The following is a 55,389-nucleotide window of genomic DNA, read 5'->3' on the forward strand; positions in this document are numbered from 1 at the left end:
CCCGTGGGAGCCACCGCCCCCGCCGGACCCGTGGGAGCCACCGCCCCCGCCGGAGGCGCCACCGAAACCGCCCCCGCCGGAGCTGCGCCGGCTGGCGGCCGCCGCCCGGCGCGCAGCCTCTCGTCGCTGCTCGGCGTCGCGGCGGTCCTGGCGGGCCCGGGCGCCTGCCCGGTTGGCGGCATCCTTGGCGTTCTCGGCTCCGGACGTGATCGCGGCAAGCGACCCTGTCTCGGTCTCCGCGCGTGCGAGCAGCGCCGCGGCCTCCTCGAGAAGGTCGCTGGCGGCGCGCGAGACGTCGCTGTGCCGCACCTCGCCCCGGGCGGCGACGATGGCCGACGCGGCGTCCTCGAGCGCTCGCTGCGACGCCTCGTGGTCGGCGATCGCCCGGTCCACCTCGGCCCGGGCCCGCACCAGCCCGGCCTCGACGTCGGCCAGCTCCTCGTCGAGGCGGAGGTATGGCGGGCGGGGCGTCGTCAGGTCGTCGTCGACGGAGACCGCGCCGGCCCGCAGGGTCGAGACATCAGGTACCACGGCGAGGAACGTCATCGCCGCCGGGTGGGTGGTCACCTGACCCTGGACGGCATCGGCCTCGACGACGGCGCGCTGCACCCGCAGCGGCAGGTCGACCGACAGCGCGCGGAGCTGCTCGACCCGCTGCGCCGGCAGTGCCGCGTCGGCCGCGATCGCGTCGGCCGACTGCTGGGCCGCGGTCAGCTCCTCGCGGGCCTGCGCGAACTGCTGGTCGGACATCGACGTGTGGGCCTCCACCGTGCGGATCGTCCCGTCGAGGGCCTTCCGCGCTGCCGCCGCGCGGTCCACGGCGACGCGTACCCCGTCCACGCAGCTGGGGTCCTGGTCGCCCTCGAGCACCTCGGTGGTGACGTACGCGTCGGCGATCGCCCGGTCGAGCTCGGCGGTGCGCGTCCTCAGCGCGGCGGTGTCGTGCTCCAGCGCGGCCCGGAACGCCGCGAGGCCGGTGAGCCACGACTCGTGGGCGGCGAGGTCGATGTCGGCGCGCTCGGCCGCCGCTCCGGCGTCTCCGAAGCGCTGCTCGGCGACCAGCGCCTCGACCTGCCGGGCCGCCTCCTCGGCGGCCTGCGGGGCGGCGTCGTTGTCGGTGGTGCGGTAGCCCTCGCCCTGCCGGTCGGCGATCAGCCCGGACACGACGGTCGCCCGGGCGCGCAGCGCGGCCACCCGGGCAGGCAGCTCGGCGCGCAACGTGTCGTAGGCGGAGAGCCGCACCTCGACCGCGGCCATCGCGGCCTGCGCCTCCCGCAGGCCACCGGTCGCCGCGTCGACGTCGTGGGTCGCGCGGAGCGCCTCGTCGGTGTCGGTGTCGGCGATGGCGATGTCGGTGTGCAGCTCGGAGAGCCTCAGGTAGGTCCCGGTGGCGGCATCCCGGACCGCGACCGCCTGTGCGTGCTCGGTACGGATCTCGTCGGCGACCGAGTCGCTGACGCGCGGCAACGCGGCGACGCGGGCGTCGATCAGCTCGTTGCTCTCGTCGAGCTCGAACCACGCCTGCGCCATCGCGCTCGTCGCCGTCCCGAGGGCGGCCCGGGCGGCCGCGCGTGCCTTGAGGCGGCGTCGTACGCGTGTGGCGCCCCACCCGGCACCACCGACCGCGGCGAGGCCGACCGGCACCCCGAGAGCCCAGCCCGGGACGTCCGCGCCGCCGCTCGATCCCGTGTCGTCGGGGTCGTCGGGGAAGGGGTCGTAGCCGTCGGGCAGCCTGCCCGGGCGGGCACCCGAGTCGTTGTCGGACCTCTGCGAGGCGTACGCGTCGGCGTAGCCGCCGAGGCCGGCGAGCATGCCGTCCGTCCACGCGCCGTTGCCGAACGCCGGTCCCATCCCGTCTAGCTCGACGTCGTCGCGAGCCGCGTCGAAGCGGCCGAAGGCCCGGCCGTCGTAGTGGCTGCCGAGCTCGCGCCCGTCGACCGACACCCCGAGGACGAGCAGCGACTGCCGGCCGCCGCCCGTGAAGCCCCACCCGTTGCACTGCCGGCGGGCCGCGAGGAGTGCGTCGTAGAGGTCGCCGGCGCCAGGGGTGTCACGCCAGGCGATGACCTTGACCGTCACCCGCCCGTCGTCGAAGGCCCCGCGCGCGGCACGGGCCACGACCCGGTCGTCGAGGACGTCGGCGTCGTCGAAGACGACACCGCGGTCGCACAGGTCGCCTGCCGCAGCGGCCGGCGAGGCCAGCCCCCACGAGGCTCCTCCGGCGAGGACGGCCACCACTGCTGCGTGCTGCATCCCGCGTCGTACGCGTCCGCCCACCGTCACTGCCACTCCCCCGTGCTCCGCTAGGTGCCGGGTGGACTCTCCCCGACGGCCGCCGCCATCAAACCAGCCACCTCGGCCGGGTCGTGGCGGATCGCCGGTTCGTAGCAGGTCAGCTCGGTCTCGACCCAGCCCGGAACGTCGGCGTCGCGCCACAGTCCGCACGCGACGACGCCCCGCTCCTCGACGAAGGCGACGACGCGCTCGTTGACCTCGTCGGCCGTGCCGGGGGCGTAGGCCAGGAAGGTGCCGATGTGCGGCTCGTCAGGGAACGTCCGGAACCCCTGCTCGCGCAGGGCCGCCGCGAGCTCGACGGCCCACGCGCGGTAGTCGCCGAAACGGCCGAGGTGCTCCCGCAGGCCGATCAGCCCGCCCACCGCCGGCGCGGTCAGCGAGAAGAGCGTGCCGCCCATGCGCTGTCGCCACGAGCGCAGCTCCCCGGCGAGGTCGTCCGGGCAGACCACGAGCGCGCCGCTGGAGCCGCCGAGTCCCTTGTAGAGCGAGACGTAGACCGAGTCGAACAGTGCGGCGACCTCGGCCAGGCTGCGGTCCCAGTAGGACACCGACTCCCAGATCCGCGCCCCGTCGGCGTGCAGGCGTACGCCACGCTCGCGGGCGGCCTCGGACAGCGCGACCAGGTCGTCCCACGACGGCAGCAGGCAGCCGGCGTCGCGCAGCGGCAGCTCGACCATCGCCGCGCCCAGCCGACCGCCGACCGCGGCGAGGTCGTCGGCCGTGGCGGTGCGCCGGCCCGTGGTGAGCCACTCGAGCTCGAGACCCAGCACCCGCCGCGGGCCGTCCTGCTCGTGGTGCACGAGGTGCGACAGGTCGGGCAGCGCGACGCGGCGCGAGCCGGCCCGGTCGCACCAGGCCCGCAGGGTCGCCTGCTGGGCCATCACGCCGCTGGGGAACATCACCGCGGCGGGCTTGCCGAGCAGCTCGGCGACCTCGACCTCGAGCTGGGCGACCGCGCCGCGCTCGCCGTAGCGGTCCCAGGCGAGGTCGTTGGCCTCGGCGTGGTCGGCGAGCTCGCGGAGCATCGCCGCGGGCGTCGACGGCGGGCGGTGGAAGATCCAGTCGGCCGATGCCGACGCCGCCCGGAAGCGGTCTTGGAGGTCGCTCATGCCGGCGTCAGGCGGCCGTCAGGCGTGGCGCTTGAACCAGTAGGTCGTCTCCACGCCGGGGATGACCTGCACCAGCTCCCAGCCGTTGACGCCGAGGGTGGAGAGGAGGTCCTCCCACGACTCGGTGCCCTCCACGAGCGCCTCGGGGTCGGCGTTGTAGCCGCCGACCTCCACGTTGCCCTGGTCGTCGACAGTGATCTCGAGGTGTGCCCAGGAAGCCATGCCGTGATCCTGCCATGCCGGTCCGCACGCCGGTCAACGACCGAGCGCCCACTCCGCCACCACGTGGCAGCGGTCGGTCTCCCACCACGCGAGCTGCAGCCGGTCGAGCACCACGTCGACGGGTACGACGTCCGCGAGCAGCGCCGCGGTCGAGGGGAGGTCGACGTCGTCGGACGCCGCGTCGACGGTGAGGTGGGGCTGCACGTCGGCGCCGAACTCACCGCCGTACGGCGGCCACCCGGGGAAGGCGGCCACCAGCCGCGCGGTCAGGTCGCGCAGCGCGTCGTCGGGGTCGGGGACGAGGTGGATGATCCCGTTGGGGAACTGGCCCAGGCGCTCGAGGCGCACCCGGACCGGCGGGGTCGCGCTCGCGATCCCGGCGACGGTCTCGAGGTCGGTCGTGCTCGGGGTCGGGGCGAAGGGTCCGAGGGCCGTGATGTGCGCGTGGCCGAAGCGCGGGTCGGCCGAGACGAACCCGACGTCGTAGTGCGCGGTCCGCTCCCGCACCCATCCCTCCAGCGGCGGCACCGGGAGCTGCAGGACGGAGTGGCCGGTCACGCGGGCAAGACTGGCAGGCGACGCCGGCGGAGCCGTCACTAGGCTGCTGCCGCCATGAACGAGTCGTCCCGCGTCGCCCCGCCCTCCCCCGAGACCGCCGCCCTCGCCCGCGAGCGCCTCACCGGTCTGGCCACCCCGCCGGGGGCACTCGGCCGGGTCGGCGAGCTCGGCGTCTGGCTGTCGGCGGCCCAGGGCGTGGTGCCCCCGCGTCGGCTCACCGACGTACGCCTCGTGGTGCTGGCCGGCGACCACGGCGTCGCCGCGCACGGGGTGTCGGCCTATCCCGCCGCGATCACCGAGGCCATGGTGCGCACGCTCGTCGCGGGCCGTGCGGGCGTCAGCGCGCTGGCGCGCGAGCACGGTGTCGCCGTCATCGTGCTGGACGTGGCCGTCGACGCCGACCTCGACGACCTCCCGGCCGAGGTCACCGCCCGCAAGGTCCGGCGCGGCTCCGGCGCCATCCACCTGACCGACGCGCTGACCCGCGAGGAGGCCGAGCGGTCGATCGCCCTCGGTGCCGAGCTGGCCGGGGAGCTCGTCGACGACGGCGCTCAGCTGCTGATGACCGGCGACCTCGGCATCGGCAACACCACCGTCGCCGCCGCGCTCGTCGCCGCGACCCTCGGCCTGCCGGCCGACGAGGTGACCGGTCGCGGCACCGGCATCGACGACGACGGCTGGACCCGCAAGCGGGACGTCGTCGTGCAGGCCCTCGCGCGGGCCGAGGGCCGCACCTCCGATCCGATCGAGCTCCTCGCCGCCCTGGGCAGCGCCGACCTCGCGGCCACCGTCGGGTTCCTGGTCGAGGCCTCCACCCGCGGGGTGCCGGTCCTGCTCGACGGCCTCATGTCGGTCGCCTGCGCGGTCGTGGCCGAGGCCCACGCGCCGGGAGCGGCCGCCTGGTGGCTGGCCGGCCACCGCTCCACCGAGCCCGCCCAGGCCCACGCGCTGAAGTCCCTCGGCCTCGAGCCGCTCCTCGACCTCGGGATGCGCCTGGGCGAGGGCTCGGGCGCCGTCACGGCGCTGCCGCTGCTGCGCTCCGGGGTCGCGGTGCTGCGTGACGTGGCGCTGCTCTCGGAGATCCTGCCTTCGTGACCCTCCGCGACGCGTGGCTGCTCGCCACCGGCACGCTCACCGCCGTCCGCGTCCCGCCGCCGAGCCGGGTCGACCGTGGGGTCGCCGGCCTCGCGATGGTCCTCGCGCCTCTGGCGGTGATCCCCCTCGGGCTGGCCGCAGCGGCGGTGGTCATGGTGGCCGGCTGGGTCGGGCTCCCGGCGCTCGCGACGGCGTACGTCGTGCTGCTGGTGCTCGCGCTCGGCACCCGCGCCTTCCACTGGGACGGCCTGGCCGACACCGCCGACGGCCTGACCGCGTCGTACTCCCCCGCGCGCTCGCTCGAGGTGATGCGCACCGGCCCCGTCGGGCCGGCGGGCGTCGTCGCGGTGGTGCTCGTCGCGGGGCTGCAGGCGTCCGGGCTGACGGCCGTGGTGCGACACGACCACGGCTGGTGGGTGGTCGGGGTCCTGGTCTGTGCGTCCCGGGCCGCGCTGACGCTCGCCTGCGTGCGCGGCGTGCCCGCCGCCCGCGCCGACGGGCTCGGCGTCACCCACGTGGGGTCGGTGCCGGTCGTGGCCGCTGCCGCGTCGCTGGTGGTGGTCGCCGTCGTCGTGGGGCTGGCCGGCCACGGCCTGGGGTCGGCGTGGTCCACGGTGTTCGGGGTGGTGGCCATGGTGGCCGTCGTGCTCGCCCTGCTGCTGCGGTGCGTACGACGACTCGGCGGGATCACGGGCGACGTGCTGGGCGCGGCGGTGGAGGTCTCGTTCGCCGTGCTGGTGCTGGCGGCAGCCACCGCCTGACCGCCGGTTCTGACAGGATGCGCGCCATGCGGATCCTGGTCACCGGCGGAGTGCGGTCGGGCAAGTCCACCCACGCCGAGGACCTCATCGGCGGCGCCCCCGCGACGTACGTCGCCACCGGCACGCCGCCGGACCGCGAGCAGGACCCCGACTGGGCGGCCCGGATCGACGCCCACCGCGACCGCCGGCCCGCCGCCTGGGGCACGCTCGAGACGCAGGACCTCGCGGGCGTGATCGCAGGGGCCGGCGACCCGCTGCTCGTCGACTGCCTCGGCACCTGGCTCACCGCGATCATCGACGCGGACGACGCCTGGGAGCACGACTCCGACGCCGTCCACGCCCTCGTCCTCGCCCGCACCGACGAGGTGGTCGAGGCGCTGGACCGCTGCGAGCACGACGTCGTGCTCGTCACCAACGAGGTCGGCCTCGGCGTCGTGCCCGAGCACCGCTCCGGCCGGCTGTTCCGTGACCTGCTCGGTCTCGTCAACCAGCGCGTCGCCGCCGCCTGCGACGAGGTGCACCTCGTCGTCGCCGGCCGGGTCCTGCGCCTCTGACCGGCGTCAGGGGTTGCAGGCCGGCGCTGCCCACGACCCGAGGTCGGAGGTGTCGAAGCGGGCCAGCATGGGCGTCAGCGGCCGCCCCTTCTCCTGGTAGAGCCGCGACCCCGACTCGCTGACCACCCACAGCTGGTCGGGCGCGGTGAGCGCCATCCCCTCCGCGCCGGGCACGAACGACCGGCTCTTCCCGTCCGGACCGACGAGCACGCCGCACGTCGTGTTGGACCGCGCGAACCACAGCCCCGGCCCCACTCCCCCGAGCTCGGCCCAGATCGCCCCCTGGGTGTCCGACGGCACCTTCACCTCACCGACCGCGTCCGCCTGGCTGAGCTCGTACGACGACGAGTCGAGCAGCCGATCTGTGTCGAACCACCAGAGCCGGGCCGGGTTCTCCGCCCGGAACCTCCCCAGCCCGAGCTCACCGTCCTCGCCCCACACCGCGAACGAACCGCGCACCGGCTCCGCCAATGCCCAGCCCCGCTCCACTTCGAGGGTGTCGGGGTCGAGCAGCCACAGCCGCTGCGTCTCGGCGAGCCACACGCCGTGCTCGTCGGCGACGACGCCTCCGCCGTGCCGGCACTCGGTCGGCTGCCGTGGCCCGACCCGACCGCGCACCGGGTAGCGGGACTCGACGATCTCTCCGGACCTCAGGTCCACCGACTGCATCGTGCAGAGGCGCTGACCGCCCACCTGGGTCCCGTCGAAGCTCGCGACGTACGCCGTCCCGTCCTTCACCGTCATCCCCTGCGGCACCAGCCACTCGCTCGCGTCCGGCACCCACCGACCTGCGCACAACGCATGGTCGTTCGGGAAGCGGGCGAGCTCGTCCGGCCCGTACGTCGGCTGCTCGCCGCGGACGTCGGCGGACGACACCGGCCCGCAGCCGGGCCGGTCGCCGTCCGGTCCCGGACCCGACGACGTCGCTGTGCAGCCGACCGAGACGCCGAGCACCGCGAGCAGGGCGGCGACCAGCCGCACGCTCAGGCGCCGTCCTCGGTCAGGCTCGCCACCGGCAGCCAGTCGGCTCCGAGGAGCTGGGCGAGGTCGGCGAGGCCGGTGGTGTCGCTGCCCACCGTGTCGGAAGCCGCGGCGATCCGCTCCACCATCACCTTGCCGACCTGCTCCTCGACGGTCCGTTCGGCATAGGCGATGTGCCACGGCGAGACCTGGTGGTCACGGTGGGTGCGGCCGGTCACCTGCCTTCCGGCGATGCCCGAGAAGCGGGCCTGGTGGAAGACACCGACCCGAGGCTCCGTGCTCGCTCTGCGGCCGTCGGCAAGCGTCTCCCCGGCGTGCAGGCTGATCGAGGCGACCGTGGTGAAGACGCAGACCTTCGCCTGCCCGGTCTGGAACCGCAGCCGCTCGGCCTCCGGGTCGAACCGGTCGCGGCCGTAGATCGATGCGACCTCGATGCCGGAGTCGCGCAGGCGGTCGGCGATCGGGTCGGCGGCGGTGGCGACGAACTCGACCGAGCAGGCCACCTGTCGCTCGGCCTCGACCTGCTGGGCGATCCACGCGACCGTCGAGTCCACGCGGATGAGCCCGGCCTTCTGCCGGAACCGCAGGAGCGCGGCCCGACCCTTCGCCACGTTGCGACCGCGCCGGGCGATGTCCATCTCGCGGCAGAACTCACCCCACTCGGCCTCGTACGCCGACCGCTCCGCCGGCGTGAGCGTCACGGGCATGCCGGAGATCGGCACCGGCCCCCACGGCGCGGCGCGGTGCAGCATGGCCGGTGGCCGCTCCTCGTCGAGCCAGCCCCGCACGAGCTTGAGGTCCGCCGCGCGCCGCGCCGGGTCGGTGGTCCACGTCGCGCCGTAGCGTCCCCGTTCGACCCCGACACCGTGGCGCTCGAGCGCGGTGGCGAACGTGTCCCCTGCTTGCGTCGCCGAGGTCCACTCCCGCATCGACTCGCCCAGCACCTGCGCGTACGCCGGAGCGAGGTACGGCAGCTCGAGCGGGGTGTGTCCGGGCGTCGCGGTGGTCGCGATGACGAACGGCGCCTTGTCGTGCGGCTTCCCGTGACCGGAGATCCGCGCCCACAGCTTCCACCGCTTCGTCGTCGTACGACGCAGGGCGTGCGCCTCGTCCGCGATGATCACGTCCCAGGTGTGGTCCTTGACCTTCTCGAGCCGGTCCCACGTGATCACGACCCACTCCAGGCCGCCGTCCCCCAGGGCCGTGATCGTGCGGCACCAGTGGCCGATCGTGATCGCGGCGGGCCGGTCGGCCACGACGAGCACCCGTCGCGCGCCGCGGAGGTCTCCCACCGCCGTCGCCCCGAGGACCGCGGAGATCGTCTTGCCCACGCCGGGCTCGTCGGCGAGCAGGAACTGCCGTCCTCCCGCTTCGGCGCGCGCCGCGATCGCATCGGCCGCCTCGAACTGGATCCGCCGGGGCTCGAGGTCGTCGGTCGGCTCAGGGCCGGGTGTCGGATCGTCCGGGTTGAGGGTGTTCTCGATGAACCGACCGAGCGTGTAGGGGCCGGGAGCGTACGGGGCGAGGCGCGCGGGCAGGACGCGCCCGACGTACAGGTGGGTCTTGACGGCAGGGTGCCAGCTGGCGCCGTCGACCTGCGTCCCGTACGGGACGTCGAGCACCCACAGCCGCTCGCCCGGCCCGGCGACCGGCAACGGCCGCTGCTGCTTGCGCGTGCCGCTCCTGCGCGGGGACGCGCTGCGTCGACGAGCGCTGGATCGTCGGGAGCTGGCCACCCCCGGACGTTATCGGGGCATCCGCTACGAACTGGGGCGGCTCGCGTGGTGGGCGCGATATGGCTGGTACAGCCGCCCGAGGAACCTCTCGAGCTCGGACGCGAGCTCCTCGTCCAGCGACGGGAACGAGAAGGTCGCCTTCCCCGTGCGTCGGGCCCGGAGGTCCTCGGAGGAGGCCTCGAGCGTCTCCGGCCACGTGTCCACGGCGATCGCGTACAGGCTGACCTTCCGCGCGCTCCGCTTCACTGCTGCGAAGTAGTCGTGAGCGCCGGATCCCGGCCAGCGCAGCGACGGCATGCCGTAGATGGTCGCGTCCTCGAGCTCGTCCCGGTACGGATCGAGGAGCGCCCAGATCCGCGCTTCGACGGCGTCGAGGTCCACCATCAGGCAAGTGTAGGAGTCCGGCGCGGGCCAACATCGTCGATTTGTGGCTTGACCGGGGCTTCGGGTCAGGCCTTCCATGAAAGTTGGGTCGGGTCACCAACGGCAGTGTGGCCACTCATCAGGGCCAGCCGGCACCCGACCAACGCGGATCGATCGTGAGATGAGGTGTCGTGAGCGAACCCCCTGCCCGCCCTGGCAACAACCCGTCGGAGCATGACGGCCCGGACCCGGGTCGCTGGTGGGCGCTGGCCGTCCTGGCGGCCGCCCAGCTCATGATCATCCTGGACGCCTCGATCGTGAACATCGCCCTCCCGTCGGCGCAGGCGGACCTCGACATCAGCAACGCGGACCGGCAGTGGATGGTCACGGCGTACACCTTGGCCTTCGGCGCCCTGCTCCTGCTGGGTGGCCGGATCGCCGACTACACGGGCCGCAAGCGCACCTTCATCATCGGCCTCCTCGGGTTCGCCGGTGCGTCCGCGCTGGGCGGGCTCGCACCCAACCAGGAGCTGCTGTTCGCCGCGCGCGCCCTCCAAGGAGCCTTCGCAGCATTGATGGCGCCGGCCGCCCTGTCCATCGTGACGGTCACGTTCACGGAGCCGAAGGAGCGGGCCAAGGCGTTCGGGGTGTTCGGGGCGCTCGCTGGCGGCGGGGCCGCGATCGGCCTGATCGTCGGCGGCGTGCTCACGGAGTACGCCTCCTGGCGCTGGTGCCTCGGCGTCAACGTGCCCGTGGCCCTGATCGTCGCTGCCGCGGCCGTCCCCCTGGTCCGCGAGAGCAAGGCTCACGGCGACACCAGGTACGACGTGCCGGGCGTCCTGTTGGCGACCCTCGGCTTGTTCTCCCTCGTCTACGGCTTCACCGAGGCCGCCCGGGTCAAGAACCCCGACGACCCCAATTCGACCGAGGTGCAGGGCTGGGCCGATCCGAGCACGGTGACCTTCCTGATCGCCGCGGTGGTCCTGCTGGTCGGGTTCGTGTTGTGGGAGCAACGGGCCCGCAACCCGTTGCTGCCGCTGCGCGTCGTCCTGGACCGCAACCGCGGCGGGTCGTTCCTGGTGTTCCTGCTGGTGGGCGCCGGGCTCTTCGCCATGTTCCTGTTCCTCACCTACTACTTCCAGGTCAACCTCGGCTACACACCGCTCGAGGCCGGCTTCGCCTTCCTGCCGTTCAGCCTCGGCATCATCCTGGCCGCGGGCGTGGTGGCCCAGCTGCTCCCCCGACTCGGCCCGCGGGCGTTGATGGTTCCGGGACTCGCCATGGCAGTCGTCGGGATGCTGCTCCTGACCCGGATCGACCAGGACTCGTCGTACTGGGCGCTGGTCTTCCCGGCGATGGTGATCATGTCGGTGGGCCTGGCCGGCGTGTTCATCCCAGCAGCCAGTACGTCACTCGTCGGTGTCGGCAGCCACGACGCGGGCGTCGCCTCCGCCGTGCTCAACACCTCGCAGCAGATCGGCGGCTCGCTCGGCACCGCGCTCCTGAACACGATCTTCGCCGGGGCGGTGACGGCGTACTTCACCGACAACCCGCCGGCCAGCCCCGAGCAGGGGCAGCAGACCCTGCCCCTCGCGTTCATCCACGGCTACCACGTGGCCTTCTACTGGGGCGCCGCCTTCTTCGCAGTCGCCATGATCGTGTCGGTCGTCTTCATCAACGCCCACAAGGAGGACATCCCCTCCGACGCGGCCGCCGTTGCCGACTGACCGAGGCGCTGTCTGCGGGCGGCTGAGCGTCGGTTGCCGCCCAACCCGCTCAGAGGACGTGGTCGCCGATGATCTGTCCAAGGATCTTGATGTCCACGGAGCCCGCGAACTCGAGCCTGACCTTCCCGAGTCCGCTGAACCACATCTCGAGCTCACAGTCCCGGTCGAACCTCCCGGCGGTCTCGACTGACCATGCCTGGATCTTGGAGTAGGGCAGCGACGAGTAGTCCATCTTCTTGCCAGTGAGGCCCTGGACGTTGACCGCAATGATGCGCTTGCTCGTGAAGTGCACGGAGTCACGTGCGCCCTTGAAGCTGCGATACACCTCTTCGCCCTGGACGAGCATGTTCATCACGTCCTCTCCGGCCTGTGACGGGCTGAGCTTGACGATGGTGCCGTTCGCGAAGTCGATCATCGGTTCCGTCTCGGGTCGTGGGCTAGAAGGGCGGTCCAGGTCAGCCTAGGTCTGGAATGAAGGCTGAGTCCTCGGATCCGGCCGCATTGCCGAGCGGCAAGGGACCTCGCTCAGTCCCGGGAGTCGCGTCGCTCCTGAAGGCGTGCACGGGCCTCGGGCAGGTAGCTCAGGCACGGGGCCTCGGAGTCGGGGTGCCTGGACGTGAGGTGGAGGATCCATCGATCCATCGCGGCCATGTAGCCGTTGTCCTCGCCCGGCCGGCGTGTGCTCCAGGCGCGGGTGCCACTCCCGGGGCGCGGGACCTCGCACTGGGTGCACGAGATCTTGTAGGCGAAGGAGTCGTCGGGGCTCACGTCGATGCGGACCACGGCCAGCTCTCCGGCCTCGGCAGTGGCCTTCCTCTGTCGGGCGGAACGGCTGGCGGGCACAGCGACCTCAGTTCGTGCTCGGGGATGGCCGTCCCAGCCTAGGCACCGGTCGCAGCGCAGCGACGGCGCCCTGGACCAGCAGACCTCCCACGGCGGCGGGCAGAGTCACTCCGCCGGCGCGGGACCCGGGCGGCGCCCCCACGCGCTGATGAGCACGCTCGAACCGACGATGGTGTCGGGGTCGGCCAGGACCGCGAGGAACCGATCAATGTCGTGGGATGCGACGCCCTCGGCGACCAGCCCGTCCCGCACCTGGCGGGCGTTGGCCGCCTGGACGGTCGCCCAGCCGGTGCCGCCCTGGTCGACGCACACGTGACCGCTGGCCCCCGTGCCCGCCAACCCGTGACCCCGCAGGGCGCGCAGGGCGTTGGCCGCGAAGTCGTTCGTACCGCCCCGGGTTCCCAGGAGTCGGTTGAAGGCCTGTGCCATGTCGACGATGAGCTCGTGGTTCGGGCCGGCCCGATCGATGGTTCGTACCTCGCCGGTGTCGAAGTCCTCGATCAGCAGCACGCCACCGGGCGCCAGCTCATCCACCAGGCGAGCGAGCACGACGAGTCGCTCGGGTATGTGCTGCAGCACCAGCCGCTCGTGGATGACGTCCCATGGGCCGGCCGGGATGGGTTGCCGCACGAGGTCCAGGTCGCGCACCTCGAGCTGTTCGCGGCCTTCGCGTCGGCACCAACGGGGATCGAGGTCGACTGCCAGGACCCGTCCCGTGGATCCCACCTGGTCCGCCATCCAGCGGGCAATCGAGCCGCTACCGGCGCCCACCTCCAGGCAGCGTGATCCCGGGGCCAGCCCGAGTCGCGTCAGGTGGCCGCGTGTGACGGGATCGAACACCGCCTCGAGCCCCGCGAAGCGTTCAGCCGTCTCGAGCTCGGCGTTCGTCAGGAGGTACGGCGTTCCGTCATCACCCACTGGCTCACCCATCGTGAACGGCGTCGAGGCGCCCGATGCGGACCGCGTCGGCGAACGCCTGGAAGTCCTGCTCGTTCTGGTCGGCGTAGCTGCGTGAGAAGTCCGCAACGGCGGAGTCGAAGTCGTCGCCCTTTCCGAGGTACGACGAGATGGCGATCGGGTCTCCCGACCGAGCATGGCCGCGGGCCAGGGTCCATCCGCACTGCCGCGCGTACACGGTCAGCACCGGCGGGAGCATGGACTCGACACTCGCTGAGGCCTTCTCTGGGCGGTCCGCCGGCGGCGACCACACCGCGTGGCTGGACCGGGGTGCCGCCTCGCGTGCCCCCTTGCCCCGCGCCCTGTGGCCCTCGACGCCGAGCCGCTCCCCGATCCCTGATCTCATGTCATCCACCTCTTCCGGGGCCTAGGCGACGACAAGGGACAGTACGGACGCGACACAGCCCTGGCTTCACCTCCCGAGGAGGAGTCCGTTGGCGGGCAGTCGATCGGGCGGCCGACCGGAGGGAGAAGAGCCGGCGAGCGCGACCGCGGCTGTCCGCGCGTCGCTTCGGCCGGGACCTCCGTCGTAGCGGAGGGCCATGGAGGTTGCGCTGTGTCGTATCGGTTGACGGGCTTTGGCGGCGGGTGGACTCGGGTTCGAGGGACCCATTGACCGCGCAGCCGTCCGCGTCATCTGTCTGCTCCCCCGCTGCGCTGCTGGTCTGGTGTGGGCTGGTCGGGGCGCAAGCAGCGGAGGACACTGAGACGCGGGTGCGACCCGCGCATCTCGTGGCCGGGAGGGACACGATGACGGAGTACGAAGGATCAACGGAGGTAGTCGTCAACTTCGACTCGGAGACCGATGTCGACAAGCAGGAGTCGATCAAACAATCCATCGAGGCGCTGCGCGACCGCGCCCATCAACTGAACTCCGTTCGACGCGCTACAGACATGGCGGTAGCCCGGGCAACTGCGCGGCCAGCTGAGCGGAGGACGGTTGAGATCGTGGCCGACGAGGCCCTGATCAAGGAGGCCAACGACGCTCTGGTGCTCGAACAGACGACCTTCTTGGACGCGATGACGCTCGACGTCACACGACCGTCGAACGGACAGGTACCGAACCTCGGGGGCGTGTTCGCCAACGCCGCGAGCGGGGGCGTCGAGGTGTTCGCCATCCCGTTCCACTACGACTGGCGGTGGGCCGTGGGATCTGTGGTCCTCGACAACACGCCGGATCGCCCAACGGGCCGGATCCGGGCAAGCGCATGGGGGCGGCGCCGGTGTGACGCGCACGCCGGATTCGGAGTCACGGTGCACTCTGACCGGGACCACTGGATGACCGCACGCTCTCTGCGGAGGTCCTCGGAGTCGTGCCGCGTCAAGTCTGGTGCCACGGGAGCCGTGGCGCTGTCCGAGGGCGGCACCGAGATGACGGTGATGGAGGGCTCGACCCTTCTGCAGGTCGGCCAGGACAAGCGCTTCCGGGTTCGGAAGAATCCGGGCTTCTGGTCCGACCCGGAAGAAGGCAGCTATGACAGCGGAGGCTTCGGTGTCGGCAACCCCATCGAGCTGACGTGGTTCGGTCTCGCCGGCCACAACTATCAGGTCAACGCGGGTGCGTGGGCCTTCGCTGAGTGGACATCCGGACCTCACGCCAGCGGGGACATCTCAAGCGCCTCGGGCGGCATCGTCGCGGACGTGTTGGCCATCACCGTGTTCCACCAATGACGTGCAGAACTGAACCGAGGGCCAGTCCGCCATATGACGTCACCGCTGTCGGGTCTGGGTGTGTCCGGTAACAGTCGCTAGCGGGACAGCACGATGATGCGGCTGGCGCCGAGCTTGTGTGCGGCCAGTACGGCGGAGAGGCCGACGGCGTCGGTCGGGTCCTGGATGATCGGGTCGGGGCGTTCGCCGAGCTCGATGTGCTTCTCGCCTCGGAAGATGGGTGCCTTCATGGGGGTAGGCCCGGCTGGGCCCGAATTGGGGTCGGTCGGGTGTGCGGGTGTGTCGAGGGGCCGCTCAGGGCCTCTCAGAACTGCTGGAAGCGGCGCAGGTCGGCGCGAACCCGGTCGGGTTCGCGGTCCAACGCCAGGCTGGTCCGGTCGCGGGCTGCGTCGAGGGAGCCGGGCTCGTCAGCGCTGGCGCTGGCGAAGGCCGTGTTCCAGTCGATGACCGGCGGGCCGTCGGTGGAGAACACCTCGACGGGTCCGGCCGAGGGCGGCCGGTTCGTGCACAGCGTGGGCCAGGGTCTGGGCGACGTGCTCGCGGCGCACCGGCCCGTACTCGGTCGCATCGCCTTGGCGCAGGTCGACGCGGGTCTCGGTGCCGGTGCCGGCGTCGAACCAGCCGGGCCGCACGATGGTGTACGACAGGCCGCTCACGCGGAGCAGTCGTTCGCCGCGGCGCTTCCAGTCGAGGAGCTCGCGGGACCCGCCGCCGGTGCCGGTGACGCCGATGGAGCTCATCAGCGCCACCCGCACGTCCCGGCCCTGGACCGCGTCGAGGACGGCGGGAACGGCGCCGTAGTCCACGGCCTCGTAGTTTCCCGACCCGTACGGGGCGCCGTGGGTCATCACGACGCCGTCGACGCCGTCGACAGCCGCGAGCAGGGTCGCCGGGTCGGTGAGGTCACCGCGCACGACCTCGACACCGTCGCTGCTGCGGGCCCGGTCGGGCTTGCGGGTCAGAACGCGAGGGGTGTCACCGAGCTCGAGCAGCTGGGTGGCGACGAGGCGGCCGATGCTGCCGGTGCCGCCGACGAGGAGGACGTTGCTCATCGGGTCACCTCCGCGTCGGTCGTGGCGGCCTGGGCGGAGCTCCGGGCGTTCCGGTCGTTCCGGTCGTTCTGGGCGGTCTGGCGTCGCTGTGCTGGGGTGATGACGGTGAGGACGACGACCAGGCACAGCGAGAGGAGTCCGGTGCCCCACGTCAGGGCGGTGGACACGCGAGCGGTCAGGTCGGCTGCGTCGGCGGACACGGCGACGAGGATGGCCAGGCCGGTGGCCATGCCGAGCTGGTGGGCGGTGTTGACCAGTCCGCTGGCCGCGCCGGCCTGCTCGGCGCGGACGCCGATGATGCCGAAGGTCGTCAGGGGCGCGAACGCGAGGCCTTGGCCGGCACCGATGAGCACCATGGGAAGTGCGATGCCGCTCAGGTAGGTGCTGGCGGCGTCCACCTGGGCGAGCCAGCCCATGCCCGCGAGGGTCAGCGCGACCCCGGCGACGAGGGTGGCTGCCTCACCGAAGCGGCGCGCAATCTTCGGCAGCACGGTCGCGACGGCGAAGTTGACGACCGTCATCGGCAGGAACCCGAGGCCGGCCTGGAAGGGCGTGAAGCCGAGCACGCCCTGCATGAGCTGGGTGGTGAAGAAGAAGAACCCCATCATTGCGCCCAGGTACAGGAACCGGGCGGCGTAGGCGCCTGAGCGACGCCGGTCGGCGAACAGGCTCAGCGGCATGATGGGCTGCTCGGCGCGACTCTCGTGGCGCACCAGCACTACCAGGCTGACGGCCGCGACGACCAAGGACGTGATGACGACCGGGTCGGCCGAGCCGCGGTCGGCGGACTCGATGATGCCGAACACGAGTGCGCCGACGCCGAGGGTGGCCGTGAACGTGCCGAGCAGGTCGAACCGGCCCGGCTGCGGGCGGCTGGTGGGCAGGTACTTCGGGGCCAGGACGGCCATCGCGATGCCGATGGGGACGTTGATGAAGAACCCGGCGCGCCACGAGATCCACTGGGCTGCCGCGCCCCCGACGAGCATGCCGAGGCTGGCGCCGATGCCGGCGGTGGCGGCATACCAGGCGACCGCACGGGAACGCTGCTCACCTTCAGGGAAGCTCGCTGTGAGCAGCGACAGCGCGGACGGGGCCACGACGGCGGCTCCGGCACCTTGGAGGGCACGGGCTGCGATGAGCCACCAGCCGGTCGGGGCGACGCCGATGAGGAACGACGCAACCACGAACACCGCAAGCCCGCCGACGAACACCCGACGACGCCCCAGCAGGTCGCCGAGGCGGGCGCCGAGGAGCAGCAGACCGCCGAAGACGAGGGTGTACGCGTCCTGGACCCACGACAGTCCCGTCGTGCCCAGGTCGAGTGCTGCCGCGATCGAGGGCAGCCCGGTGAAGATGACGGAGTTGTCGAGCAGGATGAGGAAGTAGCTGACCAGGATGATGGCCAGGATGGCGCGCGGGTGCGCCGGCCCGGCCGGAGTCTGGGTCTGGGTCTGCGGCGAGACGCGTGGCGAGCTGATGACGGTGCCTCCAGTGGTGGTGGAGCGGGTGGATGTCGTGGTCACATCCACCAGAGAACTCCGGCCAGCGGGTGCGTAACAGGCCCTGACGAGAGGGGTACCCGCAGGGTCTCCCACGACGCGTGAAGCGCCGTACCGTGGAACGCATGGCAGCAGACGACCAGCGCCGCGACGGCGGGCGCACCGACCTGCGGGAGTTCCTGACCACCCGCCGGGCCAAGATCACCCCCGAGCAGGCCGGCCTCCCCGTCTACGGTGCCAACCGCAGGGTCACCGGCCTGCGCCGCGAAGAGGTCGCGCTGCTCGCCGGCATCAGCGTCGAGTACTACACCCGCCTCGAACGCGGCGCCGTCGGCAGCGTCTCCGACAGCGTCCTCGACGGTCTCGTCCACGCACTCCAGCTCGACGAAGCCGAGCGTGACCACCTCTACCGCCTCGTGCGCACCGCCTCCACCCCGGCGAGCCGTTCCCCTCGCCGCACGCCCGGGAAGAAGCGGGTGCGGCCGGCCATCCAGCGCATCCTCGACCAGATGCCGATGCCGGCCTACCTGCGAAACGGACGCTTCGACGTCATGGCCGCCAACGACCTCGGCCGCGCGCTGTACAGCCCGCTCTACGACCATGCCGCCGCTCACACGCCCGGAGAGGTACCGAACAGCGCTCGCTTCTGTTTCCTCGACCCCGCCGCCTCGGAGTTCTTCCTCGACTACGACAAGGTGGCCAACGACTGCGTCGCGTTCCTTCGCGTCGAAGCCGGTCGCGACCCGTACGACAAGGACCTCACGGCCCTCATCGGCGAGCTGTCCACGCGCAGCGAGGACTTCCGCCGCCGCTGGGCCGCCCACGACGTCCGCTACCACCGCACCGGCCGCAAGCGGTTCCACCACCCCCTCATCGGCGACGTCGAGCTCGACTACGAAGCCTTCGAGCTCGCCGCCGACCCCGGGCAGCGCATCAACGTCTACACAGCCGCACCCGACACCGGCTCCGAGGAAGCACTGAGCCTCCTCGCCAGCTGGAGCGCTACCGACCGCTTGGACGCGGCCAGCGCCTCGACCGCACGCAGCGACACGAAGACCTGAGTCGGCAGGCGGCCGCCAAGGTCGCCATCACCCACCCCCGATAGCGGCGCAGGTACGGACGGGCTGCCCCTCAGCCTCGAGGCCCTGCCGCGGTGCATGCGTCGACGCCCGCCCACAGGTTGCTGCTTCTCGCCGGAAAGGAGACCCCCGATGAACGCCCGCGCCACCACCATGAACACCCGCCCAAGTCCGCACCGCATGCTGCACCGGAGGACCGTTCTGCTCGGTGGCACCCTCGCCATCACCACGGCTCAGGTCGGGTGCTCCCCCCAAAACAGGCCGGACCCCGCAGGTGAGGCGACGGACGGCACAACCACGCCCGACCCGCGCACCGACCCGAGTTCGTCTCAGCAACGTGGGTCGCAAGGGCAGGCGCGCGTCCTGGTCGTCTACTACTCGCGGCCAGGGGAGAACTACTACTACGGCGACCGCATGGACCTCGACRTCGGCAACACCGAGGTCCTCGCCGACGTCATCAGCCGGCGACTGGACGAGCTGGGCGTCGACCACGACGTCCACCGCCTCGAAGCAGTCGATGCCTACCCCAACGACTACGACGCCACGGTGGCCCGCAACGTGCGCGAGCAGGACAACGATGCCCGTCCGGCGCTGGTCGACCCGCTCGACTCGATCGCCCCCTACGACGTCGTCCTGGTCGGCAGCCCCATCTGGAACGTCCGACCGCCGATGCTGATGCACACGTTCGCCGACACGCACGACTTCACCGGCAAGACGGTGAACCCGTTCGTGACGTACGCCGTCAGCGGGCTGGGTACCGCCGTGGAGGAGTACGAGGCCGCGTGCCCGGGTGCCGACGTGGGCGCAGGACTCGCCGTCAGGGGCGAAACCGTCCGCGAAGACGCACGAAGTGCGGTGGCTGAGTGGCTGGACAGCGTGAACCTGCCCGGCGGGTAGTCCTGTGAGAGTCCGCTGCAACCAAGACCCGAGAAACAAGCCGACACCACAAAACATGGAGATGACGAACATGGACCAGCTGACCTTGAACAACGGCGTCGAGATGCCGGCCATCGGACTGGGCGTCTTCCAGACCCCACCGGAAGAGACCCGTGCCGCTGTCCGGGCCGCGCTCGACACCGGCTACCGGCACATCGACACCGCCGCCGCATACGGCAACGAGCGCGAGGTCGGCGAAGCCGTCGCCGCCTCCGGCGTCGAGCGGAGCGAGGTGTTCATCGAGACCAAGATCTGGATCAGCGACTACGGCTACGACCAGACGCTGCACGGGTTCGAGAAGAGCGCAGCCAAGCTCGGCGTCGACCAGATCGACCTCCTCATCCTTCACCAGGCGCTGCCCTCGGAGTTCGAGAAGACCCTCGACGCCTACCGGGCGCTCGAGACGCTGCTCGACCAAGGCAAGGTCCGTGCCATCGGCGTCAGCAACTTCATGGTCGACCACCTCAACCCCCTGCTGGACAAGGCGTCCGTGGTGCCCGCGGTCAACCAGATCGAGGTCCACCCGTACTTCCAGCAGCGCGAAGTCCAAGACCTCGGCGCCGAGCGCGGCATCCTCACACAGGCGTGGTCACCCATCGGCGGCATCACGTTCTACCGCGAAGGTGAGCACACCAGCACGCTGCAGGACCCGACCATCGTGGCAATCGCGGAGGCGCACTCCAAGAGCCCCGCCCAGGTCATGCTCCGCTGGCACCTGCAGCAGGGCCGCTCGGTCATCCCGAAGTCCACCAAGGCGCACCGCATCGCGGAGAACCTCGACGTCTTCGACTTCGAGCTCGCCAACGACGAGCTCGCCTCCATCGACGCCCTCGACACCGGCAAGCGCGGCGGACCCGAACCCACCGACATCACGCTCGAGAACTTCGGCATGCCCATCCCCGAAGCGTGAACCAGCCCTCGTCACCAGCAGCCCCAAGACCACCGCCGTTGACGTCGCCGACGTCATCGACTTCGTCCTCGCCATCGACGTCCTGCGCCCCGCACAAGCCTGAACCCACCCTCACGCAAGGAGCATCGCCATGCACACGCGCACACTCGGCCCTGAAGGTCCCGCACAGCTCGAAGTCTCCGCCCTCGGCCTCGGCTGCATGGGCATGAGCCAGTCGTTCGGCCCAACCCCACCCCGAGAGGAAATGCTCACATTCCTGCGCGCGGCCGTCGACCGCGGCGTCACCTTCTTCGACACCGCCGAGGTCTACGGCCCGTTCCACAACGAAGAGCTCGTCGGCAAGGCCCTGCATCCGGTCCGCGAGGACGTCGTCATCGCCACCAAGTTCGGGTTCGCCTTCGACGACGACGGCAACCAGACCGGCGTCAGCAGCCGACCCGGCCACATCCGCGCGGCCGTCGACGGGTCCCTACGCCGCCTCGGAACCGAGTCCATCGACCTGCTCTACCAGCACCGCGTCGACCCCGACGTCCCCATCGAGGACGTCGCCGGCACCGTCAAGGACCTCATCGACGCCGGGAAGGTCCACCACTTCGGACTCTCCGAAGCCGGCGTCCAGACCATCCGCCGCGCCCACGCCGTCCAGCCCGTCACAGCCCTGCAAAGCGAGTACTCCTTGTTCTGGCGCGAACCGGAGGAGAACATCCTTCCCGCCCTCGACGAGCTCGGCATCGGCTTCGTGCCGTTCAGTCCGCTCGGCCGCGGGTTCCTCACCGGCCAGGTCACCGCAGCGACCGAGTTCGGCGAAGGAGACATCCGAGCCAACCTGCCCCGCTTCGAGCGCGAAGCCCTCCAGGCCAACCTCGCCCTCGTCGACCTCATCACCGCCGTCGCCGAACGCAAGGAAGCGACCGTCGGGCAGGTCGCGTTGGCGTGGCTCCTCGCGCAGCGGCCCTCGATCGTGCCCATCCCCGGCACCCGGCGCCTCGAACGCCTCGACGAGAACCTAGGCGCGGCCGACCTGCACTTCACCGAAGAAGACCTTGCCGAGCTAGATCGAGCCTCCACGAGCGTGAAGGTCCAAGGCGACCGCTACCCCGAGGCCATGCAACGCATGATCGACCGCTGATCGTCTCGCGGCTTGCTGGCCCGCGGTGACTCGTCACGGCTTCGCTGACGCCGTGCAGTTCGCGGCCCGCCGTCCGCACGCCGACAAATCCGCATCATGAAAAGCACGCCCGACAGGCGGCGAAGTGACGCACTTCCTGACGCGTACGGGGCGGGCCGGGGGCGCTGACTCGCCCTTGCCGCGGCGGCATGCCGAGGTGGATCGTGAGACATGGCGCCTCGTTCGATCCGCATCGCAGTCGCAGGGCTCCTCGGCGTGTTCGTCGTCGGCTGCGCAGGCGAGTCGGATTCAACAACGAAGCCGACCGATGCGGTCGTGACGAGCACAGCGGAGGATCCCGCCACCGTCGCGCCGGTCAACGTTGATCGGTACCTCCTGGGCGTCGACGAAGGCCCCGGCCTGCACCCACTTTCCCCGCCGCAGACCGTTTCGGGAGAACCTTTCCCGCTGCCCGAAGGCGGCGCCGCGGTGTTGGAGCGCAGCGGTTACATCTCCATGACGTACCAGACTGGGCAAGGAGACGGCATCGCGGGCGTGAGCAGTGTGCTGTTGTTCGAGACTGAGGCCGGCGCACGCGACTGGATGACCTTTGAGACGAGCGACGAGGTGCTTCGACATGAGCTCCCAGACGGCACGTTCACGTGGTTCCAAGTTCCAGCCGTTCCCGGCGCGACCGGATGGACGGGGCCTGACTTGCACGGCAACGCGATCGGAAACGTCTACTGGACGCAGGGCCGCTGCATGATGCTCGTCAGTATCGAAACTGACGGGCCGCGCGTCGAGCCGTTGTCGGCCAGTGCTCAAGCCATCTTCGCGCGCACTGGTGGTACGTGTCCGGACGAGTGATGCCTCGGGGCCCGGCCGTCGCTGAGCAGCGAGCCCGGCACTCATCAGACGAGCGTGTCGAACGCACCTGCTTGCGTCGGAGGAACGCCCATCCCCGCCGACTCACGAGGAGTCCCGCGCGCCCGGCAAGCGGCGGAGTGACGCTGTTCGATCCGCAATCGTGCCAAGGCAGACCTAAGGTCGTGACGTGAGCGAACTCCCCGTCCTCGATGCGACTGACCAGCGCATCCTCGGCAGCCTGCTGGAGAAGCAGACGACCGTGCCCGCCACCTATCCCCTCTCCGCGAACGCACTGGTGTCGGCGTGCAACCAAAGGAGCAGCCGCGACCCCGTCACCGACCTCGACCAGCAGACCGTCGAGCGGACCGCGAAGTCGCTCAAGGAGCGCGGGCTGCTGCGGATCGTGTGGTCCGACACCGGGCGCCGGACACTGAAGTACCACCAGACCCTCGACGAGCATCTCGCCCTCGAGCCCGACGAGCGGGCGCTGCTCACGGTGCTGCTGCTCCGCGGGGCGCAGGCGCCGGGTGAGCTGCGCACCCGCACCGAGCGGTTGCACGGGTTCGCCGACCGGGGTCAGGTCGAGGAGTGCCTGCGCCGGATGGCGAGCCGCCCGCAACCGCTGGTGTCCGAACTCGAGCGCCGGTCGGGCCAGCAGGATCCGCGCTGGATCCACCTCCTGGGAGCCGCGCCGGAGCAGACCTCAGGCGAAACCGGCCCAGCTGGGAGTGCCGACGCGTCGCGCATCCGCGTCACGCAGATCATCGCCGACCTTCACGTACCCGACCTCCCCGCCTCCAGGAGCTTCTACAGCGACTACCTCGGGTTGGCCGAGGAGGAGTTCAACCTGGGCTGGGTGGCCCGCCACACGTCGCCGGCATCCAGGGCGACGCTCCAAGTGACGACCAGCGATGCCACCGCACCCGTGGACCCCGTGGTCTCGGTCATGGTCGACGACGTCGAAGCCGCATACCGCCAAGCACAGGAGCGCGGGTACGAGATCGTGCATCCCCTGACAACCGAGACATGGGGCGTGACTCGCTTCTTCGTCCGCGCTCCCGATGGCAACGTGCTCAACATCGTTCAGCACCACGCAAGCTGAGGGTCTTGGTCATCCGCGGCGGACTGACGTTCCGTCGCCGACGGAAATGCGCGCGCCACTGGGTCGCTCGCTGGCATCGTCGACTCGGTGTTCAAGGCTCCTGGAGCGGGCGGTCGCCGAGTCGTTCACGGACGCGCAATCGCGCCCTGCCCGTTCAGAGTTGGGGCGGGGAGCCTTCCGCGGGAACGGATGCGAAGAGGTTGAGGCCGAGCCGCTCGGCGAGGTACTTCGTCGCCAGCTGGCCACGGATGCTGTTGCCGGCTTCGTCCAGCGGCGGCGAGTAGGTGGCCAGCCCACCCTTCCCGGGGGACACCGTCACGATGCCGCCGCTGACTCCGCTCTTGCCCGGGACCCCGATCTGGTAGAGCCAGTCGCCGGACAGCTCATACAGTCCGGCGCTCGCCATCACCGCCAGCACACGTCGACACACGCCGGGTCTGATCACCGTCTCGCCGGTGGCCGGGTTCACCCCACCGTTTGCCAGGGTGGCCGCCATCACTGCGAGGTCGTGAACTGTCACGTCCAGTGAGCACTGGCGGGTGTAGATGTCGGTCGCTTCGTCGGGGTCGAAGTAGAGCCGCTCGTAGCTCTTGAGGAGGTGGGCGATGCCCTGGTTGCGCATGTTGGTGGCTGACTCGGACGCGTACACCTCCGCGTTGACAGTGAGCTCGCGTCCAGCGAACATCGACATTCGTTCTCGGATCGACGCCCACTTCTCGTCGTGGGTGTCGCCCGGCACGAGACTGGAGGTGGCGATCGCGCCGGCGTTGACCAACGGATTCATCGTCCGCTCGGCGTTGAGCTCGACGGCCATGAGCGAATTGAACGGGAAGCCGGTGCTGTTGACGCCGAGGCGCAAACGCGCCTCCTCGTACCCGAGCGTGTCGCAGACGAGCGCGAACACGAATGGCTTGGAGACGCTCTGTATGGAGAATCGTGCAGCGACATCCCCGATCTCGAACGACCGACCCCAGGGCCCGACGACGGCGATCCCGAACAGATCAGGCGCTGCTTGCGCCAGCACGGGGATGTAGTCCGCGACTGTCCCACTGTTGTCGCCGCGGTAGAGCTCGTAAGCGTTGGTCACGAGCTGCCGGATCTCCGAGTGGATGGGGAGATCACCAGTCGATACGCGCGGTGGCGTTGCCGCCTCGTCGAACGGGAGCTTCTCGTGCATGGAGACCTTGGTCATCGTGCTCCGATCGACGCGTGTTTCGGCAGCGTACGACAACGAGGGGGCGTTCTCGAACCAGGTCGGCGGCAACCGGGGTTCACCCATGCGGAGTCGCACCAAGGTCGGCGAAGGGTCGCGCCTCGGGGTAGCCCATCTGGGCGACWGGTCGCTGGTGCACGTGCGCCCCGCCACCTATCTGCGTGGGTGGAAGCGGTAGTCGCCATTGGCCAGTCGCTCGAGGCGCCATCGTGCTTCGTGGGCCCGATGGTGGTGGCTGCAGAAGAGGACGCCGTTCGCGAGGTCGGTGTGGCTGCCGGTGTGCCAGGGGTGGAGGTGGTGGGCCTCGCACCAGGTGCCGGGGACGTCACAGCCCTCGCCGTGACACGTGCGGTCGCGGACGAGGAGGGCCTTGCGCTGGGTCGGGGTGTAGAGGCGGCGGGTGCGGCCGAGGTCGAGGGGGAGGCTGTCGCCGCCGAGGACGGCGGGCAGGATCTTCGCGGTGCAGGCCAGCCGTCGGGCGTGGGCGGCGGTGATCAGGCCACCAGCACGAACGACCCCAGCGCCACGAGCCACGACGCGAACGACCCGAGCAGGAAGTACTCGGTCATCTCGTGGACGGTCTGCTGCTCGTGGCGCGAGGAGAGCTCGGGGAAGCGGAGCAGCCCCTTCGCCGCGACGACCACGCTGGCGGCGGTCGCCTGGCCCCCGAGGGCGAGGGCCAGGATGAAGATCCGCTCGAGCGGCCCGAGGAGCCGACCGCCCTTGAGCTGGGTCGGCGGCATCCCCCCGTCGGAGCGCGGGTTGATCGTGCCGGTCGCCTTCAGCACCAGCCGGACGAGAACGTTGCCGGTGGAGAGCTGGATGGCGAAGGCGCCGAACAGCAGCAGGAACCGGTCGGCCGAGATGGTGCTCAGGTCGGCGATGGCCAGCGACTCCAGCCACCGCGCCAGCGGGCCCGCAGCCGACGGCGCGAGCCCCGAGCAGGCGATCGCCCCCACCAGCGACGCGAGGAAGACGGCGAGCGGCAGGCGGGCGGCCTTCGGCCCGGGGTGGCCGAAGCCCCACGTAACGGTGAGCCCCCACACCAGCACGACGGCGACGATCACGAGCAGGGCGGCGACGTCACGCCCCGACGTCAGGCCCGCGAGCAGGCCGACGCAGAGCGCCACCAGGGCACCGACGCACTCAGGCAGGTAGCGCGTGCGGTGCACCGAGTGGGTCAGGTCGGTCACGGCGAAGCCGATCAGCAGGATCCCGAGCCAGCTCATCGATCTCCTCCCCCGGTCCCCGTGCCCGGATCAACGGGCACGAGCAGGTCGTGGGCGGCGACGATCGCCGCCAGCCCGTCGGCACGCACCCGCTGAGACACCGCGGACGCGCTGATCCCCAACGCCTCGGCGACGTCGCGCTGGGTCACGTGTGACAGCAGACCACGCAGCACCGACACCGACCGCTCCGACAGGCCGGTGACCCGCTCGTCGCGCAGCACCAGTCCGGCGTTGACCAACCCGGGGTCCGCCGCGCCCGCGGCGCCGTCCGCGACGACGTACGCCGTCCGGAGCCAGCGGTGGGCGGCGCTGGCCTCGGCGCTCGCCGCCGCCTCGATCGCAGCGCGGGCGGCCCACCAGCCCGGGCCGTCCTCGATCCCCGCCTCCCCGTCGAGCATGGTCGTCGCCCCCCAGCCGATGCCGTGCCGGATGTCGTACGCCGGCAGCATCCGCACCCGGACCAGCAGCGTGGCCTGCACGGCCTCCGCGACCGTGGCGAAGGCGCCCTGGTACTCGTCGCCCGCAGTGATCCACATCGGCCGCAGGGGGTGGAGCAGGTCGTTGACCTCGGCGAGGGCCGCGTCGAGGTGCTGGTGCAGGACCGCGCGGTCCTGCGATGATCGGGAGCCGACGAGGTCCCCGATCAGGGTGGCGACGGCAGTCTCGGACACCTCTCGATGATGAAGGTCATTGCTTCATTTGTCCATGGATGAAGCAAAACGCTTCATTCCCAGAACACTCGCTCCACCACCGCGTGCGCCCGCCGCGTGGTCCGGAGGTAGTCGTTGACCATCTGGTCCGACGCCCCTTGCGGGTAGCCCAGCACCTGCGCGACAGCCGCCCGTTCGCGGGAGTCGCGCGGCAGCTGGTCGGAGGGCCGGCCGCGGACGAGGGTCACGGCGTTGCGCACCCGGCTCACCAGCCGCCACGCCTCGGCCAGGGTCTCGGCGTCCTCCGCGGAGATCAGGTCGGCGTCGGCCGCCGCCTGCAGCGCGGGCAGCGTCTGGGGCGTGCGCAGCCCCTCCACCGTGCCGGCGTGCCGCATCTGGAGCAGCTGCACCGTCCACTCGACGTCGGCCAGGCCACCGCGCCCGAGCTTGAGGTGGGTGTGGCGGTCGGCGCCGCGCGGCAGCCGCTCGTCGTCGACGCGCGCCTTGATCCGGCGTACCTCCACCACGGCCCGGTCGGAGATCCCGTCGACCGGGAAGCGCAGAGGGTCGATGAGCTCGGTGAAGCGGGCGCGCAGGGCCTCGTCGCCGGCCACCGCGTCGGCGCGCAGCAGCGCCTGGAACTCCCACACGCTCGACCACTTCGCGTAGTAGGCGGCATAGGAGTCGACGGTGCGGACCATGGGCCCGTTCTTGCCCTCCGGGCGCAGGTCGGCGTCGACCTCCAGCGGGGGGTCGCTCGCCGGCAGGGACAGCAGGCGTCGTACCTCCGCGACCACGGCGGTGGCGTACGACGACGCGGCCTGGGCCTCGACGCCGTCGGCCGGGTCGTGGACGAACATCACGTCGGCGTCGCTGCCGTAGGACAGCTCGAACCCGCCGTAGCGCCCCATGGCGATCACCGCGATCCGGCTGGCGGGGGCGTCCAGCCCGCGCTGCCGGCGCACGGACTCGGTCGCGATGTCGAGCGTGGCCTGCAGCGTCGCGTCGGTGAGCCGGCTCAGGCCCTGTCCCACCACCGCCACGTCGGTGCCCGCCACGAGGTCTCCGCACGCGATCCGCAGCAGCTCGCGGCGGCGTACGGCCCGCACCGCCACGACCGCGGCCTCGGGCGTCTCGGCCCGCTCGAGGAGCGACTGCATCTCCGCCAGCGCGGCCTCGGCGCTCAGCGGGACGAGCGACTCCCCCAGCATCTTCACGCCCTGCGGCTCGCGCTCGAGGAGGTCGGTCGCGTAGCGCGAGGTGCCGAGCACGACCGCGAGCCGCTGGGCGACCTGGCCCTCGTCGCGCAGCATCGTCAGGTACCACGGGCTGCGGCCCAGGCTCTCGCTGATCCGGCGGAAGCCGAACAGCCCGGCGTCCGGGTCGGGCGAGTCGGCGAACCACTCCAGCAGCACCGGCAGCAGGGTGCGCTGGATGTCGGAGGTGCGCGAGACCCCGCTCGTCAGCGCCTCGAGGTGGCGCAGCGCGGCCCGCGGGTCGGCGTAGCCCAGCGCGGACAGCCGGGCCTCCGCCGCCTCGAGCGACAGCCGCGCCTCGGAGCCGGGCAGCTTGGCGACCGCGCCGAGGAGCGGGCGGTAGAAGAGCTTCTCGTGGAGCCGGCGCACCTCGCGCCGGTGGTGGCGCCACTGGCGGTCGAGCTGGGCGGAGGGCTCGGAGAAGATGCCGATCGACCGGCCGAGCCGGCGCAGGGACGCCTCGTCGTCGGGCAGGACGTGCGTACGCCGCAGCTGGTGCAGCTGGATCCGGTGCTCGAGGGTGCGGAGGAACGTGTAGGCCTCGTGGAGCTTCTCCCCGTCCTCGCGGCCGACGTAGCCGCCCTCGCTGAGGCGGGCCAGCGCGCTCAGCGTCGCACCCTCCCGCAGCGACGGGTCGGACCGACCGTGCACGAGCTGCAGGAGCTGAACGGCGAACTCGACGTCGCGCAGGCCGCCCGAGCCGAGCTTGATCTGCCGCTCCGCCTCGTGGGCCGGGATGTGGTCGACCACCCGACGGCGCATCGCCTGCACGTCGGCCACGAAGCCGTCACGACCGGCGGCGCTCCACACCATCGGCGCGACCATCTCGACGTAGCGCCGGCCCAGCTCGAGGTCGCCGGCCACCGGCCGCGCCTTGAGCAGCGCCTGGAACTCCCAGGTCTTGGCCCACTTCTCGTAGTAGCCCTGGTGGCTGGCGATCGTCCGCACGAGCGGGCCCTGGCTGCCCTCGGGCCGCAGGTTGGCGTCGACCGGCCAGATCGTTCCCTCGCGGGTGTGGTCGGAGCAGATCCGCATCAGGTGCGACGCCAGCTGGGTGGCCGCCCGCAGGGCGACGCCGTCGTCCGCACCGCCGGACCCCGACTCCACCGGCTCGTGGACGAAGACCACGTCGACGTCGGAGATGTAGTTGAGCTCGTGGCCACCGCACTTGCCCATCGCGATGATCGCGAGGCGCACCGCGTGGGCCGGCTCGCCGACCCGGGCGCGGGCGATGGCCAGCGCGCCGTCGAGGGTCGCACCCGCGAGGTCGGAGATCTCGGCGGCGGCGTCGTCGAGACCGACGTGGTGGGCGAGGTCGCGCGAGGCCAGCCGCAGCAGGTGGCGGCGGTACTCCACCCGCAAGGCGTCGACGGCCTCCTTGTCCGGCAGCCCGGCCACGGGCTCGTCGGCGTGGGGGTCGGCGCCGACCGCGGTCAGCATCGCCTCGCGCAGGGCGTACGCCGCCGGGCGGGTGCTGCCCAGCGTGGGGTCGGTCAGCTCGCGCCACTGCTCCGGGTGACGCGCGAGGTGGTGGGCGAGCGCCGTGCTCGCGCCGAGGACGCTGCACAGCCGCATGGCGGTGCCCTCGTCGTCGGCGACCTCGGCGAGCATCTCCCGCCCGGCACCCTGCGACTGCTCGTCGAGGGCGTCGACCAGCCGCAGCAGCCCGTCGAGCGCGGCGTCGGGATCGGCCGACGCGGCGAGCTCGTCGGTCAGCGGCAGGCCGGCGTCGCCGAGCTGCTCGATCCCGCGTGCTGCCGCGGCTCCGTCGACGAAGCCCTTGCGGACGTAGGTCCCGGCGGACGTCATCGGAGAACGGCCGGGCTCAGAGGACCGGCAGCATCCGGTCGCGCTCGTAGGCGGAGACCTGGGTGCGGTACTCCTCCCACTCGGCGCGCTTGTTGCGGAGGAAGAAGTCGAAGACGTGCTCCCCCAGCGTCTCGGCCAGCAGTTCGGAGTCCTCGGCGATGCCGATGGCGTCCCAGAGGCTGCGCGGCAGGGGCGAGATCCCCAGCGCCTTGCGCTCGCGCTCGGTCAGCGACCAGACGTCGTCCTCGGCCTCGCGCGGCAGCTCGTAGCCCTCCTCGATCCCCTTCATGCCCGCGCCGAGGACGACGGCGAAGGCGAGGTAGGGGTTGCAGGCGGGGTCGATCGTGCGGAGCTCGACGCGGGTCGACTGGCCCTTGTTGGGCTTGTACATCGGCACGCGCACCATCGCGGAGCGGTTGTTGTGGCCCCAGCAGACACCCGACGGGGCCTCGCCGCCGCCGAGGAGCCGCTTGTAGGAGTTGACCCACTGGTTGGTGACGACGCTGATCTCGCTGGCGTGGCGAAGGATGCCGGCGATGAACTGCCGACCGGTCTTGGACAGCTGGTACTGCGCGCCGGCCTCGAAGAAGGCGTTGCGGTCGCCCTCGAAGAGCGACACGTGGGTGTGCATGCCCGACCCGGGGTGCGTCGTGAACGGCTTGGGCATGAAGGAGGCCCAGATGCCCTGGCCGAGCGCGACCTCACGGATGACGGTGCGGAAGGTCATGATGTTGTCGGCGGTGGTGAGCGCGTCGGCGTAGCGCAGGTCGATCTCCTGCTGGCCCGGACCGCCCTCGTGGTGGCTGAACTCCACCGAGATGCCCATCGCCTCGAGCATCGTGATCGCCTCGCGCCGGAAGTCGGCGCCGCGCGACTGCGCGGTGTGGTCGAAGAACCCGCTGCGGTCCACCGGCTCCGGCTCGTCACCCTTCCCGGGCACGTCCTTGAACAGGTAGAACTCGATCTCGGGGTGGGTGTAGAAGGTGAACCCCTTGTCGGCGGCCGCGCTCAGTGTGCGCTTCAGCACGTGCCGCGGGTCGGCGTACGACGGGCTGCCGTCGGGCATCACGATGTCGCAGAACATCCGTGCCGTCGCCGGGCCGCCGTCCTCACCGGTGCGCCAGGGCAGGATCTGGAACGTCGACGCGTCGGGGTGGGCGAGCATGTCGGACTCGTAGACGCGGGCGAAGCCCTCGATGGCCGAGCCGTCGAAGCCGATGCCCTCCTCGAAGGCGTTCTCGAGCTCGGCCGGGGCCACGCTCACGCTCTTGAGGAAGCCCAGCACGTCGGTGAACCACAGTCGCACGAACCGGACGTCACGCTCCTCGAGCGCCCGGAGCACGAAGTCCTCTTGCTTGCCCATGGCACCACCCTAGGGGCACGACGGTCCCGCTCCTGCCGGTGGCCGGAGAGCGGGCGGGACACGGCGCTGGTCGCGCGGCGGCCGTCCTAGCGGCAGATGTTGACGTCCTGCGAGCCCAGCACCCCGTCCCAGACCCTGCGCATCGGCGCGAGCCAGCTCTGGGTCGTCGGCACGAAGGCGATGCTGCCGTCGACCTCCTTCTTCTGGCCGCGCACGCGCACCTTCTCCACGACGAGCGGGACGACGACCTCGCGGCTGCGCACGCCCTCCCAGCAGGCCGACGCCTTCGTCTTGGTCACCGCCTCGTCGAGGGTGACCGTGTCGCCGACGCGCTCGCCGTTGTAGCGCCACGCGACCGTGGTGCGGTAGCCGGTGAAGCCCTCCCAGGGCGCGACCACGGTGGCCGACATGCCCCAGGTGCGGCGGGCCGGGATCGTGAAGGTGACCTCGCCGTCGCGCACCTCCTTGGTGCGCGACTGCCAGACGTGGACGACGTCGGCGTCGAGCGTGCTGCGCGCGTTCACGAGCTGGACCTCGCAGCCCTCGCAGTCGTCGACGGTGAACGTCAGCGTGGTGCGCGCGGCGGCGCTGCGGTCCTCGGACTGGGCCTGGGCGGGCTGGGCCTGGGCGGGCACGGAGCCCAGCGAGCCGGCCAGGAGGGCGGCGCCCGCGAGCGCGGTAGTGCGGGCCAGGGCGGTGGTGCAGTGGGTCATCTCGGTCTCCCCGTGAGGTGGTCTGTCGTCGCTGACTGGACGCACCTGCCGCCGAGAAGGTTGCACGCGGTGAGCCGGAGCGTCAGTCCTCGCCGAGGGTGTTGCGCTCGAGCTCGGCGAGCGTGGGGCGGCCGCGGTTGCAGAAGACCTCGAGGTCGACGGAGTTGCGCCCGTCGCTGAAGACCGCGTCGACGTCGTCGTCCGGGCCCTTCTCCCAGCTGACGATGCGCCAGCCGGCGTCCTTGTCAGGTCGTACGCCGACGCCGTACGCCCACGTGTCGCGGCACTCGACGACGAACGCCCCCCACTCCCCCGAGATCTCCTCGGACACACCCGGGCCCTCGGGCTCGGGCACCGACGCGGACGGCACCGAGACGTCGCGGGCGACCTCGTCGCCCACCGGACCGCGGTCGCGGATCGTGGCGCCGACGGTCGACACGGCGAAGACCCCGACGAGCACGGCGACGACCGTGGTGGCGGCCCACAGGCCGACGAGCAGCATCCGACGTCTCACGGGTCCATCGTGCCCGCCCGCACGACAGCGTGAGGTGAGGCGGTGGTTAAGGCACTGATAAGGCTCGCTCCTCGCGCGGACCAGTGCGGTCGCGGACGGTACGGTCGCGGCGTGGCCGAGGTGCTGATCATCGAGGACGACGACCGGATCCGGCCGTTGCTGGTGCGCGGCCTGCGCGAGTGCGGGCACACCGTGACCTCCGCGCCCACCGGGATGGGTGGCCTCCAGCTCGCGGTCGACTCCGGTCCCGACTTGGTCGTGCTCGACCTCGGGCTGCCCGACGTCGACGGCACCCAGGTGCTGTCCATGCTCCGCGCGGTCAGCCAGGTGCCGGTGATCATCGCCAGCGCCCGCGCCGACGACCCGTCGCTGGTGGGGGCGCTCGACGCCGGCGCCGACGACTACGTCGTCAAGCCGTTCACCAGCGCCCAGCTCGACGCCCGCATCCGCGCGGTCCTGCGCCGGGTCGAGGCGGGCCGGCAGCGGCCCTCGACCATCACCGTCGGCGGCCTCGCCGTCGACCTCGCCGGACGCCGGGTGCACCTCGACGGCACCGAGGTCGACCTCACCCCGCGCGAGTTCGACCTGCTCGCCCACCTCGTCGAGCGGCCCGGCGAGGTGGTGACCAAGCGTGACCTGCTCGTCGAGGTGTGGCGCCAGCCGTGGGGCGGGTCGGACAAGACGGTCGACGTGCACCTGTCGTGGCTGCGCCGCAAGCTCGGCGAGACCGCCGTGGCCCCGCGCTACCTGACCACGGTGCGCGGCGTCGGCGTACGCCTCGCGGCACCGGTCCCCGACGTGCCCGCGCCGACCGAGGACGGCTGAGGTGCGCCGCAGCCTCCTGGTGACCGCGGCCGCGGCCATCTCGATGGTGCTGCTGGCGATGCTCGTGCCGATGGCGATCCTCGTGCGCAGCTATGCGCTCGAGGACCGGCTGGCCCGCGCGGCCCTCGAGGTGCAGGCCGTCGAGACGGTCGTGTCCGGTCAGGACGCCGGCGCGGTCGGGCAGTATGTGGATCGGTTGAACGACAAGGACAGCCACACCCAGGTGACCGTGCTCTACCCCGACGGCCTCGAGATCGGACCGGACCGCGGCCAGGACGAGCTGGTCCTCGACGCCCGCAACACCGGCCGCGCCCGCGTCGACGACGTACCGGACGGGTCGCAGATCCTCGTCCCGGTGTCGCGGGGCGGCAACTCCGCCCTGCCCTCCCAGACCCCGGTGATCCGGATCGTCGTCGACGAGCCGGGCATCACGTCGGTGGTCGGCGTCGCCTGGGGCCTGCTGGCCGTGCTGGCGCTGGCGCTGCTGGCCGGCTCGCTCATGGTCGTCGACCGCCTCGGCCGCTCGTTCGTGATGCCCATCCGCCAGCTCGCCGAGCACACGCAGACGCTCGGTCGCCCGGGCGCCGTCACCCCGGTCGCGGCGATCGAGGGGCCGCCCGAGGTGCAGGAGCTCGCCGGCGCCGTCGAACGCCTCACCGGCCGCATCCAGCTGTTGCTCGCCCGCGAGCGGGAGAGCGTCGCCGACCTCTCCCACCGCCTCCGCACCCCGGTCACCGCGCTACGGCTGCGCGTCGAGACCGTCGACGACCCGGCCTTGCGTGACCGCCTGGCCGGCGACCTCGACGCGCTGCAGGCCACCGTCGACGAGATCGTCCGCGAGGCCCGTCGCTCCGAGCGCGAGGGCCTCGACCCGCGCACCGACGCGGTCGCGGTCGTCACCGAGCGTGTCCGCCACTGGGAGGCGCTGGCGGAGGACCAGGGCCGCGCCTACGACCTGCACCTCGCCGCGTCCGGTCCGCTGCTGCGGGCGAGCCGCGCCGACCTGGAGGCGCTGGTCGACGTGCTGCTCGACAACGTCTTCTCCCACACCCCCGACGACGCCGCCGTGAGGATCACGCTGGACGCGACCGACGACCTGGTCGAGCTCGTCGTGGAGGACGCCGGTCCCGGCCTGCCCCCCGGCCTCGACGCGACGGGTCGCGGCGAGAGCGGCTCCGGCTCGACCGGCCTGGGCCTCTCCATCGCCGCGCGCACCGCCGAGGACTCCGGCGGGGCGATCACCACGGGTGCCTCGGACATGGGAGGAGCCCGGGTCTCCGTCACGTTGCGGACGGACTGACCCGGGCTCCTGCCGGTGGACGAGGCTCAGGCCACGGAGACCTTCACCGAGCAGGCGCCGCCTCCGGCCGGGGTCACCGTGAGCTTGAAGGTGTCCTTGCCCGGGGTGTTCTTGCGGAAGGTGTCGAGGTCCAGCTCGCCCTCGTCGTCGGCCTTGAGGGTGCGGGACACCGCGACCTTGCCGTTGTGGCGGACCGCGACGGTCCACTGGCTGAACGCGCGGGCGTTCTCGATGTCGGCGTCGACGTCGTAGCCGCCGCGCTCGCGGTCGACGTTGAGCTCGTACGTCGCCCCGGCGCAGGTGCCGCGCCGCTCGACGTCGGCGCTCGCGGGCCCGGCGACGAGCACCGTGGTGCCGGCCGCAGCGGTCGCGACGAGGGTGGTGGCGATGAGCGTCTTCTTCATGGGGTGTCTCCTCAGGTGGGGTGGATCAGGGTGTCTGGGGTGGGTCAGGAGCCGAGCGTGGCGGTGCAGGGCTCGCCGTCGGCGGGCGTGAAGGTGACGGCGTACGTCGCGTCGCCGGGGTTGCCGTCGCTGTAGGCGTCGACGTCGATCTCCCCGTCCTCGTCGGTGGAGCGGGTGCCGGTGAGCAGGGAGGTGTCGTCGCGCGCCAGCTCCACCTCCCACTCCTCGCCGGGTCCGGCCGACTGCAGCTCGGCACTCACCTCGGTGCCGCCGTCCTCGGCCTCGGCGCTCAGCTCCCAGGTCGCGCCACCGCAGGTGCCGCGCTCGGTGGTCTGGGCCTCGACGGCGTTGCCGACGGCCCACCAGGACCCGAGCCCGACCACGACCGCCGCCGCTGCGACGCCGCCGATGACTGCCTTCTTCTTCTGCACGGTTCCTCCTCGTCGTCCGACGCCGGGTGCGGCGTCGTGCAAGGAGGTTCGCGCGGGCGCGGCTAACTGCGCTCCAGCCGGTCGTTAAGGGCAGGCAAAGGCCTGAGCAGCGCTCAGGACGTCGGTACGTCCCGGTCGATCTCGGCCAGCCAGGCCGTCCCCTTCGCGTCGCTCGGCATCCGCCAGTCGCCGCGCGGGCTCATCGTGCCGCTGGGGCTGACCTTGGGGCCGTTGGGCAGCGCCGAGCGCTTGAACTGGTTGGCGAAGAACCGCTTGACGAAGACCACCAGCCAGGTGCGGACCTCCTCCAGCGAGTACGCCACCCGCGCGTCCTCCGGGAAGCCGGGCGGCCACTCGCCCGACTCGAGGTCCTTCCACGCGTGCCAGGCCAGGAACGCGATCTTGCGCGGCCGGAATCCGTGGCGCACGACCAGCGCGAGGGTGAAGTCCTGCAGGTTGTAGGGCCCGACCGTGTCCTGCGTCGCCTGCGGCTTCTTCCCCTCCTCGACGGGGATCAGCTCGGGGGTGATCTCCAGCTCGAGGATCTCCCCGAGCAGCTGGCCCACGGCCTCGTCGAACTCGCCGTGGCTGATCACCCAGCGGATCAGGTGCTGCACGAGCGTCTTCGGGACGCCGGCGTTGACCGTGTAGTGCGACATCTGGTCGCCCACGCCGTAGGTGCACCACCCGAGCGCGAGCTCGGAGAGGTCGCCGGTGCCGACGACGATGCCGCCGCGCTGGTTGGCGAGCCGGAACAGGTAGTCGTAGCGCAGGCCGGCCTGGACGTTCTCGAAGGTGACGTCGTAGACCTTCTCGCCGCGGCCGTAAGGGTGGCCGAGGTCCTTGAGCATCTGCTCGGCCGCGGGCCGGATGTCGAGCTCCTCGAAGGTCACGCCGAGCGCCTGCGAGAGCCGGGTGGCGTAGGACTTGGTGGTCTCCCCCGTCGCGAAGCCGGGCATCGTGAAGGCGAGCACGTCGCTGCGCGGGCGGCCGAGCCGGTCCATCGCCTTGCAGGCGACGATGAGCGCATGGGTCGAGTCGAGGCCGCCGCTCACGCCGATCACGGCCTTGGGCGAGCCGATGGCGTTGAGCCGCTGCTCGAGCCCGGTGACCTGGATGTTGTAGGCCTCGTAGCAGTCGAGGGCGAGCCGCTCGGCGTCGTCGGGCACGAACGGGTAGCGGTCGACCTTGCGCAGCAGACCGATGTCGCCGGTCGGCGGCTCGAGCTCCCACTCGACGGTGCGGAACCGGTTGACCCGCTCGTGGTGGGTGCGACGGTTGTCGTCGAAGGTCACCTGACGCATCCGCTCCTGGCGGACCAGGTCGAGGTCGACGTCGACGACCGTGCGGCGCGGCCCGTCGGGGAACCGCTCGCTCTCGCCGAGCAGCGAGCCGCACTCGTAGACCATCGTCTGGCCGTCCCAGCTCAGGTCGGTCGTCGACTCGCCCTGCCCGGCCGCGGCATAGACGTACGCCGCCGAGCAGCGCGCGCTCGCACTGCGGACCAGCAGCCGCCGGTCCTCCGCGCGGGCGATCGTGATCGGTGAGCCACTGAGGTTGGCGAGCACCGTCGCGCCGGCCAGCGCGGCCTCCGCGCTCGGTGGCACGGGCACCCACATGTCCTCGCACACCTCGACGTGCAGGTCGAGGCCGGGGACGTCGAGGCACCGGAAGATCAGGTCGGGGCCGAACCGGACGTCCTGCCCGGCGACGGTGATCCACTCCAGCTCGCGGTCGTCGCCCGGTGCGAACCAGCGCCGCTCGTAGAACTCGCGGTAGTTGGGCAGGTAGGACTTCGGGGCGACGCCGAGGATCGAGCCGCGGTGGACGACGACGGCCGCGTTGAAGACCCGGTTGCCGTGCACGACCGGCGCGCCGATCACGAGCATGGTCATCAGGTCGGCGCTCGCCGCCACGATCTCGGCGAGCGCCTCCTCGACCGTCGCCAGCAGCGTGTCCTGCAGGAACAGGTCGTCGACCGAGTAGCCGGTCAGGCACAGCTCGGGGTAGACCGCGACGGCGACCGAGTCGTCGTGGCAGGCTCGCGCCTGCTCGATCACGACAGCTGCGTTGGCGACGGGATCGGCGAGGTGCACCGGCAGGGTCACTGCCGCGATGCGGGCGAAGCCCTGGGCGTAGGCCGAGTAGAAGTCCACGCCGCCACTCTAGGGATCCTGCTCCTCGGCCCGGGGGTAGTCCACCGGGAAACGGTCGCCCAGCGCAGGTAGTCCAGTGGCAAGTGGCTGTCTGGGCGCCCGGATGAGAGCCACAACTCACTGGACTACTACGAGCCCAGCGGGACAGGCTCCCCCCATGGCCCTCGACATCAGCCCGTGCGTCACCGATGACGACTACGACGAGTGGCGGCGCGTGCGGATCGCGGTGATCCCCTACGAGCGCACCCAGTCGCTCGCCGAGCTGCGGGAGGGTGACAAGCCCGAGCGACTCATGCTCCTGGCCCGCATCGACGGGGAGGTCGTCGGGCACGGACTGGCCCAGCCCTCCGACACGAGCGGCGGCGGCTCGGTGGTCCCGCGGGTGCTGGAGGCCCATCGCCGGCGGGGCGTCGGCACGGCCCTTCTCGAGCGCCTCGCCGCGCACGTCGTCGACCTCGGCGTGGCGACGCTGCGTGCCGGTGCCGACGACGAGGGCTCGGTGGCCTTCGCCCGTCGGTTCGGCTTCGAGGAGGTGAACCGCGAGGTCGAGCAGACCTTCCACCTACACGGCCACCTCCACGGCCCGGTCGAGGTCACGCCGAGGCCCGAGGGCGTCGAGGTCGTCACGGCGCAGGATCGTCCCGGGCTGTGGGAGGCGGCGTACGAGCGCTTCGGCCTCGAGGTACTCGCCGACTTCGCCGTCGACACCCCGCTCGACGTCAGCCCCGAGCGGTGGGCGCGCGACTGGCTGGTCGACCCGATGTTCCTCGCCCTCCACGGCGGCGAGGTCGTCGGGTGTGCCGGGCTCGGTCGCGACGCCGACCAGCCGATCCGCGCGGAGAACGGCCTCACCGCCGTACGCCGCGACTGGCGCGGCCGCGGCCTCGCGGTCCACCTCAAGCTGATCACCCTCGCCTGGGCCGCCGAGCACGGCATCGACGAGGTCTACACCTGGACCCAGGACGGCAACGCCGCCATGCGCGCCCTCAACACCCGGCTCGGCTACGAGACCACCCGCGTGGGGATCCAGCTCGCTCGGCAGACCTTTACCTCGTGGCCGCCGTCGCCGTAGCGTCGCCCGCGTGCGCCACAGCCTCCGCACCACCCGCCTGCCCCTGTCCCTCGCCACGGTCCTCGCGACCGGCGCCCTCGCCGGCGGTGTGCTGACGGGGCCACCGCCGTCGGTCGCAGCCGCTGACGTCACAGGCCACCAGGAGGCGCGCGCCCCGCAGCTGCAGGTGCGCACGGCCGCGCGTGGCCTCCAGAACCCGTGGGACGTCCAGCAGGCCACGGGCGGCCGGCTCGTCGTCTCCGAGCGCGACCGCGCCCGCCTCAGCGTCGTACGCAAGGGCAAGCGGCGCACGCTCGCCGACCTGTCGAAGCTGGTGTGGGTCTCCGGCGAGACCGGGCTCATGTCGCTCGCGGTCGACCCCGGCGCGCGGACGCTGTGGGCGTGCCACGGCAGCGCGAAGGGCGGCAACCACGTGCAGGTCAGCCGCTGGCGCGTCGACAAGAAGTGGACACGCCTCAGCGGCCGCCGGACGCTCCTCACCGGCCTCCCCTCGACCTCGGGCCGCCACGGCGGCTGCCGGCTGCTCCTCGACCGCGACAGCGACGCCCTCTTCGTCGGCACCGGCGACGCCGCCGTGGGGACGAACCCGCGCAACCTCGACTCGCTCGGCGGCAAGGTGCTGCGCGTGCACCGCGGCACCGGCGCACCGATGGCCGGCAACCCGTACGCCGACGCAAGCGGCGCGCGGCGCTTCGTGTGGACCTACGGCCACCGCAACGTGCAGGGCCTCGCCCAGCGTGACGACGGCTCGGTCTGGTCGGTCGAGCACGGCAGCTACCGCGACGACGAGGTCAACCTGCTCGTCGCCGGCGGCGACTACGGCTGGAACCCCGTCCCGGGCTACGACGAGTCGGTCCCGATGACGGACCAGTCGCTGCCGGGCGACCAGCAGGAGGCGGCGTGGTCCTCCGGCGAACCGACGATCGCGACCTCGGGCGCTGCCTGGGTCCGGGGATCGCAGTGGGGCACGCTCGAGGGCACTCTCGCCGTCGCCGCGCTGAAGGGCTCCGAGGTCCTGTTCCTGCGCTTCGACGCGGCCGGCAACCTCACCTCGGTCACCCGCCCGCCCCGGCTGCAGCGTTTCGGCCGGCTTCGGTCCATCACGTCGGCTCGCGACGGCGACCTGCTCGTCACCACCGACAACGGCGTGAGCGACCGCGTCCTCCGGGTGTCACCGCGCTGAGCGTGACCGTCACCACAGCGCCGTACCCACGGGTCGGCACTAGCCTGACAAGTGGTCCGTGGACTCCATCAGGGAGCCGCGAGATGACGAGGAGTGACCATGCCTGAAGAGACCGCCCCCTACGGTTCCGGCCCGGCTGCATCGCAGCAGTCCGCCCCCGCCAAGCGGGTCCGCACCCATCACCTCCGGGAGATGAAGGAGCGCGGCGAGAAGATCACGATGCTGACGGCGTACGACATGTACACCGCCGCGACCTTCGACGAGGCGGGCATCGACCTGCTCCTGGTCGGCGACTCCGCGAGCAACAACGTCTTCGGCAACGAGACCTCCCTCCCGGTCACGGTCGACGAGCTCCTCCCCCTCACCCGCGCGGTGGCTCGCTCGGTGAAGCGCGCGATGGTCGTCGGCGACCTGCCGTTCGGCAGCTACCAGGCCTCGCCCGAGCAGGGCTACCTCACCGCGGTCCGCTTCATGAAGGAGGCCGGGGCACACTGCGTGAAGCTCGAGGGCGGCGCCGAGATGGCGCCCGTCATCGAGAAGTGCACGCAGGGCGGCATCCCCGTCATGGCCCACATCGGCTTCACCCCGCAGTCCGAGCACACCCTGGGCGGCTACCGCGTCCAGGGCCGCGGTGACGCGAGCGACCGCGTGATCGCCGACGCCCGCGCCGTGCAGGAGGCGGGCGCGTTCGCCGTCGTCATGGAGATGGTCCCCGGCGACGTCGCGGAGCAGATCAGCAAGGAGCTGACCATCCCGACGATCGGCATCGGCGCCGGCGCCGGCTGCGACGGGCAGGTCCTCGTCTGGCAGGACGCCTTCGGCCTGCGCACCGGCCGGATGGCGCGCTTCGTCAAGCAGTACGCCGACGTGCACGGCGTGCTGCTCGAGGCGGCGAAGGCGTACGCCGACGACGTCCGTGGCGGCACCTTCCCGGGCGCCGACCACACGTTCTGACGCCTCGCGCACGGCGGGCGTCGGCACCCACACCTACGGGCCGGTGACAACGTCCGCTCCGCGCGGCAGGATCAGGCATCCCGACGACGCGAGGAGACCTCCGTGAGCGAGACCCCGGCAGAGAAGACGGCAGCCACCCCGTCCACCGCGAAGAAGACCACGGCGAAGACGTCGACCGCCAAGAAGTCGACTGCCAGGAAGTCTCCGGCGAAGAAGACGACGTCGTCCGCCACGGGCGCCGCGAAGAAGGCCCCCGCGAAGAAGGCCCCCGCGAAGAAGGCCCCCGCGAAGAAGTCGACGGCCACGAAGTCCACGGCCACGAGGTCGACGAGCACCGCCGCGAAGAAGGCCGGCGCCACGAAGAAGACCGCGACCAGGGCCACGACCAAGACCGCTGCCAAGAGCACCGCCACCAAGGCGACGAGCAAGAAGGCACCGGCCCGGAAGTCGACGGCGAAGAAGGCCCCCACGAAGAAGGCGACGGTCGCCACGTCGACGGCGAGCGCGACGGCGCGGACCACCGGGTCCGACAAGCCCGTGGCGGCCGCGGCGCGGCGGTCGCACGCCGAGCGCGCCGCCGACGTCGGCGCCCAGGCGATGTCGACGGCGGCGATGGTCCAGAAGGTCGCGCAGGACACCGCGGAGCGGGTGGCGGCCGAGACCGCCGCGCGCGTGAGCAAGCAGTACGAGGCGGCGATCGCCGAGCTCACCAAGACCCTCGACAAGAACACCAAGCGGGAGCTGAAGAGCGTCCGTGCCGCTGCCGACGTCGCTCAGGCGGCCAACCCCGTCAAGGGCAAGAAGAACAAGAAGAAGTGATCAGTTGTCCGGCGTGCCGTCGGTGACGCCGTCGCCGGAGCCGGCGCCGTCGTCGTTCCACTTCGGGTCGTTGTCCCACTCCTCGTTGCGCTCCTCGACCTTCTCGAGGGCGCGCGAGGCCTCCGCCGCCGTGGCGTAGGGGCCGAGGCGGTCGCTGTTCTTGCAGCCGTCCCTGCCCTCCACCGCGTGGTGCGTCAGGCAGAACCAGTATTCGTTCTCGCTCATGTCACGACACTAGCCGGGCGCGACGCAGTCGCGCACGGCGTGTGGCGGGAGGTCGAGTAGCCCCGCGACCGAGGAACGAGGTCGCGAAAGGGCATATCGAGACCTGTGAAATGCACTAGCCGGGCGCGACGCAGTCGCGCACGGCGTGTGGCGGGAGGTCGAGTAGCCCCGCGACCGAGGAACGAGGTCGCGAGAGGGCATATCGAGACCTGTGAAATACACTCGCGGCGTGCCTGTCGTATCCCCCGCAGAGGTATCTGCTCGTCGTGCCGTGCCCGCCCACATCGCCCGCCCGGAGTACGTCGACCGGCCGGCGCCGCAGCGGTTCACCGGCGAGGAGGTCAAGGACGCCGAGACGATCGAGCGCATGCGGGTCGCCAGCCGCCTCGCCGCCCAGGCCCGCGACCTCGTCGGCTCCCACGTCGTACCCGGTGTCACCACCGACGAGCTCGACCGCATCGGTCACGAGTTCCTCTGCGACCACGGCGCCTACCCCTCGACGCTCGGCTACCGCGGCTTCCCGAAGTCGCTGTGCTCGAGCGTCAACGAGGTGATCTGCCACGGCATCCCCGACGCCCGCGTCGTCGAGGACGGCGACATCGTCAACATCGACATCACCGCGTTCATCGGCGGCGTGCACGGCGACACCAACGCGACCTTCCTCGCCGGCGACGTCGACGAGGAGACGCGGCTGCTCGTGGAGCGCACGAAGGAGGCCCTCGACCGGGCGATCAAGGCGGTCAAGCCCGGCCGCCGGGTGAACATCATCGGCCGGGTGATCGAGGCGTACGCCAAGCGCTTCGGCTACGGCGTGGTCCGCGACTTCACCGGCCACGGCATCGGCACCTCGTTCCACTCCGGCCTGATCATCCCCCACTACGACGACGAGCGCTTCGACGACGAGATCCGGGTCGGGATGACGTTCACCATCGAGCCGATGCTCAACCTCGGTACGCCCGACTACGACATGTGGGACGACGGCTGGACCGTCGTCACCAAGGACCTCCGTCGCTCCGCGCAGTTCGAGCACACCCTGCTCGTCACCGAGGATGGCGCCGAGGTGCTGACGCACCCCTAGACTCCTCCCCGAGTGGGTCGGCCGGGCGGCCGCGGCTCGCCGCTCCTGGTTCGTCCTGGCGTGGTGGGTCGAGGAAGGTCCGGGCTCCACAGGGCAGGGTGGTGGCCAACAGCCACCCGGGGCAACCCGCGGGATCAGTGCCACAGAGAACAGACCGCCGGTCCTCGGACCGGTAAGGGTGAAACGGTGGTGCAAGAGACCACCAGTGCGCCGGGCGACCGGCGCAGCTAGGCAAACCCCACCCGGAGCAAGATCAGACAGGATGCGTTCGAGGGCGGCCCGCCCGAGCATCCGGGTAGATCGCACCAGGCGGCCGGCAACGGTCGTCGCAGATGGATGGTCGCCCCCGCATTGCGGGACAGAACCCGGCCTACAGGCCGACCCACTCCTCGTAAGCCTCTGACCTGCACCGGAGGCATCAGCCGCGCCACCAGTCCGCAGCAAGTCCGCGGGAGCGCCGAGCACGAGGTCGACAGCCTCGCGCGTGCGGTAGTCCGAGTCGGGCCACAGGGGTGAGTACGTGTCCAGGGTCTCCGCGGCCGAGGCGTGCCCGAGCCTTGCCTGCACCGACTTGACGCTCTCTCCGTGCCGGCAACAGCCCTACCGTGTCCGCCGATCTGGTGCTGTGCCACCAGGTCTCCCACCTGTACGACGCGGCGGGCTCGATGATCCACACCGTCACCTCGGGCGCCCAAAACCCCTCGGTGTCCCTAGAGCACTACCCGCGCTGGCACTCGAACGCGTGGGCCTGATCACAGCGGGTGAATGTGGTTGCGCACCCCGACGGGAGGAGAACGGCTGCTGCAGGTGTCAGAGAATTTCGGCTCGAGCGGCTGATAGCAGCGCGGCTCTTGCGGTCTGGTACTCGCCAAGCGCCTGGCGGTACTCGTCGCTCATGTAGCGGGTGCCTCGCATGACAACTTCCCGGAACTCGGCGAGCTTTGCGCGGACCACTCGAGCCGCTTCGAGCGCAACCTCACCCGCAAACAACTCCAGCTCATAGAGGTCTCGAGACACTTCGCTGTCCACGCGGGACAGGACTGCGGCCTTGTCGTCCGTCAAGGGGGTGGGGCAGCCAGTCGAGGCGCGACCCATCAGGTGCGCGGCCGTGTGCGCGGCTCGTACAAACTCTCGGTACGCCGCACCGCGCTGGGCGCGGAGGGAGTCCTCGGCGCTGTCTCTACGTGTCGCTCGGTACCGCCGCTGCTCAGCCCAGTAAGAGAGGCCGGCGCCCACAAGTAGCGAGAGGACGGGGAGTAATGCGTTCCACCACATGGGCGGGATATTGGCAGGCTCCAGCCCTTCGCCTTCTCGTACCCCCGGGGGCGGAGGTTCTGGTCTCACTGCTAGGCCGGTGACAGCGTCCCCTGATCCACCCACATGTCCACGATGGCCTAACCATCGGGCTCGAGGGCCGCTACGGCGATACGAGCGCTGTTGCGGCACTCAATGCTCTTCCAGCCCAGCCCAGCCCAGCCGCAGCGCCGACTGACGCACCGGGTGGCGGCGGGTCGCGCCTATTGCGTCACTGACCGACATTGCGGGCGGCCTGTCTACCAGCAGGCGATACTTGGCAAGCCTGATTCCTGCGAACACCAGTTGGTGCGCCAATCCGCGCTAGCACTCGACCCATTCGCCAGCGGGGGACGGCAACCGCGTCATAGCGTTTCCGAGCACGCAATCGAGAAGCGGGGATGACATGACTCAAACGGCTCAGATGGCTGGCCACTGCGACACGTCAGGCGCCAGGCGCCTTACGGGGAGTATCGCCACGCTCCGGACCATCTTGGTGATGCTGATCGCGCTCGGCGCACTCGTGGGCGGACTGATGAGCGGCACTGCGATCGGCTTCGGAATTCTCGTCGTTTACGGCGCCGTCTCGGCCTTGGCCGCTTACGTCATCTTTGGATGGCTCGAGCAAACTCTCGAGCTTCTCATCGGCATTGCCTTCAACACGGCAGAGGGCGCGAAGCTGATCGAGGAGTGACGGGGGACAGCATCCCCAGCTGACCCACATCTTTACAATGCCCCAGCCCAGCTCCTCAGCGGCCACTGCGATACGACCGTCGTAGTGCCCCCCGACGTTGCGCCACTCGAGCAGCAACGCGGCTTGGCGGCCGTTTGGGCCGTCGTACCAGCAGTGACGCACGGGCGGAGGCGACGGCTCCGGCTCCGGCTCTCGCAGGACGTCCGCCCAGTCCGCGGGCTTTTTGCCGTGTGCGTCTGCGGTGCCGTGTGCAGCCTGCCGAGCGAGTGTTGGATACCYGCTCGGCGAGTGTCTCCCGCTCTCCCGGAGTCATGCYGGCAGCCATGCGACAAAGGCTACGTCGCTGCACTGACGGACTAGCCTTCCGCTATGTCCGAGTGGATCACCGTGCGTGAGGCCGCGGGAATTCTTGGCGTGCAAATGTCAGCCGTCCCTAGAATGGTTTCGCCGCGGCGATCTCACGCCGCGCGAGGAGCGTCCCCGACTCCATCGGACCCAGGTCGAGAGCTTGAGGGATCGTCGTGCGATGCCGCGTGCTCCGCGCCCACGGGGACCGCAGCCGCCCGATGTAGAGCACGAATGGCTCCCAGCGCCGACCGCTGCTGCCATCGTGGACCGCTCGGTAGTCGCCCTGAATGCACGCGCTCGCCGCGGCCGTATCCCATCCACTGCTCGAGGAGCGCGACCGCGAATGGTGGGCAGAAGGCGACGATTCAGAGAGCGCCTAGCCGCGACCTCGCTGGAAGCGGAGACATGCCAGCCAGACACCACCTAACCTCACGCTCGACACAACTTCGTCTCGGCAGTGGGGGATCACATGTTCAAGCGACTCAGCGTGCCATTGGCCGCCCTTTCCCTAGCGGCCGTCGTTGTCGCGAGCGCCGGGACGGGGGCGGTTGCACAGCGACTCATCGGCACGAAGGACGTCGCGGACAACTCGCTGACGGGCAAGGACATCAAGAACAGCACCCTTACCTCAAAGGACGTGAAGGACGGCTCTTTGACAGCCGCCGACATCAGCGGTGGGCTGCCGACCGGTCCCGCTGGTGCCTCCGGCCCGGCTGGGCCGCAGGGCGCCAAGGGGGACGCCGGCGCGACCGGCTCACAAGGCCCCAAGGGTGACGTGGGACCGGCAGGCGGGGGTCCCGATGAGGTGCTGCGTTGGGATGTTGCCTTCACTAGCGACGGCACAGGGTCCAGGGGTCAGACCGTGATCGCCACCTCCACAGAGGTCATTCCGCGGTTGACTGAGATCAAGCCCTTGGACCTCAAGATCGACGGTGATTTCAGCAGCTGCAAGTACATGGGCGTGTCGCTTCAGCGCGGGGATCAGTATCTTGGCGGAGCCGACGGAAGCCTGAACTACATCTCTACGGATGAACGAGTCTCCCTAGAAACAGGGCCGCTCACGGTCAGCGCGTATTGCGAGAGCGACACCACTTATCTTCCGATTCCGTCGTTTACCGCGAGCATGACATTCCAGCTCACCCGTCTTGACGCACTGGTGACGCGCCAATTCGACTGACGGCGTCGTAGCAGCTTGAAGGGCGGTGCCCCCTAGCGGCTAATCCCGTTCTCGTTTGACCAACGGCCAGTCCGCGGGCAGTCCTCAAGAGAGTCATAAACAGCCAACAGCCACCAACGGTCATTGAGACGTTTTCGCAGGTCAGCGGCACGCAGTCACCGCCAACCAGCGTTCTTCCGCAGGCGAGGCCCGTTCCCGGCCTACAGGCCGACCCACTCCTCACACCGCTACGTCGTCGTTGACGTGCGGGTGCTGGAGGCCGCACGGCGCCAGCCGTGCCCGGCGAAGGACCTGGTGCCGCGGCACCTGGGCTGGTCGGTCGAGGAAGTCACCCGGTTCAGGGGGTGCGACCGGCTTCCGGGGGTGGTGTCCTCGGGTGACGAGCGGGCCCGTGCCGGGCGGGGAGGCCGACCGAGAGGAGCGGCAGTGGCGGCGCAACCAACCTCTCGTGTCGTGACCCTCTCACGCACGATGCCGGGGCTGGCGATGCTGCGGTCCTACCGGCCGGCCCTGTTCGGCAAGGACCTGGTCGCCGGTCTCGTGCTCACCACGCTGCTGGTCCCGCAGGGGATGGCGTACGCCGAGCTGGCTGGCCTGCCCGCCATCACCGGTCTGTACACGACCATCCTCGCGTTGCTCGGCTATGCGCTGTTCGGCCCGTCCCGGGTGCTCGTCCTCGGCCCGGACTCGTCGCTCGGCCCGATGATCGCTGCGGTCGTCGTTCCGCTGGTCGCAGCTGAGGGAGACGCGGAGGCCGCCGTCGCCTACGCCTCCGTGCTCGCCCTCATGGTCGGTGCGATCACCGTGCTCTCCGGCGTGTTCAACCTCGGCTTCATCGCCGACCTCCTGTCGAAGCCGACCCAGATCGGGTACATGAACGGCCTCGCGCTCACGATCCTCGTGAGCCAACTCCCCAAGCTGTTCGGGTTCTCCGTCGATGCGGACGGCCTGATCGGTGAGACGGTCGCGTTCGCCGAGGCGGTCGGTGACGGAGAGACCGTCGGAGCCTCGCTGGCCGTCGGGACAGCATGCCTGGTCCTGATCGTGGGACTTCAGCGCCTGTGGCCGATCTTCCCGGCCGTGCTCGCCGCCGTCGTCCTCGCGATCGCTGCCGTTGCGGTGTTCGATCTCGCGGACCGAGGTGTCGACCTGATCGGGGAGCTCCCGTCGGGTTTCCCACCACTCACGTTTCCGACGGTGCCGATCGGCGACCTGGGCCTTCTGTTCGCCGGCGCGCTCGGCATCTCACTGGTCTCACTCACCGACACCATCTCGAACGCATCCGTGTTCGCCGACAAGACCGGGGAGGAGATCGACGGGAACCGCGAGATGATCGGCGTCGGCGCGGCCAGCATCGCCGCGGGGTGCTTCCAGGGGTTCCCCGTCAGCGCCAGCGGATCGCGGACCGCGGTCGCATTCCAGAGCGGCTCGCGAACCCAGGTCACCGGCCTGGTCGGAGCTGCAGCAGTCGTCACCCTGCTCGTCGCCGCGCCCGGATTGCTCCGCAACCTTCCGCAGCCGGCGCTCGCAGCAGTCGTCATCGCCGCATCCCTGTCCCTCGCCGACATCGCGGGACTGCGTCGGCTTCGGCGCCAACGCCGCTCCGACTTCATCCTCGCCCTCGTCGCCTTCCTCAGCGTCGCCCTCCTGGGGGTGTTGTACGGCATCGCCGCCGCCGTCGGCCTGTCGATCCTCAACGTGTTCCGCCGGCTCTGGTGGCCCCACCAGGCCCTCCTCGGCCGATCGGGTGGCGTCCGCGGCTACCACGACACCGCCTACCGCGAGACCTCCCAGCACCTGCCCGGTCTCGCGATCTACCGCTTCGACGCACCGCTGCTGTTCGCGAACGCACGCACGTTCCGCAACCAGGTGCGCCGTCTCGCGGCCATCGAGCCCCGGCCTGTGTGGGTCATCATCGCGGCGGAACCGATCACCGACGTCGACACCACCGCAGCAGACATGCTCGCCGACCTCGACACCGACCTCGAACAGGCCGGTACGCGGCTGGTCTTCGCCGAGCTCAAGGACGCCGTGCAGGCCAAGGTCGGGAGCTACGGACTCGCAGCCCTCAGCGACGACCGCTTCTACCCGACCATCCGGACCGCGGTCGAGGCGTACGCGGCCGCGCACGCGGTCTCCTGGGTGCCGGGCCCCAGCCCCTACCGCTTGGACTGACCGGCCTGCCCGGCCGGTGCCTGCGCAGGACACTTAGCCGACGTGCACTGCTGCGGGTCCGGCCGGCACGTCGTAGCGATGGAGCACGACGCCGCCGTCGAGCTTCCTCAGGACGTGGTGCGCCAGCCGTGCGGTCGTGGGCGCCACGGACAGGTTCTGGCACGCGTACAGCCGACTGGACCAGCCGTCGGGACGCTGGTGGCGGACGCGCACCTCGAGCACCTCTGATGCCCGCCAGTCCTGCGCCGGTCTGCCACTGGACGGGGCGACCAGCTCGAGCGCGTCCCACTGCCCCATCCACAGCCTCATCTGCAGGTCGAGGGCGGCGCAGAGCAGATCCGGGTGCTCCTCCACGACCAGCATCCGGTGGTGCACCCGGTACCGGTACGGCTGGCGCTGGTCGCGGACGACGCCGGCGCGAGTGGCGGCGGTGTCGAGATCGAGCGCGCAGGCACTGGGATCGGTCAGCCGGGAGGCACACATGCGTGCGGCGCTGGACCAGTCACCGGACGCGACATCCGCCAAGGCGTCCAGGGCGGGCGCGAGAAGTCGTGCTCCGGGATGCATGATGGCGATCGCCACGTGAACCCCTCCTCACCGGTCCCCAGCCGCGCGACGCGCGCCAGCGGGTCTGGGAGCCAGCCTGGGGCGTTCCTGCCCGGGTCAGGACGGATGGCCGCGCTTATCCCGTGAACCGGGGACGTGACGCGGCACGGACGGCTCAGAAGCCCATGTCGAAGCCGCCGCCGTCGAACCCGCCGTCGAACCCGCCGCCGTCGCCACCACCGTCGAAGCCACCGCCGTCGCCCCCGTCGCCGCCGCCGTCACCGCCGTTATCACCACCGTCACCCCCGCCGTCGTAGCCGCCACCGAGGTCGCCGAACATCATGCCGCCCATGAACATCCAGGTCATCGGGCCGAAGGCGCCGAAGTAGCCCATCGCGTAGGGCTCGTAGGCGCGGCCGCCCTGCCAGTACGGGACTCGCTGTGGTCCGACCATCACCTTGCGCACGTCGGGCTCGGCGCCGGCGCGGACGCGCTCGACGTCCAGGGCGCAGGCGGGCACGTCCCGCTCGACGCCGTCCGGTGGGACGTAGGGGACGTCGTCCACCGAGGGGCCGTGACGAGGATCGAAGAAGCAGGGCGGCCGACGGGTCGGCAGCGGCTCGCCCGTGACGCGGGCGCGCACACACGCGACGGCGTAGCGACCGTCCTCGACGATCCCCGTGACGTGCCGGATGTCCTCGGGTCCGGTGATCGCATCACCGGCCGTCTTGGCGGCCTCGTAGGCGTCGAGCGCGCGCTGGTAGTCGGCCGTGGCACCGGCGTCGAGCTCGTGCCCGGTCATCTCCAGGTCGAGCTGCTGCAGGTCCTCACCGAACGCGGTGATGTCCTCGAAGGCCAGCTTCCTCACCGGAGCGAGCTCGTCCTCCCGCCGGGTCAGCTCACGCTCCTTGTTGCGGCGCGACGCACCGACAGCGACCGCTCCGAGCACCGCGAGGACGACCAGGATCAGGATGAGGTCCATGTCGAGAGCCTACGTCCGGGCGGTGAAGCCACACCCGTCGTGGGACGCGGGGGCATGCCGCCCACGGTCATCCCGATGCTGAAGGGCCTGCCTGAAACCTCCGCCTGATCTGCGGTACCCGTGCGGTGCACGAGGTCGGGATCCCGCCCACAGTGAGGGGATGAGCAACCGGCCCTCCACCACCCGCGGCCAGGCCGCCGACGCGGCCGCCACGCTCGCCGTCCTGGTGGTCGGAGCATCGGTGCTGGCGATGACGGCCCCGCTGGTGTCGGCGTTCGCGGTCGCGCTGACCGCCGTGCTCTACATCCCGATGCGCCGTCGCGCCGTGTAGCTGTCAGAGCCCCGGCAGCTGGAGCACGTGGCCACCGGCGGCCTTGGTGGCGAGGTAGCCGTGGTTGACCGGGCTCAGGTGCAGGCCGGTGCGCACCCGGCGCTCGACCCGCAGGCCGGCCGCCTCGAGCTGGGCGGCCTTGTCGGGGTTGTTCGAGAGCAGGTCGAGCCGGTCGACGTCGAGGGCCTCGAGCATCTGCACCGCGACGGTGTAGTCGCGCGCGTCGTCGGCGAAGCCGAGCGCCCGGTTGGCCTCGTAGGTGTCGAGCCCGCGGTCCTGGAGGGCGTAGGCGTCGATCTTGTTGTAGAGCCCGATGTCGCGTCCCTCCTGGCGCAGGTAGAGCAGGTAGCCGCCGGCGTGGCTGACGCGGCGGATCGCCTCCTCCAGCTGGGGCCCGCAGTCGCAGCGCGCGCTGCCGAGCACGTCGCCGGTGAGGCACTCGCTGTGCAGCCGCACGAGGGGTACGCCGACGGGGCGGGCGTCGTCGTACGCACGGCTCCCCAGCCCGATGGCCACGTGCTCCCGACCGTCGACCAAGCCGTGGAAGGTGGTCAGCCGGGCGGGCACCGTGGTGCCGTCGGCCAGCCGCAACGGCAGGTCCACTGCGCGGCGCACGGACGCGACCGGCACGGGGCCCAGGACGGGTTCAACACTCATCCGGTCTCCTCGAAGCGCGGCGAGAGGGCGTAGCGCAGCAGCACCACGTCGCCGATCTGCTGGGTCTCCGCGAGCCGCGCGCGGTGGCCGGGGTTCCAGGGGAAGGCGCCGTCGCCGACGAAGCGCCGTGCCTGCGAGCTGCCGACGAAGAACGGGGCGACGACCAGGTGCAGCTCGTCGGCGGCCGCGGCGGTGAGGAACTGGGTGTGCACCCGTCCCCCGCCCTCGACCATCAGCCGTCGCACGCCGCGGTCGTGGAGGTCCGCGCTGAGCCGGTCCACCTCGACGTCCGGCCCGCCGTCGACGACGGTCGCCACGTGCGCCAGCCGGCTGCGGGCCGTGCGCAAGGACGGGGTGGCGCAGTAGACGATCTTCTCGCTGTCGCCCGTCGCGAAGAAGTTGCTGTCGGCGTCGAGCCGGGCGCGCCTGGTCATCGTCACCTTCGTCGGCGACTCGGCCATCCCCCGAGCGCGTCGCCGCTCGCGCAGGACGGGGTCGCGCACCAGCAGCCGCGGGTTGTCGTCGCGCACGGTGCCGGCGCCGACGAGGATCGCGTCGCACTCCGACCGCACCCGGTCCACCCGGCAGAGGTCGGCGTCGTTGGACAGCACCAGCCGCTCGCGGGTGGCGCCGCCGAGGTAGCCGTCGAGCGAGATGCTGCAGCTGAGGATCGTGTACGGGCGCTCAGGCACGGACCCTCCCCCCTGTCGTCGCGGGCGCGGTCGCCGGCCTGCCGGACGCCAGCACCACGACGATGCCGGGCAGGTTCGCGACGAGCACCATCGCGCCGTACGCCACCGCCGTCGCCACCCCCGTCGCGGCGCCCAGCCCCGCGACGGCGAACGCCCACGCCGCCATCCCCTCCCGCGGACCCCAGCCCGCCAGGTTGAGGGGCAGACCAGCGGCGACCAGCACGACGAGCACCAGCGGGAGCAGCGTCGAGACGGGAGCCTGCACGCCGACGGCGCGAGCAGCGACGACGTACGTCGCCACGTAGCCCGCGAGCGCCACCAGCGAGGCGACGAGGACCCCTGGCCAGGCCCGGCGCACGAGCAGCGCGAGGCGTACGTCGTCGCGGGCCGTGCGGGCCAGCCGGCTCCACCAGCCGTCGCCCCGCGCCGACCGGACCGCCAGCCCCGCAACGGCGGCGACCATCACGAGCCCGGCCAGCACCCAGGGAAGGGCGGGGCGCACGGGCGACGGCAGCAGCCCCACGACGAGCACCGCGACGACGGCCTGGACGGCCTGTCCCGCGACCCGCTCCCAGCCGACGGCCCGCAGCGCTCGCCCGGTCTCCCCTGTCGAGCGACCGTGCACGACCCCGCGGTGAACGTCGCCCAGGACCCCGCCGGGCAGGACCGTGTTGAGCAGCTGCGCGCGGTAGCAGGCCGCCACGGCGGCGGGCAGCGCGATCTCCACGCCGAGCTCGCGCGCCACGAGGTGCCAGCGCCACGCGCAGGCGACCGTGGTGACCGCCGCGATCGCCAGGCCGAGCAGGAGCACGGACACGTCGAGCGACCGCAGTCCCTCGACGACCGAGTCGCTGCCGACCTGCCAGACGACCACCCCGAGGATCGCCGCACCCGCCAGCCGGCTCCACGACCTCCTCACGCCGCCACCCCCTGCAGGACCTCGGCCACGCGAGCGGCCGTGATCGACCAACCCGTCACGTGGCAGCGTCGTTCGAGGGCCCGCGCCCGGAGCTCCTCGCGCAGACCCCGGTCGGTCAGCCACCAGCGCAGCGCCGCGGTCAGGGCGCCCGGATCCCCCGGGCGGACCAGGATCCCCGGCACCCCACGTCCCGGGACCTCCCCCAGCGACTCACGCACCCCGCCGACGTCGGTCGCGACGACCGGCAGGCCGCGCGCCAGCGCCTCGGCCACCACCATGCCGTAGGTCTCCGCGCGACTCGGCAGGACCAGCAGGTCCGCACCGGCGTACGCCGCCTCGAGCGCGTCGCCGCTCAGCGCGCCCGTCAGCACGAACCGGCCGGCGAGCCCCCTCTCGGCGCTCGTCTTGAGCACCAGGTCCGCGAAGTCCAGGTCGACGGAGTCGGCGCCCGCGCAGGTGCAGTGCCATGACAGGTCGTGCAGGTCGCAGAGGGCCGCCAGCAGCTGGTCCTGTCCCTTGACCGGGCTGATCGTCCCGACGCAGAGGAGGTTGGTCCCCGTGGGCGTGCCCGTGGAGAGGACTGCCGGGTCGACGCCGGGGTGCGCCACGTGCACGTCGGACGGCGCGACGTCGTACTCCTGCACCAGCCAGTCCCGGCACCACGCGCTCGTCGTGACCACCGACGCCGCGGCCGCGACCACCTGCCGCTCGGCGATCCGGGCCAGCACGTCGTCGACACCGACCGGCAGGTGGACCAGCAGCACGACCCGCAGCCGCGCACCCGCCGGCACCAGCACCTCCGGGAGCCGGGACGCGAGCAGCCCGTCGACGAGCACGACCGACCCGTCCGGGATCCCGTCGAGGGCCTGCTGCAGGCCGCTCCGCCCGACATCCGCCGTCCACGGCCACCCGCCGTCGACCTCGCCGACCTCGACCTGCTGGCCGAGGTCCCGCAGGGTGGCGCAGACCCGTCGGTCGTAGGTGTTGCCGCCGCTCGGCCGCCGCGGGTCGTCGACGCCCCGTGGCACCAGGACGTGCAGGACACCCGCGGTCACAGCGACCTCTCGTAGCTCGCCGACGCCACGTGGGACTCGTGCAGCGTCACGGCCAGTGCGTCGACGTGGTCGGCGGGACCCAGGTCGCCCGCGGCGATCCGGTCGGCCAGCTGGTCGGCGACGTGGCGGGCCAGCACCTCGGTGGTGGTGTTGGTTCCGGCGAAGACCGGCTCCTCGTCGAGGTTGCGGTAGGACAGCGTCCCGACGACCTCCGCGAGCGCTGCGGCTGCCCGGCCGATGTCGACGAGGATGCCGTCGGCGTCGAGGCCCTCGCCACGGAAGGTCGCGTCCACGACGAACGTCGCTCCGTGCAGCGCCTGCGCCGGCCCGAACACCTCGCCGCGGAAGCTGTGCGCCACCATCATGTGGTCGCGGACGGTCACGCCGAACACGGGACCTCCTCCGCACCTGCCGGGTAGGTGACCGAGTGGCACAGTGCCGGCAGCTCGCGCGAGACGAGTCGCGGCATCACCTCGGGAAGCTCCTCGAAGGGCGACTCGCCGGTCAGCAGGCAGTCGAACGCGTCGTCGCGGAGCAGCTCGAGTGCCAGTGCGAGCCGCTGCGCCGTCGTGCGAGTGTCACGTCGGGCGGGCGCCACCCGGCCCACCTGGCTGGCCCGCAGGGCGAGCCGCCCGGAGTGGAAGCTGCCCCCGAGCGACACGGTCGTCGGCTCGTCGCCGTACCAGCTGAGCTCGAGCACCGTCCCCTCGCCCGCGAGCAGGTCCAGGCTGCGCTGCAGCCCCGCCGACGTCGCGCTGGTGTGCACGACGAGGTCGCGCCCGGGCGGCGCGTCGTCGGGCAGCGCGAAGTCCACGCCGAGCGCGTCGGCCACCGCGGCGCGGGACGCATCGACGTCGACCAGGGTCACCGAGGTGCCGGGCACGCGGGACGCCAGCCGCGCCACGCTGCACCCGAGGACGCCGGCGCCCACCACGGCGATCCGGTCGCCGAGCAGGGGCGGCGCGTCCCACAGCGCGTTGACCGCCGTCTCGACGATCCCGGCCAGCACCGCGCGCGCCACGGGCACGCCCTCGGGCACCGGCACGACCGCCTCGGCCGGGACGACGTACGCCGTCTGGTGCGGGTGGAGGCAGAAGACGTCGCGACCGAGCAGGTCGGCCGGGCCCCCCTCGACCCGACCGACGTTGAGGTAGCCGTACTTCACCGGCCCGGGGAAGTCGCCGTCCTGGAACGGCGCCCGCATCGCGTCGTGCTGGCTCGCCGGCACCCGGCCACCGAAGACGAGGCTCTCGGTCCCGCGGCTCACCGCGGAGCGCAGCGTGCGGACGACCACGTCGTCCGGTCGCGGGGTGGGCAGCGCGACGTCACGGATCTCGCCCGCGCCCGGCTCGCGGAGCCAGAAGGCCCGTGCCCGCATCCGCTCCTCCTCGCCCGGTGAACCGCGACGGCGCTGGTCCCGTATCCCTCGACGACGTGCTCGTACCCGGAGTGAACGGAGCAGACGTGCCCACGGTTCAACGGTGGCGTGGACTCGCCGCGACGGGCCTCACCCTGCTCGCGCTGGGGCTCGTGCTGGTGGTCCTCACGGCTCCCGACCGGCTCGACGAGATGTCGCCCAGCGCGTTCCTGCGGCTCCCGGTCGAGCTGGTCGTCCTCGTCGCGCTGGTGCTCGCGCTCCCCGACCGCGCCCGGCGCGTGCGCGGCGTCGTCGTGGCGACGGCCGGCCTGCTGCTCGGCGTGCTCGCGGTGTTCAAGGTTCTCGACCTCGCCTTCAGCGAGGCGCTCAACCGCCCGTTCGACCCGATGATCGACTGGCGCTACGCCAGCGACCTCGTCGGGACCGTCCGCGGCTCGGCCCCGGGAGTGCTCGGGGTGGTCCTGCTGGTGGTCGCCGGGCTCGTGCTGCTCGCCGCACTCCTCGTCGTGCCGCTCGCGCTGCG

Annotated in this window: 58 protein-coding genes and 1 other RNA gene (1 of these 59 only partly in view); 24 read left to right on the plus strand and 35 right to left on the minus strand. The window is 71.5% G+C overall.

The genetic code is table 11. From position 1 onward, the window contains the following. From ACXJKB_RS13625 to ACXJKB_RS13640, 4 genes are all read right to left on the minus strand, one after another. A partial coding sequence (locus ACXJKB_RS13625) for a hypothetical protein (RefSeq protein WP_457189193.1) occupies positions 1 to 2,289 on the minus strand: 2,289 nt, incomplete at its 3' end. A 14-nt stretch (positions 2,290 to 2,303) separates the two neighbouring features. After that, entirely contained in the window at positions 2,304 to 3,404 is a 1,101-nt protein-coding gene (locus ACXJKB_RS13630) for a threonine aldolase family protein (RefSeq protein ID WP_457189195.1), read from the minus strand. Positions 3,405 to 3,422: 18 nt separating this feature from the next. Beyond that, a complete protein-coding gene (locus ACXJKB_RS13635) occupies positions 3,423 to 3,626 on the minus strand; it encodes a hypothetical protein (RefSeq protein WP_191196112.1) in 204 nt (67 codons plus the stop codon). Positions 3,627 to 3,659: 33 nt separating this feature from the next. Continuing rightward, the gene (locus ACXJKB_RS13640; RefSeq protein ID WP_457189197.1) at positions 3,660 to 4,184 is read right to left on the minus strand and encodes a 2'-5' RNA ligase family protein; all 525 of its coding nucleotides are present in this window, start codon (positions 4,182 to 4,184) and stop codon (positions 3,660 to 3,662) included. 54 nt (positions 4,185 to 4,238) lie between these two features. On the opposite strand from ACXJKB_RS13640, the gene cobT reads away from it, so the two are divergent. The 3 genes from cobT to cobU are packed head-to-tail and all read left to right on the plus strand — an operon-like array spanning position 4,239 to position 6,594. Further along, positions 4,239 to 5,279, plus strand: coding sequence for a nicotinate-nucleotide--dimethylbenzimidazole phosphoribosyltransferase (gene cobT / locus ACXJKB_RS13645; RefSeq protein ID WP_457189199.1), 1,041 nt, complete (start codon positions 4,239 to 4,241; stop codon positions 5,277 to 5,279). After that, positions 5,276 to 6,040, plus strand: coding sequence for an adenosylcobinamide-GDP ribazoletransferase (locus ACXJKB_RS13650; protein WP_457189201.1), 765 nt, complete (start codon positions 5,276 to 5,278; stop codon positions 6,038 to 6,040). Before cobT ends, ACXJKB_RS13650 begins: the two co-directional genes overlap by 4 nt. A gap of 26 nt (positions 6,041 to 6,066) precedes the next feature. Beyond that, on the plus strand, positions 6,067 to 6,594 hold the full coding sequence (gene cobU, locus ACXJKB_RS13655; protein ID WP_457189203.1) for a bifunctional adenosylcobinamide kinase/adenosylcobinamide-phosphate guanylyltransferase: 528 nt from the start codon (positions 6,067 to 6,069) through the stop codon (positions 6,592 to 6,594). Between the two features lie 6 nt (positions 6,595 to 6,600). Here cobU and ACXJKB_RS13660 read toward each other — a convergent pair whose 3' ends face one another. Genes ACXJKB_RS13660 through ACXJKB_RS13670 form a run of 3 tightly spaced genes read right to left on the minus strand, consistent with a single transcriptional unit; the run spans position 6,601 to position 9,695 of the window. Then, positions 6,601 to 7,575 carry a hypothetical protein gene (locus tag ACXJKB_RS13660; protein WP_457189205.1) on the minus strand — a complete coding sequence of 325 codons (975 nt, stop codon included), beginning with the start codon at positions 7,573 to 7,575 and terminating at the stop codon, positions 6,601 to 6,603. A 2-nt stretch (positions 7,576 to 7,577) separates the two neighbouring features. Continuing rightward, entirely contained in the window at positions 7,578 to 9,311 is a 1,734-nt protein-coding gene (locus tag ACXJKB_RS13665) for a helicase (RefSeq protein ID WP_457189206.1), read from the minus strand. A gap of 24 nt (positions 9,312 to 9,335) precedes the next feature. Continuing rightward, a complete protein-coding gene (locus tag ACXJKB_RS13670) occupies positions 9,336 to 9,695 on the minus strand; it encodes a hypothetical protein (RefSeq protein ID WP_457189208.1) in 360 nt (119 codons plus the stop codon). A 170-nt stretch (positions 9,696 to 9,865) separates the two neighbouring features. Here ACXJKB_RS13670 and ACXJKB_RS13675 point away from each other — a divergent pair, with 170 nt between their 5' ends. Then, positions 9,866 to 11,401 (plus strand): MFS transporter, encoded by a 1,536-nt coding sequence (locus ACXJKB_RS13675; protein WP_457189210.1) that lies wholly within the window; start codon positions 9,866 to 9,868, stop codon positions 11,399 to 11,401. Positions 11,402 to 11,450: 49 nt separating this feature from the next. On the opposite strand, the gene ACXJKB_RS13680 is transcribed toward ACXJKB_RS13675, so the two are convergent. From ACXJKB_RS13680 to ACXJKB_RS13695, 4 genes are all read right to left on the minus strand, one after another. Continuing rightward, positions 11,451 to 11,816 carry a PH domain-containing protein gene (locus tag ACXJKB_RS13680; RefSeq protein ID WP_457189212.1) on the minus strand — a complete coding sequence of 122 codons (366 nt, stop codon included), beginning with the start codon at positions 11,814 to 11,816 and terminating at the stop codon, positions 11,451 to 11,453. Between the two features lie 110 nt (positions 11,817 to 11,926). Then, positions 11,927 to 12,184, minus strand: a complete 258-nt coding sequence (locus ACXJKB_RS13685; protein ID WP_457189214.1) for a hypothetical protein — start codon at positions 12,182 to 12,184, stop codon at positions 11,927 to 11,929. 165 nt (positions 12,185 to 12,349) lie between these two features. After that, the gene (locus ACXJKB_RS13690; protein ID WP_457189216.1) at positions 12,350 to 13,174 is read right to left on the minus strand and encodes a class I SAM-dependent methyltransferase; all 825 of its coding nucleotides are present in this window, start codon (positions 13,172 to 13,174) and stop codon (positions 12,350 to 12,352) included. Beyond that, entirely contained in the window at positions 13,167 to 13,547 is a 381-nt protein-coding gene (locus ACXJKB_RS13695; protein WP_457189218.1) for a DUF2252 family protein, read from the minus strand. Before ACXJKB_RS13695 ends, ACXJKB_RS13690 begins: the two co-directional genes overlap by 8 nt. Before the next feature lie 404 nt (positions 13,548 to 13,951). Here ACXJKB_RS13695 and ACXJKB_RS13700 point away from each other — a divergent pair, with 404 nt between their 5' ends. Next, positions 13,952 to 14,872: a hypothetical protein gene (locus ACXJKB_RS13700; protein WP_457189220.1), complete on the plus strand. Its 921-nt coding sequence runs from the start codon at positions 13,952 to 13,954 to the stop codon at positions 14,870 to 14,872. A gap of 77 nt (positions 14,873 to 14,949) precedes the next feature. Here the strand turns inward: ACXJKB_RS13700 and ACXJKB_RS13705 are convergent, their stop codons facing one another. From ACXJKB_RS13705 to ACXJKB_RS13715, 3 genes are all read right to left on the minus strand, one after another. After that, a complete protein-coding gene (locus ACXJKB_RS13705) occupies positions 14,950 to 15,102 on the minus strand; it encodes a hypothetical protein (protein WP_457189222.1) in 153 nt (50 codons plus the stop codon). Between the two features lie 177 nt (positions 15,103 to 15,279). Continuing rightward, on the minus strand, positions 15,280 to 15,924 hold the full coding sequence (locus ACXJKB_RS13710) for an SDR family oxidoreductase (RefSeq protein ID WP_457189224.1): 645 nt from the start codon (positions 15,922 to 15,924) through the stop codon (positions 15,280 to 15,282). Further along, complete coding sequence (locus tag ACXJKB_RS13715; protein WP_457189226.1) at positions 15,921 to 17,447, minus strand: MFS transporter; 1,527 nt, start codon at positions 17,445 to 17,447, stop codon at positions 15,921 to 15,923. The genes ACXJKB_RS13710 and ACXJKB_RS13715 overlap by 4 nt, the downstream gene beginning before the upstream one ends. 101 nt (positions 17,448 to 17,548) lie before the next feature. On the opposite strand from ACXJKB_RS13715, the gene ACXJKB_RS13720 reads away from it, so the two are divergent. The 6 genes from ACXJKB_RS13720 (at position 17,549) to ACXJKB_RS13745 (ending at position 23,425) form a co-directional block, all read left to right on the plus strand. Further along, the gene (locus ACXJKB_RS13720) at positions 17,549 to 18,484 is read left to right on the plus strand and encodes a helix-turn-helix transcriptional regulator (RefSeq protein ID WP_457189228.1); all 936 of its coding nucleotides are present in this window, start codon (positions 17,549 to 17,551) and stop codon (positions 18,482 to 18,484) included. Between the two features lie 432 nt (positions 18,485 to 18,916). Continuing rightward, on the plus strand, positions 18,917 to 19,399 hold the full coding sequence (locus ACXJKB_RS13725; RefSeq protein ID WP_457189230.1) for a flavodoxin: 483 nt from the start codon (positions 18,917 to 18,919) through the stop codon (positions 19,397 to 19,399). Between the two features lie 70 nt (positions 19,400 to 19,469). After that, positions 19,470 to 20,348, plus strand: a complete 879-nt coding sequence (locus ACXJKB_RS13730) for an aldo/keto reductase (RefSeq protein ID WP_457189232.1) — start codon at positions 19,470 to 19,472, stop codon at positions 20,346 to 20,348. Positions 20,349 to 20,592: 244 nt separating this feature from the next. Continuing rightward, the gene (locus ACXJKB_RS13735; protein ID WP_457189234.1) at positions 20,593 to 21,477 is read left to right on the plus strand and encodes an aldo/keto reductase; all 885 of its coding nucleotides are present in this window, start codon (positions 20,593 to 20,595) and stop codon (positions 21,475 to 21,477) included. A gap of 210 nt (positions 21,478 to 21,687) precedes the next feature. Next, positions 21,688 to 22,323: a hypothetical protein gene (locus ACXJKB_RS13740; protein WP_457189236.1), complete on the plus strand. Its 636-nt coding sequence runs from the start codon at positions 21,688 to 21,690 to the stop codon at positions 22,321 to 22,323. A gap of 187 nt (positions 22,324 to 22,510) precedes the next feature. After that, a complete protein-coding gene (locus ACXJKB_RS13745; protein ID WP_457189237.1) occupies positions 22,511 to 23,425 on the plus strand; it encodes a DUF480 domain-containing protein in 915 nt (304 codons plus the stop codon). 154 nt (positions 23,426 to 23,579) lie between these two features. On the opposite strand, the gene glsA is transcribed toward ACXJKB_RS13745, so the two are convergent. From glsA to ACXJKB_RS13785, 8 genes are all read right to left on the minus strand, one after another. Continuing rightward, on the minus strand, positions 23,580 to 24,617 hold the full coding sequence (gene glsA / locus ACXJKB_RS13750) for a glutaminase A (protein WP_457189239.1): 1,038 nt from the start codon (positions 24,615 to 24,617) through the stop codon (positions 23,580 to 23,582). A gap of 174 nt (positions 24,618 to 24,791) precedes the next feature. Next, a complete protein-coding gene (locus ACXJKB_RS13755; protein ID WP_457189241.1) occupies positions 24,792 to 25,172 on the minus strand; it encodes a DUF222 domain-containing protein in 381 nt (126 codons plus the stop codon). After that, a complete protein-coding gene (locus ACXJKB_RS13760; RefSeq protein WP_457189243.1) occupies positions 25,133 to 25,867 on the minus strand; it encodes a hypothetical protein in 735 nt (244 codons plus the stop codon). Before ACXJKB_RS13760 ends, ACXJKB_RS13755 begins: the two co-directional genes overlap by 40 nt. Then, on the minus strand, positions 25,864 to 26,538 hold the full coding sequence (locus ACXJKB_RS13765; RefSeq protein WP_457189245.1) for a SatD family protein: 675 nt from the start codon (positions 26,536 to 26,538) through the stop codon (positions 25,864 to 25,866). The genes ACXJKB_RS13760 and ACXJKB_RS13765 overlap by 4 nt, the downstream gene beginning before the upstream one ends. Before the next feature lie 53 nt (positions 26,539 to 26,591). Beyond that, entirely contained in the window at positions 26,592 to 29,582 is a 2,991-nt protein-coding gene (locus ACXJKB_RS13770) for a bifunctional [glutamine synthetase] adenylyltransferase/[glutamine synthetase]-adenylyl-L-tyrosine phosphorylase (protein WP_457189247.1), read from the minus strand. Between the two features lie 16 nt (positions 29,583 to 29,598). Beyond that, the gene (locus ACXJKB_RS13775; RefSeq protein WP_300052110.1) at positions 29,599 to 30,945 is read right to left on the minus strand and encodes a glutamine synthetase family protein; all 1,347 of its coding nucleotides are present in this window, start codon (positions 30,943 to 30,945) and stop codon (positions 29,599 to 29,601) included. Between the two features lie 86 nt (positions 30,946 to 31,031). Beyond that, complete coding sequence (locus tag ACXJKB_RS13780; RefSeq protein ID WP_457189249.1) at positions 31,032 to 31,658, minus strand: hypothetical protein; 627 nt, start codon at positions 31,656 to 31,658, stop codon at positions 31,032 to 31,034. 82 nt (positions 31,659 to 31,740) lie between these two features. Further along, positions 31,741 to 32,172 (minus strand): hypothetical protein, encoded by a 432-nt coding sequence (locus ACXJKB_RS13785; RefSeq protein WP_457189251.1) that lies wholly within the window; start codon positions 32,170 to 32,172, stop codon positions 31,741 to 31,743. Between the two features lie 111 nt (positions 32,173 to 32,283). Between ACXJKB_RS13785 and ACXJKB_RS13790 the strand changes: the two genes are divergently transcribed. Together ACXJKB_RS13790 and ACXJKB_RS13795 are read left to right on the plus strand one after the other, a co-directional pair. Then, on the plus strand, positions 32,284 to 32,997 hold the full coding sequence (locus tag ACXJKB_RS13790) for a response regulator transcription factor (protein WP_457189253.1): 714 nt from the start codon (positions 32,284 to 32,286) through the stop codon (positions 32,995 to 32,997). Between the two features lies 1 nt (position 32,998). After that, entirely contained in the window at positions 32,999 to 34,297 is a 1,299-nt protein-coding gene (locus ACXJKB_RS13795) for a sensor histidine kinase (RefSeq protein WP_457189255.1), read from the plus strand. Positions 34,298 to 34,323: 26 nt separating this feature from the next. Here ACXJKB_RS13795 and ACXJKB_RS13800 read toward each other — a convergent pair whose 3' ends face one another. From ACXJKB_RS13800 to ACXJKB_RS13810, 3 genes are all read right to left on the minus strand, one after another. Further along, positions 34,324 to 34,701, minus strand: a complete 378-nt coding sequence (locus ACXJKB_RS13800) for a hypothetical protein (protein ID WP_457189257.1) — start codon at positions 34,699 to 34,701, stop codon at positions 34,324 to 34,326. A gap of 44 nt (positions 34,702 to 34,745) precedes the next feature. After that, entirely contained in the window at positions 34,746 to 35,132 is a 387-nt protein-coding gene (locus ACXJKB_RS13805) for a hypothetical protein (RefSeq protein ID WP_457189258.1), read from the minus strand. Between the two features lie 113 nt (positions 35,133 to 35,245). Next, the gene (locus tag ACXJKB_RS13810) at positions 35,246 to 37,288 is read right to left on the minus strand and encodes an NAD(+) synthase (protein WP_457189260.1); all 2,043 of its coding nucleotides are present in this window, start codon (positions 37,286 to 37,288) and stop codon (positions 35,246 to 35,248) included. Between the two features lie 157 nt (positions 37,289 to 37,445). Here ACXJKB_RS13810 and ACXJKB_RS13815 point away from each other — a divergent pair, with 157 nt between their 5' ends. The 4 genes from ACXJKB_RS13815 to ACXJKB_RS13830 all read left to right on the plus strand — a co-directional run bounded on the left by ACXJKB_RS13815 (position 37,446) and on the right by ACXJKB_RS13830 (position 41,316). Then, on the plus strand, positions 37,446 to 38,360 hold the full coding sequence (locus ACXJKB_RS13815; RefSeq protein WP_457189262.1) for an N-acetyltransferase family protein: 915 nt from the start codon (positions 37,446 to 37,448) through the stop codon (positions 38,358 to 38,360). Positions 38,361 to 38,370: 10 nt separating this feature from the next. Beyond that, entirely contained in the window at positions 38,371 to 39,543 is a 1,173-nt protein-coding gene (locus tag ACXJKB_RS13820; RefSeq protein WP_457189264.1) for a PQQ-dependent sugar dehydrogenase, read from the plus strand. 99 nt (positions 39,544 to 39,642) lie between these two features. Further along, positions 39,643 to 40,497, plus strand: a complete 855-nt coding sequence (gene panB, locus ACXJKB_RS13825; protein WP_457189266.1) for a 3-methyl-2-oxobutanoate hydroxymethyltransferase — start codon at positions 39,643 to 39,645, stop codon at positions 40,495 to 40,497. 102 nt (positions 40,498 to 40,599) lie between these two features. Beyond that, positions 40,600 to 41,316: a hypothetical protein gene (locus tag ACXJKB_RS13830; protein WP_457189268.1), complete on the plus strand. Its 717-nt coding sequence runs from the start codon at positions 40,600 to 40,602 to the stop codon at positions 41,314 to 41,316. Here the strand turns inward: ACXJKB_RS13830 and ACXJKB_RS13835 are convergent, their stop codons facing one another. Then, the gene (locus ACXJKB_RS13835; RefSeq protein ID WP_457189270.1) at positions 41,317 to 41,541 is read right to left on the minus strand and encodes a hypothetical protein; all 225 of its coding nucleotides are present in this window, start codon (positions 41,539 to 41,541) and stop codon (positions 41,317 to 41,319) included. 229 nt (positions 41,542 to 41,770) lie between these two features. On the opposite strand from ACXJKB_RS13835, the gene map reads away from it, so the two are divergent. Next, the gene (gene map, locus ACXJKB_RS13840) at positions 41,771 to 42,619 is read left to right on the plus strand and encodes a type I methionyl aminopeptidase (protein ID WP_191196150.1); all 849 of its coding nucleotides are present in this window, start codon (positions 41,771 to 41,773) and stop codon (positions 42,617 to 42,619) included. 13 nt (positions 42,620 to 42,632) lie between these two features. Next, positions 42,633 to 43,008: RNase P RNA component class A (gene rnpB, locus ACXJKB_RS13845), an RNA gene on the plus strand. Positions 43,009 to 43,429: 421 nt separating this feature from the next. Here the strand turns inward: rnpB and ACXJKB_RS13850 are convergent. Beyond that, positions 43,430 to 43,681, minus strand: a complete 252-nt coding sequence (locus ACXJKB_RS13850) for a hypothetical protein (protein WP_457189272.1) — start codon at positions 43,679 to 43,681, stop codon at positions 43,430 to 43,432. A 730-nt stretch (positions 43,682 to 44,411) separates the two neighbouring features. Here ACXJKB_RS13850 and ACXJKB_RS13855 point away from each other — a divergent pair. The 3 genes from ACXJKB_RS13855 to ACXJKB_RS13865 all read left to right on the plus strand — a co-directional run bounded on the left by ACXJKB_RS13855 (position 44,412) and on the right by ACXJKB_RS13865 (position 48,306). Continuing rightward, positions 44,412 to 44,606 carry a hypothetical protein gene (locus ACXJKB_RS13855; RefSeq protein ID WP_457189274.1) on the plus strand — a complete coding sequence of 65 codons (195 nt, stop codon included), beginning with the start codon at positions 44,412 to 44,414 and terminating at the stop codon, positions 44,604 to 44,606. Positions 44,607 to 45,423: 817 nt separating this feature from the next. Continuing rightward, on the plus strand, positions 45,424 to 46,131 hold the full coding sequence (locus ACXJKB_RS13860; protein WP_457189276.1) for a hypothetical protein: 708 nt from the start codon (positions 45,424 to 45,426) through the stop codon (positions 46,129 to 46,131). A gap of 453 nt (positions 46,132 to 46,584) precedes the next feature. After that, entirely contained in the window at positions 46,585 to 48,306 is a 1,722-nt protein-coding gene (locus ACXJKB_RS13865) for a SulP family inorganic anion transporter (protein WP_457189278.1), read from the plus strand. 33 nt (positions 48,307 to 48,339) lie between these two features. Here ACXJKB_RS13865 and ACXJKB_RS13870 read toward each other — a convergent pair whose 3' ends face one another. Then, positions 48,340 to 48,888, minus strand: coding sequence for a hypothetical protein (locus ACXJKB_RS13870; protein WP_457189280.1), 549 nt, complete (start codon positions 48,886 to 48,888; stop codon positions 48,340 to 48,342). A 139-nt stretch (positions 48,889 to 49,027) separates the two neighbouring features. Then, positions 49,028 to 49,834 (minus strand): hypothetical protein, encoded by an 807-nt coding sequence (locus ACXJKB_RS13875; protein ID WP_457189282.1) that lies wholly within the window; start codon positions 49,832 to 49,834, stop codon positions 49,028 to 49,030. A gap of 160 nt (positions 49,835 to 49,994) precedes the next feature. On the opposite strand from ACXJKB_RS13875, the gene ACXJKB_RS13880 reads away from it, so the two are divergent. Then, positions 49,995 to 50,165, plus strand: a complete 171-nt coding sequence (locus ACXJKB_RS13880; RefSeq protein WP_457189284.1) for a hypothetical protein — start codon at positions 49,995 to 49,997, stop codon at positions 50,163 to 50,165. Positions 50,166 to 50,168: 3 nt separating this feature from the next. Here the strand turns inward: ACXJKB_RS13880 and ACXJKB_RS13885 are convergent, their stop codons facing one another. Genes ACXJKB_RS13885 through ACXJKB_RS13910 form a run of 6 tightly spaced genes read right to left on the minus strand, consistent with a single transcriptional unit; the run spans position 50,169 to position 54,866 of the window. Further along, the gene (locus tag ACXJKB_RS13885) at positions 50,169 to 50,822 is read right to left on the minus strand and encodes a GTP cyclohydrolase II (RefSeq protein WP_457189286.1); all 654 of its coding nucleotides are present in this window, start codon (positions 50,820 to 50,822) and stop codon (positions 50,169 to 50,171) included. After that, a complete protein-coding gene (locus ACXJKB_RS13890) occupies positions 50,819 to 51,514 on the minus strand; it encodes a RibD family protein (RefSeq protein WP_457189288.1) in 696 nt (231 codons plus the stop codon). Before ACXJKB_RS13890 ends, ACXJKB_RS13885 begins: the two co-directional genes overlap by 4 nt. After that, positions 51,507 to 52,433, minus strand: coding sequence for a lysylphosphatidylglycerol synthase transmembrane domain-containing protein (locus ACXJKB_RS13895; RefSeq protein WP_457189290.1), 927 nt, complete (start codon positions 52,431 to 52,433; stop codon positions 51,507 to 51,509). Before ACXJKB_RS13895 ends, ACXJKB_RS13890 begins: the two co-directional genes overlap by 8 nt. Then, a complete protein-coding gene (locus ACXJKB_RS13900; protein WP_457189292.1) occupies positions 52,430 to 53,488 on the minus strand; it encodes a glycosyltransferase family 4 protein in 1,059 nt (352 codons plus the stop codon). The genes ACXJKB_RS13895 and ACXJKB_RS13900 overlap by 4 nt, the downstream gene beginning before the upstream one ends. Further along, positions 53,485 to 53,880 carry a 6-pyruvoyl trahydropterin synthase family protein gene (locus ACXJKB_RS13905; protein WP_457189294.1) on the minus strand — a complete coding sequence of 132 codons (396 nt, stop codon included), beginning with the start codon at positions 53,878 to 53,880 and terminating at the stop codon, positions 53,485 to 53,487. The genes ACXJKB_RS13900 and ACXJKB_RS13905 overlap by 4 nt, the downstream gene beginning before the upstream one ends. After that, a complete protein-coding gene (locus tag ACXJKB_RS13910) occupies positions 53,868 to 54,866 on the minus strand; it encodes a zinc-dependent alcohol dehydrogenase (protein ID WP_457189296.1) in 999 nt (332 codons plus the stop codon). Before ACXJKB_RS13910 ends, ACXJKB_RS13905 begins: the two co-directional genes overlap by 13 nt. A gap of 86 nt (positions 54,867 to 54,952) precedes the next feature. Here ACXJKB_RS13910 and ACXJKB_RS13915 point away from each other — a divergent pair, with 86 nt between their 5' ends. Then, positions 54,953 to 55,389: the start of a CDP-alcohol phosphatidyltransferase family protein gene (locus ACXJKB_RS13915; RefSeq protein WP_457189298.1), read on the plus strand. Its footprint extends 1,240 nt past the window's final position; 437 of the gene's 1,677 nt are visible here — the first part of the coding sequence; the start codon lies at positions 54,953 to 54,955; its stop codon lies off the right edge, out of view.

The sequence above is a fragment of the Nocardioides sp. P5_E3 genome (assembly GCF_054049275.1).

Coding starts and splice junctions, on each gene's coding strand:
- ACXJKB_RS13740 (WP_457189236.1), top strand. CDS start 21,688: ATGGCGCCTCGTTCGATCCGCATCGCAGTCGCAGGGCTCCTCGGCGTG.
- ACXJKB_RS13735 (WP_457189234.1), top strand. CDS start 20,593: ATGCTCACATTCCTGCGCGCGGCCGTCGACCGCGGCGTCACCTTCTTC.
- ACXJKB_RS13680 (WP_457189212.1), bottom strand. CDS start 11,816: ATGATCGACTTCGCGAACGGCACCATCGTCAAGCTCAGCCCGTCACAG.
- glsA (WP_457189239.1), bottom strand. CDS start 24,617: ATGACCAAGGTCTCCATGCACGAGAAGCTCCCGTTCGACGAGGCGGCA.
- ACXJKB_RS13800 (WP_457189257.1), bottom strand. CDS start 34,701: ATGAAGAAGACGCTCATCGCCACCACCCTCGTCGCGACCGCTGCGGCC.
- ACXJKB_RS13635 (WP_191196112.1), bottom strand. CDS start 3,626: ATGGCTTCCTGGGCACACCTCGAGATCACTGTCGACGACCAGGGCAAC.
- ACXJKB_RS13690 (WP_457189216.1), bottom strand. CDS start 13,174: ATGGGTGAGCCAGTGGGTGATGACGGAACGCCGTACCTCCTGACGAAC.
- ACXJKB_RS13670 (WP_457189208.1), bottom strand. CDS start 9,695: ATGGTGGACCTCGACGCCGTCGAAGCGCGGATCTGGGCGCTCCTCGAT.
- ACXJKB_RS13700 (WP_457189220.1), top strand. CDS start 13,952: ATGACGGAGTACGAAGGATCAACGGAGGTAGTCGTCAACTTCGACTCG.
- ACXJKB_RS13910 (WP_457189296.1), bottom strand. CDS start 54,866: ATGCGGGCACGGGCCTTCTGGCTCCGCGAGCCGGGCGCGGGCGAGATC.
- ACXJKB_RS13885 (WP_457189286.1), bottom strand. CDS start 50,822: ATGAGTGTTGAACCCGTCCTGGGCCCCGTGCCGGTCGCGTCCGTGCGC.
- ACXJKB_RS13760 (WP_457189243.1), bottom strand. CDS start 25,867: ATGAGCTGGCTCGGGATCCTGCTGATCGGCTTCGCCGTGACCGACCTG.
- ACXJKB_RS13630 (WP_457189195.1), bottom strand. CDS start 3,404: ATGAGCGACCTCCAAGACCGCTTCCGGGCGGCGTCGGCATCGGCCGAC.
- cobT (WP_457189199.1), top strand. CDS start 4,239: ATGAACGAGTCGTCCCGCGTCGCCCCGCCCTCCCCCGAGACCGCCGCC.
- ACXJKB_RS13875 (WP_457189282.1), bottom strand. CDS start 49,834: ATGGACCTCATCCTGATCCTGGTCGTCCTCGCGGTGCTCGGAGCGGTC.
- ACXJKB_RS13815 (WP_457189262.1), top strand. CDS start 37,446: ATGGCCCTCGACATCAGCCCGTGCGTCACCGATGACGACTACGACGAG.
- ACXJKB_RS13855 (WP_457189274.1), top strand. CDS start 44,412: ATGCTGATCGCGCTCGGCGCACTCGTGGGCGGACTGATGAGCGGCACT.
- ACXJKB_RS13780 (WP_457189249.1), bottom strand. CDS start 31,658: ATGACCCACTGCACCACCGCCCTGGCCCGCACTACCGCGCTCGCGGGC.
- ACXJKB_RS13775 (WP_300052110.1), bottom strand. CDS start 30,945: ATGGGCAAGCAAGAGGACTTCGTGCTCCGGGCGCTCGAGGAGCGTGAC.
- ACXJKB_RS13705 (WP_457189222.1), bottom strand. CDS start 15,102: ATGAAGGCACCCATCTTCCGAGGCGAGAAGCACATCGAGCTCGGCGAA.
- ACXJKB_RS13770 (WP_457189247.1), bottom strand. CDS start 29,582: ATGACGTCCGCCGGGACCTACGTCCGCAAGGGCTTCGTCGACGGAGCC.
- ACXJKB_RS13860 (WP_457189276.1), top strand. CDS start 45,424: ATGTTCAAGCGACTCAGCGTGCCATTGGCCGCCCTTTCCCTAGCGGCC.
- ACXJKB_RS13730 (WP_457189232.1), top strand. CDS start 19,470: ATGGACCAGCTGACCTTGAACAACGGCGTCGAGATGCCGGCCATCGGA.
- ACXJKB_RS13710 (WP_457189224.1), bottom strand. CDS start 15,924: ATGAGCAACGTCCTCCTCGTCGGCGGCACCGGCAGCATCGGCCGCCTC.
- cobU (WP_457189203.1), top strand. CDS start 6,067: ATGCGGATCCTGGTCACCGGCGGAGTGCGGTCGGGCAAGTCCACCCAC.
- ACXJKB_RS13835 (WP_457189270.1), bottom strand. CDS start 41,541: ATGAGCGAGAACGAATACTGGTTCTGCCTGACGCACCACGCGGTGGAG.
- ACXJKB_RS13880 (WP_457189284.1), top strand. CDS start 49,995: ATGAGCAACCGGCCCTCCACCACCCGCGGCCAGGCCGCCGACGCGGCC.
- panB (WP_457189266.1), top strand. CDS start 39,643: ATGCCTGAAGAGACCGCCCCCTACGGTTCCGGCCCGGCTGCATCGCAG.
- ACXJKB_RS13695 (WP_457189218.1), bottom strand. CDS start 13,547: ATGAGATCAGGGATCGGGGAGCGGCTCGGCGTCGAGGGCCACAGGGCG.
- ACXJKB_RS13720 (WP_457189228.1), top strand. CDS start 17,549: ATGGCAGCAGACGACCAGCGCCGCGACGGCGGGCGCACCGACCTGCGG.